Annotated in this window: 58 protein-coding genes (1 of these 58 cut by a window edge); 21 read left to right on the top strand and 37 right to left on the bottom strand. The window is 62.4% G+C overall.

What is annotated here, in order from left to right:
• The 6 genes from AC13CR_RS03425 to AC13CR_RS03400 all read left to right on the top strand — a co-directional run.
• Nucleotides 1-288, top strand: partial view of a DUF2493 domain-containing protein gene (locus AC13CR_RS03425; protein ID WP_482900434.1) — the final stretch only. Its footprint begins 642 nt before the window's first position; only the last 288 of its 930 coding nucleotides appear in the window; the start codon falls outside the window, past its left edge; the stop codon is at nt 286-288.
• Between the two features lie 593 nt (nt 289-881).
• Entirely contained in the window at nt 882-1,127 is a 246-nt protein-coding gene (locus tag AC13CR_RS03420) for a hypothetical protein (RefSeq protein WP_174148428.1), read from the top strand.
• Nucleotides 1,128-1,981: 854 nt separating this feature from the next.
• Nucleotides 1,982-2,188, top strand: a complete 207-nt coding sequence (locus tag AC13CR_RS03415) for a hypothetical protein (RefSeq protein WP_028093953.1) — start codon at nt 1,982-1,984, stop codon at nt 2,186-2,188.
• 564 nt (nt 2,189-2,752) lie between these two features.
• On the top strand, nt 2,753-3,346 hold the full coding sequence (locus AC13CR_RS03410; protein ID WP_482900433.1) for a transposase: 594 nt from the start codon (nt 2,753-2,755) through the stop codon (nt 3,344-3,346).
• Entirely contained in the window at nt 3,333-5,660 is a 2,328-nt protein-coding gene (locus AC13CR_RS03405) for a relaxase/mobilization nuclease domain-containing protein (protein WP_482900432.1), read from the top strand. The genes AC13CR_RS03410 and AC13CR_RS03405 overlap by 14 nt, the downstream gene beginning before the upstream one ends.
• 8 nt (nt 5,661-5,668) lie before the next feature.
• Nucleotides 5,669-7,684: a type IV secretory system conjugative DNA transfer family protein gene (locus AC13CR_RS03400; RefSeq protein WP_482900449.1), complete on the top strand. Its 2,016-nt coding sequence runs from the start codon at nt 5,669-5,671 to the stop codon at nt 7,682-7,684.
• A 70-nt stretch (nt 7,685-7,754) separates the two neighbouring features.
• Here the strand turns inward: AC13CR_RS03400 and AC13CR_RS03395 are convergent, their stop codons facing one another.
• The 17 genes from AC13CR_RS03395 to AC13CR_RS03315 all read right to left on the bottom strand — a co-directional run bounded on the left by AC13CR_RS03395 (nt 7,755) and on the right by AC13CR_RS03315 (nt 20,509).
• Nucleotides 7,755-8,318 (bottom strand): hypothetical protein, encoded by a 564-nt coding sequence (locus AC13CR_RS03395; protein WP_482900431.1) that lies wholly within the window; start codon nt 8,316-8,318, stop codon nt 7,755-7,757.
• Entirely contained in the window at nt 8,311-8,580 is a 270-nt protein-coding gene (locus AC13CR_RS03390; RefSeq protein ID WP_482900430.1) for a hypothetical protein, read from the bottom strand. The genes AC13CR_RS03395 and AC13CR_RS03390 overlap by 8 nt, the downstream gene beginning before the upstream one ends.
• A 332-nt stretch (nt 8,581-8,912) precedes the next feature.
• The gene (locus AC13CR_RS03385) at nt 8,913-9,992 is read right to left on the bottom strand and encodes a TrbL/VirB6 family protein (protein WP_482900429.1); all 1,080 of its coding nucleotides are present in this window, start codon (nt 9,990-9,992) and stop codon (nt 8,913-8,915) included.
• A 6-nt stretch (nt 9,993-9,998) separates the two neighbouring features.
• Nucleotides 9,999-10,403, bottom strand: a complete 405-nt coding sequence (locus AC13CR_RS03380) for a hypothetical protein (RefSeq protein ID WP_482900428.1) — start codon at nt 10,401-10,403, stop codon at nt 9,999-10,001.
• A complete protein-coding gene (locus AC13CR_RS03375; protein ID WP_482900427.1) occupies nt 10,400-10,591 on the bottom strand; it encodes a hypothetical protein in 192 nt (63 codons plus the stop codon). The genes AC13CR_RS03380 and AC13CR_RS03375 overlap by 4 nt, the downstream gene beginning before the upstream one ends.
• Entirely contained in the window at nt 10,578-11,576 is a 999-nt protein-coding gene (locus AC13CR_RS03370; RefSeq protein ID WP_482900426.1) for an ATPase, T2SS/T4P/T4SS family, read from the bottom strand. The genes AC13CR_RS03375 and AC13CR_RS03370 overlap by 14 nt, the downstream gene beginning before the upstream one ends.
• Before the next feature lies 1 nt (nt 11,577).
• Nucleotides 11,578-12,960 carry a TraB/TrbI/VirB10 family type IV secretion system protein gene (locus AC13CR_RS03365; protein ID WP_482900425.1) on the bottom strand — a complete coding sequence of 461 codons (1,383 nt, stop codon included), beginning with the start codon at nt 12,958-12,960 and terminating at the stop codon, nt 11,578-11,580.
• Nucleotides 12,957-13,625 (bottom strand): TrbG/VirB9 family P-type conjugative transfer protein, encoded by a 669-nt coding sequence (locus tag AC13CR_RS03360; RefSeq protein WP_482900448.1) that lies wholly within the window; start codon nt 13,623-13,625, stop codon nt 12,957-12,959. The genes AC13CR_RS03365 and AC13CR_RS03360 overlap by 4 nt, the downstream gene beginning before the upstream one ends.
• Nucleotides 13,626-13,748: 123 nt before the next feature.
• Nucleotides 13,749-14,405 (bottom strand): VirB8 family type IV secretion system protein, encoded by a 657-nt coding sequence (locus tag AC13CR_RS03355; protein ID WP_482900424.1) that lies wholly within the window; start codon nt 14,403-14,405, stop codon nt 13,749-13,751.
• A gap of 10 nt (nt 14,406-14,415) precedes the next feature.
• Complete coding sequence (locus tag AC13CR_RS03350) at nt 14,416-15,243, bottom strand: type IV secretion system protein (RefSeq protein ID WP_482900423.1); 828 nt, start codon at nt 15,241-15,243, stop codon at nt 14,416-14,418.
• On the bottom strand, nt 15,243-16,364 hold the full coding sequence (locus AC13CR_RS03345) for a lytic transglycosylase domain-containing protein (protein ID WP_482900447.1): 1,122 nt from the start codon (nt 16,362-16,364) through the stop codon (nt 15,243-15,245). The genes AC13CR_RS03350 and AC13CR_RS03345 overlap by 1 nt, the downstream gene beginning before the upstream one ends.
• A gap of 16 nt (nt 16,365-16,380) precedes the next feature.
• On the bottom strand, nt 16,381-16,548 hold the full coding sequence (locus tag AC13CR_RS03340) for a hypothetical protein (protein WP_222481130.1): 168 nt from the start codon (nt 16,546-16,548) through the stop codon (nt 16,381-16,383).
• Nucleotides 16,545-18,920 (bottom strand): VirB4 family type IV secretion/conjugal transfer ATPase, encoded by a 2,376-nt coding sequence (locus AC13CR_RS03335; RefSeq protein ID WP_482900422.1) that lies wholly within the window; start codon nt 18,918-18,920, stop codon nt 16,545-16,547. Before AC13CR_RS03335 ends, AC13CR_RS03340 begins: the two co-directional genes overlap by 4 nt.
• Nucleotides 18,910-19,188, bottom strand: coding sequence for a VirB3 family type IV secretion system protein (locus tag AC13CR_RS03330; protein ID WP_088652952.1), 279 nt, complete (start codon nt 19,186-19,188; stop codon nt 18,910-18,912). Before AC13CR_RS03330 ends, AC13CR_RS03335 begins: the two co-directional genes overlap by 11 nt.
• A 13-nt stretch (nt 19,189-19,201) precedes the next feature.
• Nucleotides 19,202-19,492 (bottom strand): TrbC/VirB2 family type IV secretion system protein, encoded by a 291-nt coding sequence (locus tag AC13CR_RS03325; RefSeq protein ID WP_009803468.1) that lies wholly within the window; start codon nt 19,490-19,492, stop codon nt 19,202-19,204.
• Complete coding sequence (locus tag AC13CR_RS03320) at nt 19,489-20,109, bottom strand: lytic transglycosylase domain-containing protein (protein ID WP_482900421.1); 621 nt, start codon at nt 20,107-20,109, stop codon at nt 19,489-19,491. The genes AC13CR_RS03325 and AC13CR_RS03320 overlap by 4 nt, the downstream gene beginning before the upstream one ends.
• A 43-nt stretch (nt 20,110-20,152) precedes the next feature.
• A complete protein-coding gene (locus AC13CR_RS03315) occupies nt 20,153-20,509 on the bottom strand; it encodes a hypothetical protein (RefSeq protein WP_028093938.1) in 357 nt (118 codons plus the stop codon).
• Between the two features lie 144 nt (nt 20,510-20,653).
• Between AC13CR_RS03315 and AC13CR_RS03310 the strand changes: the two genes are divergently transcribed.
• Together AC13CR_RS03310 and AC13CR_RS03305 are read left to right on the top strand one after the other, a co-directional pair.
• Complete coding sequence (locus AC13CR_RS03310) at nt 20,654-20,974, top strand: hypothetical protein (RefSeq protein WP_482900420.1); 321 nt, start codon at nt 20,654-20,656, stop codon at nt 20,972-20,974.
• Between the two features lie 156 nt (nt 20,975-21,130).
• Entirely contained in the window at nt 21,131-21,388 is a 258-nt protein-coding gene (locus AC13CR_RS03305; RefSeq protein WP_482900419.1) for a helix-turn-helix domain-containing protein, read from the top strand.
• A 141-nt stretch (nt 21,389-21,529) separates the two neighbouring features.
• On the opposite strand, the gene AC13CR_RS03300 is transcribed toward AC13CR_RS03305, so the two are convergent.
• The 14 genes from AC13CR_RS03300 to AC13CR_RS03235 all read right to left on the bottom strand — a co-directional run bounded on the left by AC13CR_RS03300 (nt 21,530) and on the right by AC13CR_RS03235 (nt 36,034).
• Nucleotides 21,530-22,318: a hypothetical protein gene (locus AC13CR_RS03300; protein ID WP_482919987.1), complete on the bottom strand. Its 789-nt coding sequence runs from the start codon at nt 22,316-22,318 to the stop codon at nt 21,530-21,532.
• Between the two features lie 301 nt (nt 22,319-22,619).
• On the bottom strand, nt 22,620-23,213 hold the full coding sequence (locus AC13CR_RS03295) for a plasmid pRiA4b ORF-3 family protein (RefSeq protein WP_482900417.1): 594 nt from the start codon (nt 23,211-23,213) through the stop codon (nt 22,620-22,622).
• Nucleotides 23,210-24,835 (bottom strand): IS66 family transposase, encoded by a 1,626-nt coding sequence (tnpC, locus tag AC13CR_RS03290; RefSeq protein WP_298838507.1) that lies wholly within the window; start codon nt 24,833-24,835, stop codon nt 23,210-23,212. Before tnpC ends, AC13CR_RS03295 begins: the two co-directional genes overlap by 4 nt.
• Before the next feature lie 60 nt (nt 24,836-24,895).
• The gene (gene tnpB, locus AC13CR_RS03285; protein WP_009803441.1) at nt 24,896-25,246 is read right to left on the bottom strand and encodes an IS66 family insertion sequence element accessory protein TnpB; all 351 of its coding nucleotides are present in this window, start codon (nt 25,244-25,246) and stop codon (nt 24,896-24,898) included.
• Nucleotides 25,243-25,656, bottom strand: coding sequence for an IS66-like element accessory protein TnpA (gene tnpA / locus AC13CR_RS03280; protein WP_482900416.1), 414 nt, complete (start codon nt 25,654-25,656; stop codon nt 25,243-25,245). The genes tnpB and tnpA overlap by 4 nt, the downstream gene beginning before the upstream one ends.
• A gap of 328 nt (nt 25,657-25,984) precedes the next feature.
• Complete coding sequence (locus AC13CR_RS03275) at nt 25,985-26,818, bottom strand: MBL fold metallo-hydrolase (RefSeq protein ID WP_482900415.1); 834 nt, start codon at nt 26,816-26,818, stop codon at nt 25,985-25,987.
• Between the two features lie 182 nt (nt 26,819-27,000).
• Nucleotides 27,001-27,567 (bottom strand): biotin transporter BioY, encoded by a 567-nt coding sequence (locus AC13CR_RS03270; RefSeq protein ID WP_482900414.1) that lies wholly within the window; start codon nt 27,565-27,567, stop codon nt 27,001-27,003.
• A 48-nt stretch (nt 27,568-27,615) separates the two neighbouring features.
• The gene (locus AC13CR_RS03265) at nt 27,616-28,782 is read right to left on the bottom strand and encodes an acyl-CoA dehydrogenase family protein (protein ID WP_482900413.1); all 1,167 of its coding nucleotides are present in this window, start codon (nt 28,780-28,782) and stop codon (nt 27,616-27,618) included.
• Nucleotides 28,779-30,782, bottom strand: coding sequence for an acetyl/propionyl/methylcrotonyl-CoA carboxylase subunit alpha (locus tag AC13CR_RS03260; RefSeq protein WP_482900446.1), 2,004 nt, complete (start codon nt 30,780-30,782; stop codon nt 28,779-28,781). The genes AC13CR_RS03265 and AC13CR_RS03260 overlap by 4 nt, the downstream gene beginning before the upstream one ends.
• Entirely contained in the window at nt 30,779-31,573 is a 795-nt protein-coding gene (locus AC13CR_RS03255; RefSeq protein WP_009803479.1) for a crotonase/enoyl-CoA hydratase family protein, read from the bottom strand. The genes AC13CR_RS03260 and AC13CR_RS03255 overlap by 4 nt, the downstream gene beginning before the upstream one ends.
• 9 nt (nt 31,574-31,582) lie before the next feature.
• Nucleotides 31,583-33,181 (bottom strand): acyl-CoA carboxylase subunit beta, encoded by a 1,599-nt coding sequence (locus AC13CR_RS03250; protein WP_482900412.1) that lies wholly within the window; start codon nt 33,179-33,181, stop codon nt 31,583-31,585.
• Nucleotides 33,182-33,185: 4 nt separating this feature from the next.
• Nucleotides 33,186-33,815: a TetR/AcrR family transcriptional regulator gene (locus AC13CR_RS03245; RefSeq protein WP_482900411.1), complete on the bottom strand. Its 630-nt coding sequence runs from the start codon at nt 33,813-33,815 to the stop codon at nt 33,186-33,188.
• 179 nt (nt 33,816-33,994) lie between these two features.
• Nucleotides 33,995-34,825, bottom strand: coding sequence for an SDR family NAD(P)-dependent oxidoreductase (locus tag AC13CR_RS03240; protein ID WP_066817244.1), 831 nt, complete (start codon nt 34,823-34,825; stop codon nt 33,995-33,997).
• Nucleotides 34,826-34,849: 24 nt separating this feature from the next.
• Nucleotides 34,850-36,034, bottom strand: a complete 1,185-nt coding sequence (locus AC13CR_RS03235) for a lipid-transfer protein (protein ID WP_482900410.1) — start codon at nt 36,032-36,034, stop codon at nt 34,850-34,852.
• 253 nt (nt 36,035-36,287) lie between these two features.
• On the opposite strand from AC13CR_RS03235, the gene AC13CR_RS03230 reads away from it, so the two are divergent.
• A complete protein-coding gene (locus AC13CR_RS03230; protein ID WP_482900409.1) occupies nt 36,288-36,899 on the top strand; it encodes an acyltransferase in 612 nt (203 codons plus the stop codon).
• A gap of 111 nt (nt 36,900-37,010) precedes the next feature.
• Here AC13CR_RS03230 and AC13CR_RS03225 read toward each other — a convergent pair whose 3' ends face one another.
• The 5 genes from AC13CR_RS03225 to AC13CR_RS03205 are packed head-to-tail and all read right to left on the bottom strand — an operon-like array spanning nt 37,011 to nt 43,213.
• Nucleotides 37,011-38,618, bottom strand: a complete 1,608-nt coding sequence (locus AC13CR_RS03225) for an acyl-CoA carboxylase subunit beta (protein WP_482900408.1) — start codon at nt 38,616-38,618, stop codon at nt 37,011-37,013.
• Between the two features lie 2 nt (nt 38,619-38,620).
• The gene (locus AC13CR_RS03220) at nt 38,621-39,124 is read right to left on the bottom strand and encodes an acyl-CoA carboxylase biotin carboxyl carrier protein subunit (protein ID WP_482900407.1); all 504 of its coding nucleotides are present in this window, start codon (nt 39,122-39,124) and stop codon (nt 38,621-38,623) included.
• The gene (locus AC13CR_RS03215) at nt 39,124-40,593 is read right to left on the bottom strand and encodes an acetyl-CoA carboxylase biotin carboxylase subunit (protein WP_482900406.1); all 1,470 of its coding nucleotides are present in this window, start codon (nt 40,591-40,593) and stop codon (nt 39,124-39,126) included. The genes AC13CR_RS03220 and AC13CR_RS03215 overlap by 1 nt, the downstream gene beginning before the upstream one ends.
• Before the next feature lie 12 nt (nt 40,594-40,605).
• Entirely contained in the window at nt 40,606-42,405 is a 1,800-nt protein-coding gene (locus AC13CR_RS03210) for an acyclic terpene utilization AtuA family protein (RefSeq protein WP_482900405.1), read from the bottom strand.
• A 22-nt stretch (nt 42,406-42,427) separates the two neighbouring features.
• Nucleotides 42,428-43,213, bottom strand: coding sequence for an enoyl-CoA hydratase-related protein (locus AC13CR_RS03205; RefSeq protein WP_482900404.1), 786 nt, complete (start codon nt 43,211-43,213; stop codon nt 42,428-42,430).
• Nucleotides 43,214-43,295: 82 nt separating this feature from the next.
• On the opposite strand from AC13CR_RS03205, the gene AC13CR_RS03200 reads away from it, so the two are divergent.
• The 6 genes from AC13CR_RS03200 to AC13CR_RS03175 are packed head-to-tail and all read left to right on the top strand — an operon-like array spanning nt 43,296 to nt 48,330.
• Nucleotides 43,296-44,561 (top strand): acyl-CoA dehydrogenase family protein, encoded by a 1,266-nt coding sequence (locus tag AC13CR_RS03200; protein ID WP_482900403.1) that lies wholly within the window; start codon nt 43,296-43,298, stop codon nt 44,559-44,561.
• A gap of 13 nt (nt 44,562-44,574) precedes the next feature.
• The gene (locus tag AC13CR_RS03195; protein ID WP_066817258.1) at nt 44,575-45,774 is read left to right on the top strand and encodes an acyl-CoA dehydrogenase family protein; all 1,200 of its coding nucleotides are present in this window, start codon (nt 44,575-44,577) and stop codon (nt 45,772-45,774) included.
• A 9-nt stretch (nt 45,775-45,783) separates the two neighbouring features.
• Complete coding sequence (locus tag AC13CR_RS03190) at nt 45,784-46,638, top strand: SDR family NAD(P)-dependent oxidoreductase (protein ID WP_066817260.1); 855 nt, start codon at nt 45,784-45,786, stop codon at nt 46,636-46,638.
• The gene (locus AC13CR_RS03185) at nt 46,622-47,434 is read left to right on the top strand and encodes an enoyl-CoA hydratase-related protein (protein WP_482900402.1); all 813 of its coding nucleotides are present in this window, start codon (nt 46,622-46,624) and stop codon (nt 47,432-47,434) included. The genes AC13CR_RS03190 and AC13CR_RS03185 overlap by 17 nt, the downstream gene beginning before the upstream one ends.
• 12 nt (nt 47,435-47,446) lie before the next feature.
• Nucleotides 47,447-47,929, top strand: a complete 483-nt coding sequence (locus AC13CR_RS03180; RefSeq protein WP_482900401.1) for a PaaI family thioesterase — start codon at nt 47,447-47,449, stop codon at nt 47,927-47,929.
• A complete protein-coding gene (locus AC13CR_RS03175) occupies nt 47,929-48,330 on the top strand; it encodes a PaaI family thioesterase (protein ID WP_028093915.1) in 402 nt (133 codons plus the stop codon). Before AC13CR_RS03180 ends, AC13CR_RS03175 begins: the two co-directional genes overlap by 1 nt.
• Here the strand turns inward: AC13CR_RS03175 and AC13CR_RS03170 are convergent.
• Nucleotides 48,312-49,712, bottom strand: a complete 1,401-nt coding sequence (locus AC13CR_RS03170) for a TetR/AcrR family transcriptional regulator (RefSeq protein ID WP_482900400.1) — start codon at nt 49,710-49,712, stop codon at nt 48,312-48,314. The two genes, AC13CR_RS03175 and AC13CR_RS03170, sit on opposite strands and share 19 nt — an antisense overlap.
• An 89-nt stretch (nt 49,713-49,801) precedes the next feature.
• On the opposite strand from AC13CR_RS03170, the gene AC13CR_RS03165 reads away from it, so the two are divergent.
• From AC13CR_RS03165 to AC13CR_RS03140, 6 genes are all read left to right on the top strand, one after another.
• Entirely contained in the window at nt 49,802-50,563 is a 762-nt protein-coding gene (locus AC13CR_RS03165; RefSeq protein ID WP_204114570.1) for a glucose 1-dehydrogenase, read from the top strand.
• 115 nt (nt 50,564-50,678) lie between these two features.
• Nucleotides 50,679-52,616 (top strand): AMP-binding protein, encoded by a 1,938-nt coding sequence (locus AC13CR_RS03160; RefSeq protein ID WP_482900399.1) that lies wholly within the window; start codon nt 50,679-50,681, stop codon nt 52,614-52,616.
• A complete protein-coding gene (locus AC13CR_RS03155) occupies nt 52,613-53,467 on the top strand; it encodes an SDR family oxidoreductase (protein WP_482900398.1) in 855 nt (284 codons plus the stop codon). Before AC13CR_RS03160 ends, AC13CR_RS03155 begins: the two co-directional genes overlap by 4 nt.
• A 4-nt stretch (nt 53,468-53,471) precedes the next feature.
• Complete coding sequence (locus tag AC13CR_RS03150; RefSeq protein WP_394414388.1) at nt 53,472-54,176, top strand: helix-turn-helix domain-containing protein; 705 nt, start codon at nt 53,472-53,474, stop codon at nt 54,174-54,176.
• Between the two features lie 21 nt (nt 54,177-54,197).
• Nucleotides 54,198-54,653 (top strand): PaaI family thioesterase, encoded by a 456-nt coding sequence (locus tag AC13CR_RS03145; RefSeq protein WP_394414385.1) that lies wholly within the window; start codon nt 54,198-54,200, stop codon nt 54,651-54,653.
• A gap of 305 nt (nt 54,654-54,958) precedes the next feature.
• Nucleotides 54,959-55,366, top strand: coding sequence for a DNA-3-methyladenine glycosylase I (locus AC13CR_RS03140; protein WP_482900397.1), 408 nt, complete (start codon nt 54,959-54,961; stop codon nt 55,364-55,366).
• Nucleotides 55,367-55,504 lie beyond the last annotated feature (138 nt).

Below are 55,504 nucleotides of genomic sequence, written 5' to 3'. Positions count from 1 at the left end.
ATCTTCCTCTGCCACAAGGGTGGCAAGCACGGGGCCGAGATGATCGCCGCCCGGTGGGCTCGGGCGCGAGGAGTTGCGCAGGCGCGCTTCGATCCGCGTTGGTCCGCACATGGGCGGGCGGCACCCTTCAAGTGCAACGACGAGATGCTGGACGATAAGTTCGCCGCGACCGGGGTCGTGCTCTTCGGCGGCAACGGGGTTGCGCTCAATCTCGGACAGAAGGCGGAGGCGAAAGGCCTGACGGTGATGCGGGTCGCCGATCCGGCGAAGAAGACGGCAGACGCGTGAATGAGAGAGGGTCGCGCGCGGCGCGGCCCTTTCGTCGTTTTCATCTGCCTGCCCGTAAACTGGCGGCCTCCTCCGTACGGTAAGCCAAGTCGCGGTGGAGATATCGGCCTGAGGCCGATCGCGCATTCGGCCATGCGGCCTCACCACGGCGTTGCGCCCGGCATCCCGGTTTGCCCGTCTCGCGAGCACGTCGCTCCCCGGCCGCTCCACCGGATTGCGCTCTGGTCTGTTTTGCGGGGCAAAACGATCCCGCCGCTCCATCCGTCTCCCGCGTCCGGTCGCGCCCCTTGCCTGCTCGTGTCGGGCAAACCTGTCGTCAACCACACACACATGAGTGTGGAAGCATATCCTCCGGATGGCCCCCGAACCCGCCCGCCTTAAGGATCGCAAAACTTTTCAGCCAGGGCGGCGGGGGAGGAGAGGGCGGTCCAGTGTTAGATGACGCGCCTGTGGTGGGCGATGCGCCCGGAAAACTTTTGCGCCCGGCCAGCCGGCGGCTACGCCGTCCCTGACCCGGACAGATTCGGCAACCAGGTATTCGGCCATGCCACCACACTCACGTGGTGGTCCCTCGAACATCTGGAGATGAGATCATGACCAACGAGAACAAGACCGAGGACGACCTTTGCCGACACTGCGACCGCGCAGGCACCACGCAGCCCGGAACGGCCACAGGGAAGGACCATCACGATAATGGCGGCCATGTCGTCCCCTGCGTCGCCTGCGGCAAAGACGCGTTGCGGACCGACTGGGAGACCATCGATGGCGGGAGCGTCAACTTTCACTGGCGGGAGGTCTGTGCGCATTGCGGGCATCTCAGCGAGTCTCTCTTCGCCTGAAGATAGCCTTTCACCGGGCGGCCCCGTCGCCCGGTGATCCCTCTCTCGAAACCTTTCGCGTCACCGACGACTGCGACACCATCCACGAGAGCAGTCCCGCCCGGCCTGGGCCGGGCGGGACTGCTGCGCTATTTAACTGTCCGTGGTCCCTCAGTCAGACGCAAATAACATGATGGTCGGTGGTGATCGGTCACCGGTCATGACGGGCCCCTGCCGGCGGTTGCACCGCCGTCACCGCGCTCGCAGGTTCCGGCCGTGCCGGCCTCCACCCGGAACACGGGGCTCCCTGGACACGCTGAGCGGCATACTCCGCCGGCGGTCTCCTGACGGAGCCAGCCGGCGGGGTTGCCCTCATGCGCGCCAGTAATCCCGCGATCCGCCCGTTCGGGTGCAGATCGCTGGGGCGGGCGCAGCGCAACGACCGCGCCGCCCGATGACGGCGACCCGTCCGGCGGACAACCCTGCTGCCAGACCCGCGGCTGTATCACCGCCCCGGATCGCCAGACCGGCGACGGGGAAGTCGAGTTTGAGGCAGACGATCGCGGTCGTGCCGATCGGGCGGGCGCGGAACATCGCGCCGCCACGTCGGATGAAAGCGGCGCGGACCTGGTCATGTCTGACATAACTCGACAGGACCGATGGCGGCTGAGGAGCGGGGGGCACATCCGGGTCTCCCCTCTTTGCTCATAGATGTGGCTCGCACGGGGTCGGGCGGTCCGTGCCCTCCGCTCACGCTCCGGCAAACACAAATACGGTTTCCACGCGCGGGGCGCGCGGACCCTCCGCATTTGCATTTGCGGACCACCCTTGTCCCCCGTGCCGGGTGATCCCCATCGCAAAAAGGAGAGACCCAAATGACCAACCACTACGTCGCCACCGTTCCCGTCAAGTTTACCGACAACGAAGGTCAGGAGCGCACCCGCTTCCAGCGCGTCGGCGCGATGTTCCGCAACACCCGCAACGGGGACGGCTCGGAGTTCTTCAGCCTCAAACTCGACTTCCCCGTCGCCGTCCAGGAGTTGGTGATGTTCCCGCCGAGCTCCAAGGAGCCGCAGGAGTAATCCTCCCAGGAGGATGGGCCGCCCTAGAGGCGGCCCTTTCCCTGTCTCAGGGAAGGCTGCGCCAAGACCGGGGACCCCTGCCTTCGGCCGGTGTCCCCGATAAGGCGTCAGGACCGTGCACGGTCCTGACGGGGGATTTCAGAGATCGCCTGGAACAGGGCTGCCGGCCAGTCTCAAGGGGGCCATCCGGAATAACAGTCGGGCTGAAGCCCGCCGGTTTTTCCGGCAGAGATTTGGGCCGAGCCAAATCTGGCCTCCCTTGACCCTGTCCGTCAGCCCCGTCGGTGAAGAGATGCGCCGCCCCTCGCTTCCGTTCGAACACATGCGTGTTCGGCCGGAGCTTCGGGCGCGGGCATGACAACGGGTGGCCGAGGTGCGGTTGGAGATGGTCGGTGTTGCTAGGCCCTTCGGGCCGGACCTCGCACCTGCGGTGCTCGGCTTGAAGCGGAATTCAAGGTCGCCTGGGGTGATCTACAATAATATTGCATTGACCGTGACATATAGTTTCGTATGATGAGGGCGACCTTGAATGAAGGTGGCAGGAAATAGGGGGGCTTTCTTCGTATGAGCCGGACCAAGAGACTGACACAGACGGAGCGGGCGGAGATTATCCGTGAGGCCGGAGAAGGTGTGGGGACTTCCGTGCTCGCGCAGCGGTTCGGGGTCACGCCGCGGGCCATCCAGTACACGTTGAAGGCGGACGAAGAACGCCAGCGGGATGCGGCCGTGGCGACGGCCGCGGTGACGGTGAAGCTGACACCAGAAGAGCTCGCTGCGCTCGATGAGGTGCTGTCCGCGGCGGGGATCGAGACCCGCACGGAGGGGGTCCGGCGGCTGATCCAGGCGGCGGGGGGAACCTTCGTTCCGGATGTGCATCTGGCGGCTGAGATGGCGCGTTACCGGGCCTCCCTGCACGAGGTCGGCAACGGCGTCGTGCAGATCGCCAAGCTGATGGCGAAAGCCAACCAGAAGGGGCAGGGACTTGAGGGTGGAGCGATGGTTGAGTTCTCCGAATTGCGCCTCGCCCAGATGCGTGGGCTGGCGCGGTTCATCCTTGATTCCGCAGACGAGATCGATCTGCTGCTGCGTCGCCGCCGGGACGGGATGCAGCTCGCCGCTACTGCCGCTCTGAGGGAGTTTGCCCATGCGGCTGAATGATGCCGTCCATGACGTCACCGGTGAGATCTTCCGGGATGGCTGGAGCCGGATCCGGGGCTCGATGCAGGGGCTGCAGGCGTCCCGGCAGAGGCAGCTCGTGCGGGCGGCGGCGGGGCATCGTGCGGCGGTCTTCAAGGCGATCCGGGGCGGGGGCACGCATACCAAATCTCAGCTCATGAACCAGCTCGATTACCTCACCACCAAGTCCTCGCATATCGTGGACAGCAGCGGGTTCCTGGATGGGAAGACGAGGCTTGAGGGATCGGAGATCAAGGACCTGACGGAGCGGTTCGCCAAGCGCTGGAGTGCGGGGTTCAAGCCCAAGCTCGGACAGACGACGCATATGCTCATGTCCTATCCGATCGGGACCCGGGGCGAGGACGTGCGCGACATCACCGCCAATGTTGCGGAGCGGTTCTTCCAGTCGGACGAGGGGCATTTCGACTACATTATTGCCGTGCATGAGGACCGGGATCACCCGCACGCCCATATAGTATTGAACCGCCGCTCGCAGGAGGGCGAGTTCTTCTTCCTGGGCCGGGACCACCGATTCAACTACGACGATTTCCGCCTCGCCATGGTCGAGGAGGCCGAACGGTTCGGCGTGCGTCTGGAGGCGACGCGGCGGCTGGATCGCGGGGTTGTGCACTACCCGCCCCGGACCAGTGAGGTCTATGCGGCGAAGGACGAGGGGCGGGCCGCGGAGCCACGGCCACGGGTCGGAGCAGACTTGGATCGCGCTCTGGAAGAGATCGCAAACACCCGGATCATCTATCACTCGCTCGCCGCCGAGGCCTCCGCGGACAATCGCGAGGACATCGCCAATGCGCTCTTCCGCTCGGGAGAGCTTCTGGCCAAGGGCGGCAAACTCACATCGGAAGGAGGCGTCTACATGGCAGAGGAGCAATCGTTCGAGGATCTGCGGACCCGCTATGCCGATCAGGTGGCGCGGGTTCAGGGTATGATCGATGCGAAGCCGGAGGCCGAACGGCCGCGGCTCGAGCGCAGCCTCAACGAGATCCAGTCGCGGCTCGCGCATATGCAGCCGCTAGGGCTCAGATCCAGGACATTGGCCGAGAAGCCCTCGGAGGGCGGGGTCTATTCCGAGACGAATATCGATGCGGCCCGGCTCGACCGCTTGCGTGACCCCGAGGTGCGGGCGCAGGTCGATACAGCACTTCGCGGGACCGGCATCAGTCCGTCCGTCGTCGTCGCGCGGATGGAGACGGGCGCGCAGAACGCGGCACTCGAGCGCCAGTGGATCGCGGACGATCTGGCGCGGGTGGCCGAGAGGGACGGTCTCAACCTCGAGCGTCGCGCGGATCTGGAGACGGCGCGCGAGACGCTCAACCGCGCCCATGTCCACCTCGGCGTCGCGCTGGAGCGGGCAGGGGTCTTGCGTGAGGACGGTGTCGTGGAAGATCGCACGGTGATGGAGCGGGTCCATTATCATCGGGACGCCACTGAGGACATGGAGCGCGCGATCCGCCAGGACATGCGTTCGGAAGGTTTGATCGATCAGCAGATCGAAGACCGCGAGTCGGAGATCGCCTCCCGGGCGGAGCGGCGGATCGAGGAGGAGCAGCGCGCCTATCTCGAGGCACATCCGGAACTGCTCGCGCGCCCGGGCGACGTGATCGACCGGTCCGAGCCCTACCGGGAGCGGATCACCGACGAGGCCCGGGCCCGCGAGATCACGCGCGAGGTTGACCGGATCATGGAAGGCCGCGACGCGCGGACGCCCGTTGCGGATGTCGTCACAGACGCGTTCCGCGCGCGCTATCCGGATATGCCGTCGCATCTCGCCCGCGGGCTTGGCGCGACCTATGCGGCCGTCACTGAACTGCGCGACAGCGAGGCCATCGACCAGGTCCGCCGCGAAAACGAGTTGCGGGAGGTGGCGCTCGACCTGCGCGACGGGCGGCTTTCGGACGCGCGTGAGGGGGACGCTGTCGAGGGGGCACCGATCGCCGATCCGGACATCCGGCGGGTCGTCGACCATGAACGGGCCGGCAATCTGCAGTCGCCGTTTCAGGACGACGGTCAGCGACTGGCCTACCGCGACGCCATCGAGCGTGAGCTCGACGCGGCGCAGATCGACCGGCTGCGGGACGGGGATGTCGACGTGCTGAAGTCCCAGATCGAAGACCGTCTCGACCGGCTCTACGCGGCCAAGACCTATCTGCAATCGGATGCGACCACCGCCAACAGCGAGGCGACCCGCGCCTTGGTCGAGGAGATCGCCGACCGCGAGTTCGAGCTCCACCGCGCCGATCTTGTCGATGGTGAGACCGAGCGCGGGGAGACGCACTGATGGGAGGGGTGGGGAAGGGCCGCCTCGCCCTCGGCGTGGCGCTGGTCACATTGGTCGCCATCGCGATCGGCTATGTCATCGCCTCGGCCGTTCTGACGTTCCGGGACCTGGGTTTCCGGGCCGAGATCGATTTCTTCTACATCGCGCAGAACTACCGCGCTATCGGGGCCGCCCGTCCCGAAGACTTCCGCCTGATCAACCTGATCATCGGCGGGGCCGGGGTGGCGGGCCTCATGATGAGCCTTGCGATGTCGGGCTCGGCGCTCACCCGGTTCGGCTATACCCATTGGCAGACCCGACGAGAGATGAAGCGGAACGGCTTCTTCGGCGCGCCCGGCACCGGCTTTGTCATCGGGAAACTGGGCAAGCCCGGGTCACGGGCGCCCTTTCTCTGCTCCCGGACCTTCCCGCATGCGCTGATCGTGGCCCCGACCGGGCGCGGCAAGACCACCGGTTTTGTCATCCCGAACCTCTTGACCTGGCAGGGCTCGGCGGTCGTTCTGGACGTGAAGGGCGAGTGCTTCGAGGCCTCGGCCCGCCACCGGGCGGCACAGGGTGACGCGGTGTTCCGCTTCGCGCCCACGGATTGGGAGGACAGGCGCACGCATCGCTACAACCCACTCTTGCGCATCTACGAGCTCAAAGACCCAGCCCGCCAGCAGATGGAGCTGCAGCTCCTGGCCACACTCTTCCTCCAGAATGACAACGACCGTGTGCAGGGCCTCCTGAAGGGCGGGATCGATCTTTTCGTCGCGGCCGGGCTACTCGCGTTCCAACGCCGCAGGCCGACGCTCGGGGAGATCTACCGCATCGCCGCCTCGGGCGGGCAGAAGCAGAAGGAATATCTCGCGCGCGCCCACGAGGTCCAGAACGCCGCGGCGCGGCTGATATTCACGCGGCTGGCCTCGACCAACAACGACACGCTGACCTCCTATGTCTCGCTCCTGATGACCTCGGGTCTCGATCAGTGGCAGAACCCGGCGATCGATGACGCGACGGCGATCTCAGACTTTGACTTTCGGACAATCCGCAAGAAGCCTTTCAGCGTCTATCTCGTGGTCCAGCCCCTCATGGTGAAACCGCTGGCACCGCTGATCCGGCTCTTCTTCTCAGACCTTCTCTCGGCGCTGCAGGACAATGAGCCGGGTCCGGACGAGCCCTGGCCGGTCATGATCATGCTCGACGAGTTCAACCGGCTCGGAAAGATGCCGATCGTGGCCGAGAGCATCGAAGTGCTGCGCGCCTATCGCGGGCATCTCGCGGTGGTCACACAGACCATCCCGGCCATCGACGAGATCTACGGCGAGAACACGCGGCGCGCCTTGCAGGGCAATGCAGGCATCAAGCTCTACCTCACGCCCTCGGACGAAAAGACCGTCGAGGAGCTGAGCAAGGCTGTCGGCAAGACCACCAAGACCGTGGTCACACGTTCCCGCGCGGTCGGGAAGAACCCGTTCGAGGGCCGCAGCCAGTCCGAGCGGACGGAGGAGGTCGCGCTCCTGCCGGAAGATGAAGCGCGACGTCTGCCGCTTGATGAGATCGTGGTGGTCGTGGACGCGCAGATGCCGGTCCGGGCGAAGCGGGTTGTTTACTACGAGGATCCGTTTTTCAAAGGCATCCACGCGGCGCAGGAGGGCGATCTGCCGTTTCCGACGGGGCCGGTCCCGCCAATGGGGGAGTTGCCCCTGAGTGTCCGGGCGATGCCTTCGGCTCCGCGTGGGTCAGGTCTCTCGGAACGCGATTTCGAGGCCAGGATGGGGCTAACAGAATCCGGAAGCAATGCACCCATTGAGCCCGGTCCGGCTCAAGCGCCTCGGCGCGGTCGTGCCGCAGTCCTCGCGGACGATCAGCGGCAGTTCGAGATGGAGTTCGGGCGGCAAACAGATCTGGAGGTGGAGGCTGCGACAGAAGACGATGTCGTCCGGGTACAGGACGCCGTGAGTGATCTGGAGCGGTTGGAGGCGGAGATGTCCGGTTCGGAGCCATCCGTCGAAGAGGCGGGCGAGAAATTCGGGCTTGGCTGAGCCGCCATGCGGGCGACACGAAAGAATGCCGCGATGGCGTCTTGTGCCCGCGCCCCGGAATCGACCATTGTCACGGGTGAAGAAAGCCAGGGTCGTCGCGCTCTGGTCGAGGGGCTCGCTCAATCGTCGCAGGGTCGATCTCACGCATCGTCAACTGGGCGTTCACCCTACGCGCTGCGGGGCCCGCACGAAACCACTTCGCGGCCGAAGCGAGATTGAAACGCGGACGACGCTGCCCCTTTGCCGGGTTTGAGGCCTCCATCAGAACCTCGATCATTTCATCGATGCGGTAGAGGCCACCCGCAACGGGGAGGGGCATCTTGCGCTGCTGGAGCGCCTGTCGCTTCACCTCGAGCTTCTCGGCGACATCCGCGAGAGACACCAGGTCGGGACGGACCTCGCGCAGGACCGTACCTTGCGGTAGTGCCTTGATCAGCGCCCGCGCCGCTTCAAGGATCGCGCTCTCGGCCTCATCCCCTTCAAGTTCCAGTTCTACACCCAGAAGACCGGCATTGCCGGTGCCCACGAGGGCATCTTCAAAACCCGCCTCGAAGACCGCGTCGGAGAGCGCGAACGCATCGTGCTCCCCGTCGGGGAGCGCAAAGACCAGTTCGAATTCGAATTCTTCAGCCATTGGCATTACCTTCGTCGTTCTTCTGAAGCTTCACGCAGGCCAGGGCCTTCTGTCGGATCCTTTTCGCGAACTGCTGCGGGTTCTTCGGGGTCGACCAGACAGACATCTGACAAAACTCGCCACAGCGGCAATCCTTATCGTTGGCCGGGCATCGGAGGATCCCCCACGCGTGCCCCTTGCCCTCAATAAAGTCCCATCCCAGCTCTTCGAGCTCCTGGATGACGGCCTCGATTTCCTTTGATGTGTGCTTCTTCCTTGGCACCTTAGATACTCCACTCTCTTAAATTGTCAAGTGACAAGTTAGAAATTCAACGAGAACATCGCTGCAATTTACTGCCCGCTACCGGCAATTTTCCATAGGAAGCTTGCCGTCAAATGCTTTGATGTGAGAAGGGGATACAGGATAGACGTCCCAGACAGCAACACCGGCGCCGATGCCGTTGTGCCTGATCCTGTAGCAGTGTGCCGTCTCCAGACGCGGCACGATGCCGCCAATGCAAAACCAATCATGCTGTTTGTCACGGTCCCAGCAGGCAGCAAAGATTTTGTCCGCGGACAGCCTGTTCCGGGTAGACCTGCCTCGTCCGGTCTGCGCTACCGTCTGCCCAACCTGCTCAGCCGTGCCAGTTGCGCAAGCATGTGGGCACCGGTGCCGGATGAGTTGTCTGAAGGTGCAGCCGGCGCGCCACCCGCGGCATTAGGGCGGGTCGGGAGCGCCTGAACGCCGAGAAACTGCCTGGCCCGAAGCGCGGCATATTCGGCACCGGTCGCGCCACCGATGGCGTATCGGTTGTAAACCTGCTGGCTGCCTGCCAGGCCCCGGGCGAAGGCGTAGCTTCCGCCATAGCCTGCCGAGAGCGCAGGCATCATGATGTTTCCGGAGACCGACCGGACGATAAACGGGGTGGCGATGATGAACCCCTTGGCCATGAGGACCATCATGAAGAAAGGCAGGAGGGCGCCGATGTTCGAAGCCCCCTCCGGATCACCAAGTTCGGCGAGCAATGCGCGCGAGACTCCGGTGATGGTCGCGAAAACGCCGGCGATGACGATGGGGTAGATCGCGAAGGAGATCAGCGCCGAGAGCCATCGCGCGAAATAATCCTTGGTCACCTCGAAGAGGGTCAGGAAGATCATCACCGGAGCGATCCCGATCAGAAGCGTGATCATGAGCCTGGAGGCGACAACGATGAAGGCCGCCAGCCCTCCGAGGATCGAGAGCAGGAGAACGCCGAGCGTGTCGAGAAGCGCGCCAGCCATCCAGTTCAGCTCGGAGCCTGCTGCGTTCAGGTAATCCCCAAGCGCGGCTATCAGCTGATCGAATTCCTCGGCGAAGGTCCCCGACGGTCCGGGCGTCCCGCCGCCGACCGACGCGACCAGCGATCCGGCGATGCTGTCTATCCCGTTCAGGATGGCGGATGCGAGTGCGTTGAACTGGACCCAGTTGGTCGCGAATATGCCAATCAGGCCGATCTTCACGGCGAGCCAGAAGGCGGTCCTGCCGTCCATGGACCGGTATTGGTAGATCATGTTGAGACAGACGAGGATGACCACGAGCGTCGTTCCGAGGACCAGCATCGTTCCGACCGTGGCGGCCACGGCCCCGAACTGGGTTTCCGCAGCGGAATCAAGATAGCCTTCGGCCGTTTCCACGAAATACGCGACGACGCTCATGACCCGCTACCAGTTGCCGGCCGCTTCGCAGATCGGCATGGCCTGCTTTCGGAGATCGTTCGCCTGTCGACGATAGTCTGACGTCGCCTCGACCACGCTCCAATAGTCAGCCGCGGAATAGCGATCAAAATAGACCGCTTCAGCGGCCTCCCAAGACGGATACCGGGTGGCGCATGTGCAGCGCTGCGCGTCGACGATGCGTTCCATGCTCTGAAACCTGTAGATTTGCTGGACCAGAAGCCGCTTGTAGGCATCGCGCGCCTCGGTGTTTCGCATCCATTCTGGCTCGGGCGGCTGATCGGGGCAGACATCGGGTTGATTATCGAGCGTCGGTACCAAGTCGCGCTCCGCCGATGCAATGGTGCCCGTCAAAAGAAGAAGTAGGCAGACGAGAGAGGTCGCGCGTTTCATGTCACCGACTCCGCCGGTCGGTCCATGACCTCGCGTTTGAGGAACGCGGTATAGCCATAATCGCCCGCCTCGGCGGAGATCACCTCCCAGCCTTCGGCACCTCGCTCGTTCAGGGTGCTCCGCATCTCTTCATAGTCCTTCTGCTTCTTCACCTTGCAGAACAGGATGTCGTATTCAAACCGCTTCATGTTTCATGCCTCCGCTGAGTTTGGTTCCGGGGAGATAGAATTCGGTGATGCCGCGTTGGCCGTCCTCGCGGCCCGCCTGGATGATCACGTCGATCGAGCTTTCGATGTATTGGACCATGTCCTGATAGGTCATCGGGATCTCGGTCTTGAGCGCCGCGATGGCGAGACGCTGGACGGCGAGCTGCGGGGTTTCAGCATGGAGGGTTGTCATCGAACCGCCATGGCCGGTGTTGATCGCCTCGAGGAAGGTCATGGCCTCCTTGCCCCGCACCTCGCCGAGGATGATCCGGTCGGGCCGCATGCGCAGCGTCGTGGTCAGAAGCACATCGGCGGATTGAAACTCCGCATCGCGGTTGGCGATCAGGGTCACCGCGTTCGGCTGGGCCGGGAGCAGTTCGGCGGCTTCCTCGATGGTGACGATCCGTTCCTCATCGGGAACGTAGGAGAGGATTTTCCGAGCCGCGACGGTCTTGCCGGTCGAGGTGCCGCCGGAGACGATCATGTTGAGCTTGTTCTCGACGCAGAAGCGGATGGCCGCGTAGATGTTACCGGAGGCGACGACCTCGCGCAGCGCGCGGTTTTTCTCCTGTCGCAACTCCTCGAGCTTGCGCTCTTCGCCATAGAGGAAACGTAGCTCGATATGGTCCAGCGGCAGGCTCGAGAAGAACCTGAGCGAGATCGACATGCCGGATAGCACGGCAGGCGGGGTCACGACCTGGGCGCGGATGGGGCGGTCGCGATAGGTGATCGAGACCGAGACGATGGGCTTGTCCTTGCTCATTGTCGTGTTGGCTGAGGAGGCGATCTGGTTGCCAAGATCGCGCACCTCCGTAACCGACAGTCGCTGATCCAGTGCCCGCATGAAGTGATCCCCCTGGAACTCGCCCCAGCAAGAGCCATCCGGGTTGATGCATATCTCGATGACGTCATCGCGGGCGGCGTCCGTCAGCTTATCGAGCGAGGTCTGGAGATAGGAGAGCGACATCTCAGAAGATCTCCAGATCGCGGTCGACCATGACGGTGACGCGCGCGCCTTGATCGACATAGATGACCGGACCGATGGAGAGATATTCGCCGATCACACTGTCGGTGGCGTCCGCCAGATCATCGCCCACATCTTCAAGTACATCCGCGGTGGTCTCATCCTCGACCTGGGCGGCGGCCACACTCGGGGCGGCCGAGATGATTGAGATCAGCGCGGCGGAGCCGAACCGCTCGTCAAAGCGGGTGTCGACGAAGCCGGTGACACCCGATCGGCCCAACTCGTCTCCGCCGAAGGAGCTTATCTGGACGGTCTGGTTGTTTGGCAGGACGATCCGGTCCCAGGCGATGGTGACGCGCTTCTGGGCTATCTCGATGCCGGAGCGGTAGCGCCCGATCAGGCGTGAGCCGCGCGGGATCAGGAGCCGTGAGCCGTCATAGCTGAAGACATCTTCGGAGATAATGGCGCGGGTCTGTCCGGGGAGCGAGCTGTCGAGTGCGGTCTCCATCACGGCCTGGATCATCGTGCCCTGGATGACCGTGTTCGAGGGATTTGCGATGACTTCGGCTTGTGTGATGGCGCTCGGCAACGCGCCGTTCAGCACGAAGTCTGTCACCTCGCCGAAGGTGCGTTCGGTAAGTTCTGTCTCGCCCGCATTGGCGCCGCCCGTTCCGCCGAAGGCGATGACGGAGGAGGAAATCCGCCGTTCCTGGAAGGCACGCTCCTCCTCGGCCCGGCGTTGCAGTTCGGCCAGCCGTCGCGCCTCTTCCTCGCGCCGCAGCCTCTCTTCTTCTCGGGCGCGCAACTCTTCGTCGGTGGGACCGAGCGGTGCGGGTGCCGGCTTGTTGGCCTCCAGCCGCGCGAGGTCGAGGTCCATACGCAGCTGTTGCAGCTCCCGATCTCGTTTGGCGAGTTCGGCCTGGAATTGTTCCTGGGCATTCTCGGAGGCGTCCTGTAGGGCGGCGATCCGTGCGGTCAGCGCATCGATCGCCTCCGCTGCCGCGCTGTCCGCCCCGGCGTCGGTGTCCGGCGCGTTGCGCAGCTCCTCGATCTGGGCCTGGAGCGCGGCGATCTGCGCCAGAAGTTCAGCGTTGGGTTCTGGTTCGACGAGAACGATCTCGGGTTCCGGGGCGGGCGGTGGCACGAAGGGTTCGATCTCTCCGAACCCGTCACCCTCGGTTTGGAACTCGTCCGGTGTGGCCGTCGGCAGGGCGACCTCTTCCCCAGGGCCCGAGAATAGCAAGAGGACCAAGCCGCCCGCCAGGATCAGTCCTGTGAGGAGGAGGGCGAGGAGCGGTGAGCGGCGTTTCGGGGCGGGTCCGAGGCGCGGGTTGCCCCGTTCGAGCGCGGCGAGGCGCTGTTCGAGATCGGCGTTATTGTCACTCATGAGGCGGCCTCCGCGGGCGGCGTCGCCTCGATACAGACCACGTCCTCGCCCAGACGCAGCACCCATTGGCGCCCCACGCCCGAGACCCGGATCACACCGTCTTCGACCGCGCCTGTGTTCACCGTGCGCTCGCGCCCGTTCGTGTACCGGAAGATCGCCGGGACGGGTGCGTTCCGAGGGAAGGCGAAATAGGTGAAGGTGCCGTCGTCCCAGACCCGGGTCGGCGTGAACTCCGTCCGTGCGCTGGCCCCGTAATTGGTGTTCGGTGCGGCGCGCGCGATGGCGCTCGCCGGGCGGCGATTGTCCTCGGGGTAGCGGAACTGCACGACATAGAAGGTAGGGCTCGAGACCTCGTTCACGTTGAAATAATAGCTCCGTCTGTTGGTGTAGACGGTCACATTGGTGTGGACGCCGCGCGCGACGGGTTTAATCGCAAAGGCCCGCCCGCCGGGCACACCGTCGATCTCAAATCCTTCCGTGTCGCCGGCGATGATTGAGCGGATGCTCTCGCTGTCGCCGAACTCGATGGTCGTGACATGGGTCAGGGAAACGTTCAGCCTGTAGACCTGGCCTTCCTGATAGGAGGCGACCCGCACGCGGTGGTCGTTGGGTCCCCCGCGCGGGATCGCCTCGGCTGACGCGTGGGGCGCAAACAGCGAGACCATCAAAAAGGCCGCGAGGAACGCCCGGGCGTGTCCGGTGTGTTTAGCATTGCCAATACCCTGGCGCGTCTGGCGCATTTGGGGCGCTGGCAAGGCGTTCATTGATTTCTTGTTCCGGAAGCGCACTTACTGGTTCTCCAATCTGTCCGAGCGGATCGCGTATTCGACGACGGTGAAGCCAAACGGGTTGGTCCAGACCTGGTCGATGGAGCGGCTCTCTTCCGGGCGGAACTCGAAGAGGAGTGTCGCGGTGAAGAGGCCCGCTTGGACCCCTTGGATCGAGGTCAGGCGCTTGCGAAGCCGCACCGTGGCCCGGTTGTTGCCGATCAGGTTGATACTGAGGATCTCGACGTCCAGACGAGCGTTGGGTCCATAGACGGTCGGGGGATAGTCGGCATTGGCCGAGTTCCAGATCTGGCGCAGTGAGGCCCCTGCTGCACGGTCCGAACGGCGCAACACGCTGCGGATGCGCACGTCATTGTCGAGCTGGTTGTAGACCTCGCGGTCGGTCACGTAGCGGAAGACTTCCGCCTCGATAATGGCGCGGTTCTCGGTGACCGTGGTGGCCCCGACGGAAGCCTCGGGGAGGGCGAAGCCGGTGGCGGGGTCGTAGGGCACCACCACAGGGGGCGGATCGCCATCGAGGACGGCCACGGCGGCCGCGCTGAGGCAGCCCAGGATGCCAAAGCCAAGGCCGAAGAGCCCCAGGCGCTGCCAGAGCCGTTCCCGTCTCAGCGCGCCGTAGACCAGTTCCTCCTCGATGATGGCGGTTTCTTCGTCCAACAATCAGTCCTCAATCCGCATTCAGTTCCGGGAGCGTGAACTCCATGAAGCGTTGTTCTTCAGCGATGGTGGCGGCATCGATCACGCCGCCGGTGCCGTCGCCCACGGTCTGGATCGCTTCGAGCTGCCACATGGCGACGAGCGCGATGGCAAGCTCGGCCGTCACCCGCGTGTTGAGATCGACGCTCTCTTTCAGCTCATCCATGTCGTCGATGAGCCCGACGAGCCGGTCGACACGTTCGAGCGATTGCCCGGCATCCTCGTAGCTGTTCTGGGCCGCGGCCGAGACCAGCGCGCCGGTCGTGGCCTTTGTCGCCACGCGCTCGGCCCCGGGATTGCCGCTGCGGGCCATTTCCGAGAGCGTATCCTCGTCGAAGCCGAGATCGGCCAGCACCCGGTCCATCTGGGTTTCGATCTCGCCGGCGCCGGATCCGGTGAGCCCGGAGAAATCCCCCGTCTTGATCGCTTCAATGGTGGCGATGATATCGCCGAACTCCTGATCCAGGAGACCGTTCAATTCGTCCTCCATCTGTGTCCGGATGATCTCGGGCAGCTCTGCCAGACGCGTCAACGCCTCATATGTTCGTTGTAGCTCGGCGAGCTGCTCCGTGAGCGTTGCAAGCTGTTCGCGGAGCTGCACGAGTTGCTCGTTTTGCAGGATCTCGTCCTCGATCATCTGCCGGAGCTGCTGGATGTTTTGGGCGATGTTCTGGGTGTCCACGACCGGCACGCCCTGGGCCAGGACGGGGGCACTGGTCACGAGAGGCGAGCAAAGCGCAAAGACGCTGGCTAGGGTCAAGGTGCGAAGTGGTGCTGAAATGAACATTCTGCGGGCCATCAATCCAGATCCTCCAATGTGAACTCCATGAATTCGTTCTCGGCCATGCGGGCCGCGGCCTGGGCCAGTTGGGCCGCACTGAGCGGTTGGGTCCGTGCGGCTTTCAGGCGAATGCGCGCGGCCATCAGCCGGACCAGTTCGGCGCGGGCATAGGTGTTGAGCGCCATGCTCTCCTGGATGTCCTGGGTCGCGCCGATCCGGGTGACAATGTCCTGGACGCGCAGGGCGGCCTGCCGGATGGCGGCGGGGGAATTGCTGCCGTAGAAGGCGGCGCCGAACCCGCTGAGCGAGAGATGGGCGTTGGCGAGAAGAGCGGGGTCGATCGTGCCGAGCGCCTCGATGCCGCCGATCCGCGCGAGGTAGAGATTGTAGCGTTCGGGGATGACCGTGACATAGTGTTGGGTCTCCTTGAAGGGCGGTACACCGCCATATTCGAACACCCGGCCAGGCCCGGCGTTATAGGCCGCGAGCGCGTTGACGACGTTGCCGTCGAAGGTGTTGAGCTGCGCCGCGAGAAAGCGCGCGCCGCCTTCGACCTGCAGGTAGGGGCTGTCATAATATTCCGGGTTGATGCCGAGATCGCTCGCGGTGCCCGGCATGATCTGGGTGAGGCCGAAGGCGCCCACGGGCGAGCGTGCACCGATGGAGAAGCGGCTCTCCTGCCAGATGAGCGCCTGCAGGAGGGCGCGCCATTGCACGACGGAAAGACCGGCCCGCCCGACCCCGGGCCGCCCGTGGGTCTCCTGGGCGACCCGGATGATCAGCTGCTCGATGTTTTCTGCCGCATCCCCGAACATACCCGCGCCGCCGGGGTTGGGATCGATATCGCCTGTGCCGTAGACGGATGCGACAGAGCGGTCCGGGTCGCCGCCCTCGAGGTCTGCGACCATGCCCGGAAGGCCCTGACCGCCGAAGCTCGTCTGCGCGTCGAGGATGGCGCGCAGCGTGGCGAGCTGTTCCCGTTCGATCTCGGTCAGCAGTTCTTCGACGGTGAGTTTCTCACGCTGGACGGCGAGGTCTGCGTCCCGGTCGCTCGTCTCCACGATATCGCGGGCCGTCAGCCCGGAATCGTTGGTGGGAACGCCCTGGGCGAGCGCGGCCGCCGGCAGGAGAGCCGCCAGGAGGGTATGTGCGACCCTAGACCTCAACGCCGTCTTCCGCGTTTCCGATGGGTGTGAAGATGCAATCCGGCTCGACCTGATCTAGCGAGGCGCGGAAGGCGAAACAGTTGGCCTGGGGTTCGCGATATTCGGCGCAGGAAGAGAGAACGCCGAGTGCGGCGAGGAGGATGAGGGGTCGGATCATGAGAGCCTCCAGAATTCAGGACGGTCGCGGTAGTCGGGGCCGACGAGGGCCTCGCCCTTCTCCATGCCGCCGAGGATGGTGAGGAGGGGGCCGAGCGCGGAGAGGTCGGCATCGACCACCACGGAGCCGCTGTCGTCGCGGATGAGGGCGAGACGGCTGTCGCTGCCGGTGTTCAGGAGCACGTCGAGCTCTTTCTCGAAGAGGTTCAGCATCGCGTAGTCTGATGCGTGGGCGCGGATGTTGGGGAGCAGGATCTGCGTCGGCACCGCCTCGACGATGGTCTTGCCGGTCCGCGTGCGCTCTAACTGGCTCGCATATTGCGTCATCATCACCGCGACGGTGTTCTGTTTCCGGGCGGTCACCAGCCAGTTCGAGAGCCGTTCGGCAAAGTATGGGTTGTCGAGCGCCTTCCAGGCCTCGTCGATCACGATGATGGTGGGGCGACGGTCCTCGATCTCCCGCTCGATGCGGCGGAAGAGATAGGAGAGCACGGCCATGCGTTCCTTCTCGCTCTCGCTGTCGAGAATGCCGGTCAGGTCAAACCCCACGACATCGCCATCGAGGGAGAAAGTGTCCTCGAGGCTCTGGCCGAAGATCCAGCCATAGCGACCATCCTCGGTCCATTCGAGAAGGCGTTGGTGCAGGTCGCCACTATCGTCGGTCGAGACAAAGAGCGAGGCGAAGTCCTTCCAGTTCCGCAAGGCCGGATTGGTGGCTGTTGCGTTCTGGCGAACCACCTCCTGGATGCGGTTGGTCTGGGCGGGCGTCAGCGGCTTGTCGGAGCGGTAGAGCAGGGAGGCGAGCCAGTCCGAGAGCCAGGCCGTGCCGCGCTCATCGATCTCGGTCCAGAGCGGGTTGAGGCCGGTCGCCTGTCCGGCCTTGATCGAGGCGTAGCGTCCGCCATTGGCACGGACGGCCATCTCCATGCCGAGCCGGTAGTCGAAGACGAAGATGCGCGCGCCGACGCGCCGGGCTTGTGTCATCAGGAAGGCCGAGAGGACGGATTTGCCGGAACCGGGACGGCCCAGGATCAGGGTGTGGCCGCTGGTGGGTTCTTTCTCGGGGCTGCCTTGCTCGTGATAGGAGAAACGATAGGCGCTCTGTTCCGGCGTCGGGAAGAGTGTGATCTCCTGGCCCCAGGGCAGATGGTGTTTTTCCTTGCCGAGTTGTGTCCGGTGCAGCGCCGCGAAATCCGCGAAGTTGCGGTTGGTGACGGCGCTGGCGCGGACGCGTTTCGGCTGGTTGCCAGGATGCTGGCTGAAGTAGTGCGATTTCGCGGCCATCCGCTCGCCGATCATCTTCACGCCCTCGGCGGCCGCGGCGTTCACGATCTCGGCCCCGAGGGTTTGCAACTCCTCGAGGCTGTCGCAGAAGACGGTCACCACCATGTGGTGCTCACCGAAGCTCTGGCGCTTGGCCTCGAGATCGTCATGCGCGATGTCGAGTGCCTCTAGGAGCGAGAGGGCGGCATCCTGGGAGGCCTGCATCTGGCGCTTCTGGCGTTTGATCCGGCCCGCCATCAGGTTCGAATTGATCGGTGTGAAGGAATGGGTAACGATCATGTCGACCGGCAGGTTCAACATGTCGAACATGGTGCAGGTCGTGCCTTCGGCATATTCACCGATGGTGAAGCTCTTGCCGAAGCGGTGGCCGACCACACCGTCCGAGAGTTCGAAGTGATCCTCGAAAAACGTCACGCGAGTATTGGCAACGTTGTAGGCCAGAAACCCGAAGCGGTTTGCGGGATAGAGCGGCAGTTCGCGGCCCGTGTTGAGCGCGCCAAGGAACCCGACCAACTCGCCAGAGGCTGCTGAAAGGATTCGAGGCTTGAGCTCGGCAAGGCCGGAGGTGAAGACGCCGACCGCCTCTTTGAGGCGTCTGATCCGTTTCGCGGTCTCCTCCTTGAACCGCTCCGGTGCGGAACGGTACACGAAACCAAGAAAACTCCTGGGCGGCGGGCGGTGGATGATGGTGAGTGTGAGGGTCTTGTCCCGGAGGCCTGCCGTCGCGAGTTTTGCGCGCCAGGCATCGTCCACCGCCGTCGCGAAGCCGTCCCCCTTGACCGGGAGCAGGTCCGGGGTAATCGACTTCGAGACCTTGTGCACGTAGTAGCTGAACTCGGGGCCCAGCTGCGCGATGATCCGGGCGAAGAGCGCCGTGACCTTGTCGAGGTAGGTATCGTCAGTGGTGTAGCTGTTCACCCCGCTCAGGCGGATGCATTGGAAGAGTTCGTTGACCCGGGTGCGGACTGTCTGATCATCGACGAGGCTGACATAGGGCAGCATATGCGCGAGGCGTTTCTCGCGGGCATACCAGTCCGGCATAAGGGTGCGTTCATCGACGGTCTCGTCCAGGGGTTCACTATGGCGCATAGCTGTCGCCCCCGTGGATGGACCGGTTCCGCGTCGGCGGGGTCTCCTGGAGCGCGGTCATCATCACGTCGATGAAGCGCGGGTCCCAATCCGCCGCTTTCCAGAGAACCGGATAGAGCACCGCCGCGATGCCCAGGACAACCAGGTGCTGCACCCAGACGAAGAGCAGCACAGAGCCGAAGAGCCAGACCATGGCATACATGATCGGCAGGCCGAGCAGCTTGGGCGGGCGTACGAGGCCCAGAAAGAGCGGCGATCGTTCTGCCACGTTCGCCCCCCTCTTACGACCCGAAGACGGCGGCAACGATGGTCGGCGCGGCTGCAACGCCGGCGATGCCCACCAGCACCCAGAGGGCCTGGCGCAGATCGATGATGTTGAAGAACCAGCTGAGGAACACGCCGAGGACCGCGAGGGTGGCGATGACGACGCCAAGCGGCCCGGTCAGCGCGTCCACGATGCCCTGAAGCAAGCTCTGAATCGGGGAGAGATCGATGCTCTGGGCAAGGGCCGGTTCGGCCGCAACGATGAGGAGAGCGGCAAGGGTGATCAGGGATTTCGTCAATGGCTTCATGGGGACGCTCCTTCCAGCCGGTTGAAGACGGCCAGCACCCGCTGGACGTGATTTTGGGTTTCTCGAAACGGTGGAATGCCGGAATGCTCGCGCACGGCGTCGGGTCCGGCATTGTAGGCGGCGAGTGCGAGGCGCGCGTCGCCAAACTCGGCCAGCATCAGAGCGAGGTAACGCGCGGAGCCGTCGAGGTTCTGTTTCCAATCATGGGGGTCGACGGCAAGAGCGCGGGCTGTATCGGGCATCAACTGCCCGAGCCCGACCGCCCCGACATGGGAGACGGCGTGCGGATTGTACGCACTCTCGATCTCGATATTGGCGCGATAGAGGTGGAGCCAGTCCGTGACTGTGATATCCGCCGCACGGAGCCCAGGGTGGCTCGCGTAGCGCAGTCCGGTCTCCTCGATCGCGGCGAGGATATCCGGGCCTGGCGTGAGCGCGCGAGGGGTCGCCGCCGCGACGCGCACCCCTTCACGTCGCTCAGTGCGGCGCTCCTCGCCCAAGATGCGCAACCCGTCTGAGGTCGAGCCAACGCCGACCCCGTCATTGTAGTTGCGCGCGAACCGTTCCTGGGCGCGCGACGGCGAAAGAGAGCCGTCCCCCGACATCACCAGGACCATGTCCGCCGATGCCGGGAAGCTTAGGGAGGAAAAGAAAAAGGCGCTAAGCCCGGCTGGCAGCCATCTCTTCGCTGGAGAGTTTGTGAACCGTCCGCTTGCCCTCTTCCAAGGGCACGTCGGCGTGTGAGAAGCCGATCCCTTGCAAGAAGGAGATGACCCCGGTGACGGTCTTGATTTCGCGGATCTTGATGTCGTTGCGAGAGGTTCGGGTCCGGGCCGTGACCAGAAGTTTCTCGATCCCGTCGTCGCTGACAGCGCGCATGATCCAGACCCCATGCCAGTTGGGGCCTTTCTTGAAGGCGTCTTCCTTGCAGACAACTTCGACGCGATAGCCGCTGGCGACCAGATCGCGGAATCTGGGTTCGGTGACCACATTCGGGGCTTCTTTTTCTAGGTCCATCACCCGGATCACGTTCTCCAATAGGGCGAATGACCAGGCTTCAGGTGTTGAAGCCTAGGCATACGATGATATAGTATTGACGCACAAGATAAACGTTTGATGCGACAAGCGGATTCTTGCTCAATTAACGAATAGACGGTTCCCATGCATTTGATCAAGAAAATAAGGGGGTTGGACGCCCTCAGGTTGTGCGCATCGACCGTGGCACAAGCTATACTTCTGGTCACGTGCCTGCCGGGCCACGCCTTCGCCGCGTCCTGTTCGCCACCGCCCAGGCCCTTCGTGCCGAGCGATTCCGAGGCCGCGCGGGACTATGCAGATCTCATCCGCAGCGACTTTGAACTCTACATCCGGGACATCCAGAGCTACTTTCGGTGCTTGGAGGAGGAGCGCGCCCGGGCGTTCGAAGAGGCGCGCGAGGTGAGCCAGGACTACGGTCGCTTCCTGGAGCTGGTGGACGAGTGATGTAACCGCGACCTTTCCAAAGGGTCGCCGCCTAGTGACATCCGGACGTATCGGCGGCGTGCAATTCGGAGTCTCTATCATCACCTGAACGCCCATTATCCACTTTTTAGATAATCTATAAAGTAGATTAGCCCTGTCACAAGAGGTTTGTGACACGTGGCGAAAACGATCAGGAGTTCGGGACATGAGGCACTCCGCGACGCTTTGATTGCGGCGCGGAAGGCGGCTGGGTTAACGCAGGCCGAGCTCGCTTTGCGTCTCAGATGCCACCAGTCCTTCGTCGCTCGTCTCGAGAGCGGAGAGCGCAGGGTCGACGTAGTTGAGTTGATCGTGCTCGCGCGTGCTCTGCAGATCGATGCGGGTACACTATTGGCCGCTGCCGAGGCGGCGACGGAACTCGATCACCGGATTTAGGACGAGGCGATGGGCTGGTTGCCTCGGGTGGTATGACGAGATCAAGTCCCGCTGGGGCCGAAGGGCAATAATAACAACAGGTTGTTATGGGACGCTTCGATGCACGGTCTCTGGTGCAGGTTTGGGGAAGAGGAAAACGTCTTAGTAGTTCACCTGCTCGAACCCGTAATTGCCCTCATAGTCTCGCCAGTCGACGAAGACCGAGCGGTGATAGATGGAGGGACAATGATCGCCCCATCGTTCCAGGCCGACATGGGCCTCGGGCAACGCCGCGACGGACGAACGAGACCACGAAAAATCGCCCTGGGTTCCATAGAAACCGAGAAGGACGGTTTCGCTCCGATTGCAATCGCTGTCGCGGGATTCGTGTTGGCGCGCGTACCGGACATCGAAGACACGGATCGAGCGGACGAAATTGAATTCTGGTCCACTGATGTCGATGTCGGCGCGGTCCTGGACGCGACGCAAGGCGAACCCGTCAGGTTGCCCTAGAGGGGAGACACCTCGCGACCGCACGACGGCAGGCAGAAGGGCATCAGCGTTCTCGGGATCAGATTCCGCGAGGCTCTGGGGCAGGGGAGAAGCGTTGGAGAAGAGGATGTCAAAGACACGCGGAGTGCGATCGGGTCCGTCTACAGGTTCGAAAGAGGCCCCCATGGGGCATCGCCAGATCTGCAGCGGGGGCTCGACGGGCCAGGGCGTGATCCGGCGGATGAACTCTGCACGCGCCTTTGAGCAGGGCTCTGATGCCGGCCAGCCGCCGGAGAGGCAGAGCAGGATGGCGCAATCGATCGGGTAGGTCTGTGCCGACGCCTTGGTCGAGGCGCCGAAGAGGGAAGCCGCGCTCACAATCGTTGCAAAAGTAAAATGTCGAAGGAAACTGCGCATGACGAGGATCTCAGTCGGCTGATATGCGTATGTTGTGTGCATCAATAGTATACTATTGTAATAAAGTCAATCCAACGCCGTTTGTTTCTCGCCGTTTTCGGTTTAGGGCAGATCTGGTGAGATCGATCACCTGCGTGACAACCTTTCAAGGAGATCTGTGACCGCATCGTTGGCAACTGCCTTCGCGGCAGCGAGCATTTCCTTGCTAAGAGGTGGGTCGATTTGGTCGGCTACGCGCTCGGCGCCGAGCCAGAGTATGGACAGCTCGGATGTGTTCCACTGATAGACCCAGCCAACAGTTTGACCGTAACCATCCGGCGTAGGCCGCGGGGGCCGGCTTCTCTTACGTCTCTGCCCTGGATTTGCGAGGCCTTGGTGCCCATTTCTTGGCGAGCTTATCGAAGCGCTCGATGATGCTGTCGTTCCCGGCATCTTCGGCGTCGAAGTTCCCGCCCGACCAGTGGACCATATCCGCGTGCTGCTCGTGATCGGGATCGGCGAGAGCTTCGAGGAACTCCTCGTAGCCGCAGGCGCCGCCGACGTCCTCGGGCGGGCAGGCCCCGGTGGCCTTCAGCAGCCGTGGATAGGTCATGCCTGGGGCAGCCTCGCCCACCCGTTCGATCCGGATACTGTGGTCCCAGTCATCACCGAAGTCGTAGACATACTGGATCGTCCTGGTGCCGGTCTGGTCGAGCAGCTTTTCCAGGGTGATCTTCTTCGCGTCCATGGGGCCGTCGTAGAACCCGTCCGGGTCGGGCACGCCCCAACCGGCATCCCCCACCCGGAACTCATAGAGATGGGTGTCCGTCCAGCCCATGGCTGCCTGGATGACCTCATGCAGCCGGTCGAGCCTGATCTTCAGCGGCACCTCGATATGGCGCATTGGCTGCGGGTCGACATCGTTCAGAATGATCCGGAGGCGGGCGATCAGAGTCATGCGGCCATCCTTTGTCGCGTCGGGGACCAGTTCCAGGGCAACAGATCCGGCACCCGGGAGGCTGTCGTGCCGGGCAGCCGGGCGAGGACATCGGCGAGCCAGGCCTGAGGATCGACATCGTTCATCTTCGCGGTGACAATCAGGGAATACATGAAGGCTGCGCGTTCACCTCCGCGCTCGGAGCCGGCGAAGAGCCAGGACTTCCGGCCGAGGGCCACGCCGCGCAGCGCCCGCTCGGCGGCGTTGTTCGTCAGGCAGATCCGGCCATCGTCGAGGAAGCGGGTGAACGCGTCCCAGCGGTCTGCCCTGAACATGTATGCGATCGCCTTGGCGACGGGGTTGTGCCTCGACATCGTATCGCGCTCGGCTTGCATCCAGTCGCGCAGGTCCTCGACCAGCGGACGGGACAGCCGTTGCCGGGCCGCGAGCCGTGATGTGGCATCCAGACCGTTGATCTGGCGTTCGATGTCGAAGATGGCATCGATCTTCGTCACTGCCTCCAGCGCCACGGGCGATATGTCATGGGCGGGCTTGCCCTTCCGGACAATCCCCTCGATGTCGGCGAGTTCGAAGAACTTGCGCCGGGCATGGCTCCAGCAGAGCGCGCTGCTCACCGGGCCGGGATCACGGTCGCCGCGATAGAGGTCGTTGTAACCGCCGTAGGCATCGGCCTGCAAAATGCCCTGCCAGCCGGCGAGATGCCGGTTGGGATGGGCCATCTCCCGGTCGCGGGAGAAGTGCAACAGCGCGGCCGGAGGCGCGCCACCCGCGAACGGGCGATCATCGCGGACATAGGTCCAGAGCCGCGCCGTGCGCGTCCCGCCCTTCGCCAGAAGCGGCACCGTCGTGTCATCGCCATGCAGCCGCTCGGCCCCGAGAACATGGGTCCTGATCAGCGCATGGATCGGCGCGAGCGCAGCAGCGCAGGCCCCGACCTGGTCGGCGAGCGTCGAGAGGCTGATCTCGACACCTTCCTTCGCGTAGCGCTCGGCCTGACGGTTCAACGGTTGGTGCTGGCCGAACTTCTCGAAGAGCACCATCGCCAGCAGGTTCGGGCCGGCCCAGCCACGGGGCGTGGGATGGAACGGCGCCGGCGGCTGGCTGATCTTCTCGCAAGCCCGGCAGGTGAACTTCTCACGGACCGTCTGGATCACCTTCCACTGCCGGGGAATGACCTCAAGCGTCTCGGTGACGTCCTCGCCCATCTTCACTATGCGATCCGAGCCGCAGCAGGAACAGGCCGTGGGCGCCGCGATCACCACGCGCTCGCGCGGCAGATGCTCCGGAAACGGCTTCCGCGCCGGACGGCGACGTTTGAGCCCTGCGACGGTCGTGGTCTTCGCCACCTTCTCGGCGGAGATCTCGTCTTCGGTGGCCGCGGCCTCGAGTTCCTCGAGCTGCAATTCCATCTGGTCGATCAGGCGGGCGCGACGTTCCGAGCTGTGGCCGTATTGCTCGCGCCGGAGCTTGGCGATCTCGAGCCGAAGATGCTTGATCATCGCCTCGGAGGTCGAGACCACCGCCCGGGTCTGCGCCAGCTCGCTCTCGGCGGCCTCGGCACGGGCCTCCGACGCCGCGAGCGCGGCACGCAATCTGGCGATCTCGGAAGCGGCATCTGACATGGGCAAAAGCTACCACGCGGCCATCGGAAAGCCCATGCAAATAAGGCCAGTGAGGCTGATTTATCCCGCCTTTGCAGGGCGTTGCGTCCAGCGCGGATTGCGCCAGTCTATCCCCTCCAGGAGATAGCCGAGCTGGGCCGCGGATATCTGCACCGCTTCACCACTTCCGCTGGTCGGCCAGATGAACTTCCCGGCCTCCAGCCGCTTGGTGTAGAGCGACATGCCGACCCCGTCGTGCCAGAGCAGTTTGACCAGGTCGCCCTTGCGCCCGCGAAAGCAGAAGATCTCGCCGGCATGCGGATCGCGCCCGAGCCCCTGCTGCACCGTCAGCGCCAGGGTGTTCATGCCGCGCCGCATGTCGGTGACCCCGCCCGCGATCCACACGCGCACCCCCGCCGGGAAGGCGATCATCGGCCTTCCAGGGCCGGAAGCAGCCGCGCCAACACCTCCGGGTCCACCGACGAAGGGACCAGAAGCCGCCGCCCATTCCTCAGCACGATCTCGAGCTGAACGTCTGGGGTGTCGCGCGGCGCCTCCTGTGCCGTCACGGACACTCCCGCAGGCGCCTTGGTTGAAACCGCCAGCGGGATGAATGAAGGCGGCGTCTCGTTCCCAAGCTCACCGTCGCGATACTGCCGCCGCCATGTCGTCAGCAACGAGCGCGACACACCATGCCGCCGCGCCGTCGCCGAGACCTGGCGATGCCCCAGAAAGCTCTCCTCTACGATCCGGATCTTGTCCGCATCATCCCAGTATCGCCGACGCGGCACGTCCGCGGCAGAGAGAACTTCAATCTCGGGTCTGAACTTATGGTCGGCCATAAGGTCGGACTTAGCACCAACGCCGAAATCCCGTCAGACGGCCTCCACCGGAGGAATACGTTTGACCTTCGGGGCTGCGGATGAGTCGAGCGATCGGAGCCGCTTCTTCCTTGTCAATACTCACTGGTTCTTGATCGCCTTCACTTTGTACAGTTTGTCTGTCAGGTGGGCCGCCGCGCTTGTTTGGCCGCTCAGGGCAAACTCAATCCCATTCCAGTGAAAGAGGCGGCACCGACGGAGCCGATGCCGCCAAGGTTTCGCCCACAGGGAGGTGGTAGAGGGCGAAATCAATGATATCAATGAGTTGCACTTATTCGCATAATCGTTCTTATGTTAATTTCCAGACCCCGCCATCTTGTACCACCCGCGACTCAGACAACAGCTTCTCCAGATGCGCCGCAACGTTTCGTTCTGCGGCCATTGCGATATGTGGGTCGGTTTTCTGGTAGACGGAAGCGGCGATATTCTGGACCGAATCCGGGGTGTGTGAGAGGTGGACGAGGATCTCCGCCTCGCGACGCATGCGGTTGGAAAGCAACCGTTCGACGTAAGGTTGCGGATCCCGGAGGACAGGTCCGTGCCCCGGAAAGTAGATCCTATCGTCGCGCTCAATCAGCCGCTGTAGCTGGGCGCAGTAGTCGTGCATGTTTCCGTCAGGGGGGCTGACGATCGAACTGTTCCAACTCATCACGTGGTCGCCTGTGAAGAGCACTCCGTCAGGTCTCGCGAAACAAAGGTGGTCGCTCGCGTGACCAGGTGTGTGCAGGACGGTAAGACCGGCAATGACCTGTCCGTCCTCCAGAAACCGGTCAGGTCGAAATGCATCGTCAGGGAATGCCCGTGAGGCATAAACAGGTGCGTCTGTCCGTGCTCGCAGGGCTGGGACGACTCCAAAATGATCAGAATGGTGGTGTGTGAGCAAAATCCCGGATGGTTTGGCCCCCAAACTTTCGACGACTGCCTCGAAATGTGCACTGTCTTCTGCTGGGCCGGGGTCGATTATGAACCGACCATCAGGCGTATCAATGATGTAGCTATTTGTTCCATGATAGGTCATCTTTCCGGGATTGTTCGCGACGATCCTCAGAATTCCGGGGGCCACCTCGACTCCCTGCGCGCGGCAAGGCTCCGGCTCTGAAAAAAACATGCCGCTTCTTTTCATTGTGTGCGACCAGGTCCAGGTATTGATTGCGAACAATCCTGTTCGTACAGTTTTGCGCATTGCTCTTGCATGGATCCGGAAACCTCAGGCTGGCGTCCGGTGCCTGTCAAATCCGGCATCGGACCATTTCAACGTATACAGGACCAAGACTGTATCAGACTGAATCAGTCTTGGTCTGGCAGTCACACAGCGCGGCGATTGTGGTAAGCTGTATACAGAACTACAGCAATTGTCGCCTTCGTCAAATCCCCGATCAGGAACGGGTAAAGCCCGGCGTTCAGCAATTTCTCGCCATAACCGACAAAGCCACCCAACCAGAACAGCCCTGCGCAATACATGACTATCGAGCCCAAAAAGACCGCGACAGATGCTCTGAACGCAGGCCGAAGTCCTTCCAGTGCTTGAACAACCCAACCGGCAGCGGCCGCTGCAAGTGCGAAGCCTACCAGGTATCCGCCTGTGGGACCCGCAATATACGCCAGTCCGGCCGGCGCCGGAGGTGTGCCTGCGAACACCGGCAGGCCAAGCAGACCTTCGAAAAGGTATGCCACGACAACAAGACTACTGCGCACCGGCCCCAGGAAAAGGCCCAGACCCAAGACAACCAGGGTTTGTGTAGACATGGGAACCGGGTAGAACGGCACCACGATTTTGGCGGATAGTGTCAGAAGAATTGTGCCGACGAGTATTATCGAGATTTCTCGGGTCAGTCTTGCGACTGATTGGCTTTGAGTGGTTTCCAGATTCATCTTTTTCGTCCTTGTTTCTGTAGATTGTTAATTTTTTGGATAGTAAGCTCACATGCGCTTGGCGACTTCTTCCAACATGACTTCGCTCGCCCCGCCGCCGATGGCCTGCACACGGGCATCGCGTGACATGCGTTCCACCGGTGTTTCGCGCATATAACCCATACCGCCGTGAAACTGGACGCAGTCATAAAGCACGCTGTTCACCAGTTCGCCGCAATAGGCTTTGACCATCGAGACCTCTTTCACGCAGTCACCGCCCGCGGCATCCAGACCGGCGGCGTGATAGACCAGCTGACGTCCCGCAGCGATCCGCGTCTGACAGTCGGCCAGCCGTTGGCGCACGGCCTGCTTGTCCCACAGAACGCCGCCAAAGGCCTTGCGCTGCTTGACATAATCCACGGTCATGTCCAGCGCGGTTTGCGCTTCGGCACAGGCCATCGCACCCAGCACAATGCGTTCGTTCTGGAAGTTCTTCATTACCGAATAGAAACCGCGGTTGACCTCGCCCAAGACGTTTTCGGCCGGGATACGGACATCTTCGAAGATCAGTTCGGCAGTGTCCGAGCACAGCCAGCCGGTCTTGTTCAACGCCCGTCCGACCGAAAAGCCCGGCGTGCCTTTTTCGACCGCAAATATGGTGATCCCGCGCGACCCCTTGGCATCGGGATCGGTCTTGGCACCGACAAAGTAGAGATCGCCATGCACGCCGTTGGTGATGAACATCTTGGTGCCGTTCAGCACCCAATCCGACCCGTCCCGCACTGCGCGGGTGCGCATGCCGGCCACGTCCGAGCCCGCGCCCGGCTCGGTCACGGCGACGGCGGTGATCATTTCGCCCGAGGTGATCGACGGCATCCAGCGCGCCTTCTGTTCGGGCGTGCCGGCGTTTTCCAGATGCGGCGACGCCATGTCGGTGTGGACCAGAACCGTGGCCGAGAACCCGCCGAAGGTGGATCGCCCGACCTCTTCGGCCAGAACCACGCTGGACATCACGTCCAGCCCCGCGCCGCCATACTGTTCGTCATAGCGCATCCCCAGCACGCCGAGATCACCCATCCGGCGCAGCACGTCGCGGGGCACCATGCCCTCCTCTTCCCAGGGCTCGGCCTTGGCGGTCACCTCGGTTTCGATGAAACGGCGAAGCTGGTCGCGGATCATGTTGAGATCTTCGTTGAACAGGCCGGAGGCCGCGGTGATGTTGTCTTGTCTGGTCATGTGTTTTCCTCTGGATCGAGTTTGATAAGTGGGGCGTGCCCGGCAACCGTGTCGCCCGGTGCACAATAGATTTCCGTCACCACGCCCGCGGCCGGCGCGGGCAGGCTTTGCAACAGCTTCATGGCCTCAAGCACCACCAGCGTGTCACCGGCTTTGACGCGGTCGCCGAGTGCGACGCGCACCTCGGCCACGGCGCCGGGCATGGGTGCGGACAACAGGTCAGCGACGCCAGACCCGCTGGTGGCACGTTGCAGATGCTGGTCTTCCAGCGTACGCAGGTCTGTCGCGGTCATTCCAGCAGGGGTTTGCAGGTGCACTCGCCAGTGACTCGGCGCGCGCACGACGTAAGCGATGCGCGAAAACGGAACCCCGTCGATGCGTCCGCTCAGGCGTCCCCCGGTCAGAACGGCACTCTCGACCGTGATGGTCTGGCCGTCCGGCTGTATGGCAGTCAACACCGGCCCGGAGCCGCTCACGCGGATCGGGTCGTCTTTGGTTGTGTCCCAATAGAAGGCCGCGCCGGACTGTCCCGCAGGGGCTGTGAGTCGCCAGGACCCTAGGCTTTCCCAGGGCGACGCGCCCGCCGGCATGAGACGCAGATGCAGCGCCATCGCGGCAAAGGCCATGTCCCGGGGATCAGCGGACGGTTCAGTCCAGCCGCCTGGAAACATCTCGGGCAGGCCCGAGGTATGGTGACGGAACGCCGCAAAATCCGGGTGTGCCAGTAACGCGCGTTGATAGGCCAGGTTCAGGCCGACGCCGCCGACGGCAAAAGCATCGATCGCGGTGATCGCCCGGCGGATCGCCCCGGTCCGATCCGGCGCGTGGACGATCAGCTTGGCAATCATGGAATCGTAGTGGTGGCTGACGACCGAGCCTGCCTCGACCCCGGTATCGAGCCGCACGCCGGCGGGCGGAGCCCAAAGGGTGATCTCGCCCGTTTCGGGGCGGAAATTCTCGGCCGGTTTTTCGGCGGCGACGCGGATTTCGATGGCGTGCCCGTCAAACTGCACATCGCCTTGCGTCAGCGCCAGCCGCTCGCCCCGCGCGATGCGCAACTGCCATTTGACCAGATCGATGCCGGTGATCGCCTCGGTCACGGGGTGTTCCACCTGCAACCGGGTATTCATTTCCAGAAAGTAGTATTCACCGCGCCCGGGGTCATAGAGGTATTCCACCGTCCCGGCGGAGCGATAGCCGATCGCCTGCGCCAACCCCACCGCTGCCGCACGCATGCGGTCGCGCACAGCCTCGGGAAGATCGGCGGCGGGGGCTTCTTCGATCAGCTTTTGGTGGTTGCGTTGCAGCGAACAATCGCGGTCGCCCAGATGCAGCACGGTGCCGTGAGTGTCGCCCAGAACCTGCACTTCGACGTGGCGGGCACGGGGCGCATAGCGTTCGAGGAACACCGCCGGATCGCCGAAGGCGCTCTGCGCTTCGGCCCGGGCAGATGCAATCGCTTCGGGTGCGTCGCCCAGATCGGAGACAAGCCGCATCCCGCGTCCGCCGCCGCCGGCGCTGGCCTTGACCAGAAAGGGGGTGCCAAGCGCCTCGGCCTCTTGTAGCAGGCGCGCGTCGGACTGATCCTCGCCGCGATAGCCGGGCAGGACGGGCACGCCTGCGGCTTCGGCGGCAGCCTTGGCCTCGATCTTGGAGCCCATCCGCGCGATAGCGTCGGGTTCCGGCCCGATGAACACAAGGCCCGCCGCCTCGACCGCCGCCGCGAAACCGGCATTCTCAGACAGAAAACCATATCCCGGGTGCACCGCACCCGCGCCCGTCGCCCGCGCGGCCTCAAGGATGGCCTCGACGTTCAAATAACTGTCTGACGGGGCGGCCCCACCGATGCAGACGGCATGATCGGCCTCGGCCACGAAGGGCGCGTCGCGGTCCGCGTCCGAAAACACCGCTACGCTTTCCAGCCCCAGTTTGCGGCACCCGCGCTGGATGCGCCGGGCAATCTCGCCCCGGTTGGCGATCAGAACGCGGGTGAAGCTCATTTCACCCGCCATGACGGAACGCCCTTGTTGATGAAGCTGTTGATGCCTTCGATACCTTCCTCCGTCTCCCACGCATCGGCCAGCCGGTCGGCGGTGTAGATCATGTTGGTCTCCAGATCGTGGGACGCGACATAGGCGATCAGCGCCTTGGTATCGGCCACGGCACCCGGCGCGGCCTGAAGGTGATCATGCACCACCCGGTTCACCGTGGCGTCCAAGTCGCCCGGCGCGACAACTTCGGTCAACAGACCGATCCGCTCGGCGCGGGCGGTGTCGAACAACGCCCCCGACAGCATGGTCTCACGCGAATGCACCTTGCCGATGCGGGCCACCACGTAAGGCGATATATTCGCGGGCAGAAGGCCCAGCTTGACCTCGGTCAGACCGAAGCGCGCGCCTTCGGCGCCGATGGTGTAGTCGCAGACGGAAATCATGCCGACACCGCCACCGTAAGCCGGGCCGTTGATCCTCCCGATCAAGGGTTTGGGCAGCGTGTCAAGACGGCGCAACAGCCGCGCCAGCGTGGCGCTTTGTGCGACCCTTTCACTACGGGTTTTCTCGACATTAGAGGCGAACCAGTTGAAGTCGCCGCCCGCGCAGAAGCTCTTGCCCGCGCCGGTCAGGACCACAATACGCACATCGTCATCTGCAGCCAGCTTTTCGGCGGCATCGTATAGCTCTGCGATCAATTCGCCATTCAGCGCATTGTGTTTGTCGGGGCGGTTGAGCGTCAGCGTGGCGACGCCGCGCGCATCGGTTTCGACAAGGATCGTGTTGTAGGTATTGGTCAACTTGAAGCCTCACATTCTGAATACAGGCGTATGGCGACCGGCTTCGGGCACCGATGTCACGATGGCCAGGCACAGGCCAAGGATATCGCGGGTTTGCGCGGGTTCGATCAGCCCGTCATCCCAAAGCCGCGAGGTGGCATAATAGGGATCGGACTGTTCACCGTACTGGGCCCGAACCTGCTCCTCGATCAGCTTCATGTCGGCCTCCATCTTGCCCGGGTCGCCCCCTTTCTGGCGTCGCAGTTCCAGCATCACATTTGTGGCGATGTCGGCAGACATGGTGGCCAGTTCCGCCGTGGGCCAGGCAAAGAGAAAATTCGGGGCGAAACCACGTCCGCACATGCCGTAGTTGCCTGCCCCGTATGAGCCGCCCAAGAGGACCGACAGGCGCGGCACCTTGGCAACCGACATGGCATAGACCAGCTTGGCACTGTCTTTGGCAATGCCGCCGCGCTCGGCTTCGGTGCCGACCATGAAGCCCGAGATGTTGTGGAGGAACAAAAGCGGGATGTTGCGTTGATCGCACATCGACACGAATTGCGCGCCCTTGAGCGAACTGTCGGACACAAGCGCCCCATTATTTGCGAGAATGCCCACTCGATAGCCGTGAATCCGCGCGGTGCCGCAGACCAGCGTCTCACCCCATCCGGGCTTGAATTCGCGGAATTCGCCGGCGTCGATCATGCGCAGCAGAACCTCGCGCATGTCATAGGGCTGTTTGCGATCGGCGCTGATGACGCCAAGCAGTTCCTCTGGGTTGCGCGCCGGCGGCGCGCAGGTTGCATCGGGACCCATCGGGCGCGACAGGCCCAGTTCGGATACGATGTCGCGCATCAGAGCAAGCGCATGATACTCGTCCTCGGCCAGATGGTCAGACACACCGGAGACGCGCGAATGCATCTCGGCCCCCCCCAATGTTTCTCCATCAACCTCTTCGTTGATCGCCACCTTGACGATCGAGGGGCCGCCCAGATGGATGCGTGCGTTGCCGCGTACCATGATGACTTCGTCCGACAGGGCCGGGATATAGGCCCCACCGGCCGTGCAGCCTCCAAAGACCGCCGAGATCTGCGGCAGGCCGCTCGCGGACATGTTGGTTTGACGATAAAAGGAATTGCCGAAATGGCGGGCATCGGGGAAAACCCGGTCCTGCTCTGGCAGATAGGCACCGCCGCAATCCACCAGATAGAGGCAGGGCAGCCGGTTCTCGGCTGCGATTTCCTGGGCGCGGATGTGTTTCTGCACGGTTTCGTGATAGAAGGACCCACCCTTCACTGTCGCATCGTTGGCGATCACAACGCAGGGCAGCCCGTGGACGATCCCGATACCGGTCACGATCCCCGCACCGGGCACCTCGCCCCCGTATTGACCGTAGGCGGCAAGCGACGACAGCTCAAGAAACGCAGTGCCCGGATCCACCAGCAGGTCGATCCGTTCGCGGACCAGCAGCTTGCCGCGCTTGCGATGCCGCGCGACCATGTCGGGGCGGCCGCCAGCCGTTGCTTCGGCGATCCGCGCACGCAGCGTTTCGACGCGCTCGCTTTGTGCGGCGTGGTTGCGGGTGTAGGTCTCTGATGCGGCCAGCACCGCTGTTTCAAGACGTGCCATGTAGTCAGGTATCCTGTCTTTGGAGTATCCCGTTGAGGAACACATCGGCATAGGTGCGTGACAACGCATCGGCGCTACCGCGGTCCGGGTCGAACCAATCGAGCGTGGCGTTCAATGTACCGATCAGCATCAGGCGCAGGCGACGGATATCGACGTCTTGCTTCAGCGTGCCATCTTTCTTAAGCTGGGACAGAAGACTGTCCCACTCTGCCTCATAGGCCCTGCGCGTGGGCAAGTTGGCATCCCGGACGGATTGCGGCACCTGCCCGAAAATACGCACATTCGCCGAGGTATAATCGCTCACATCAAGAAGCGCGCGCAAATGCGCCCGGATCGCGGCGCGCAGTACCGTTTCTCCGTCGGCATCCGCCGGCAGGGCGGTGACGGCGTCTCTCATGCTCTCGTGAACGACTTGAATCCCTGCATCAAGAACGGCCGCGACGATCTCGTCCTTGGAACCGAAATGATAGTATATGCTACCCGCCTTGATCCCGGCGGCCTCGGCGATTTTTCGGAGCGAGACGGACCCGTAGCCTTGTTCGCGGAAAAGCCGCGCGGCAATGTCAAGCACCCCGTCCCGTCCGACAGCGCTGCGCGATGTCTCGTTGACTTTGCCCGCCGTGTTTTGTGCCATGGACCTTCGTTTCGCCGCAACGACTAACTAACGCCTGTTAGGTGAATAACGCCAGTGAGTCAATCTCGTGATCGTGCCAGACTAGAGTTTGCGGAAAATTCCGCATGGGCCACCGCCAAGAGGCCGCCCAGACTATAATGTGCTTGCCCGGACCTTGTCATCGGGTCCGGGCAAATGCCTTAGATCACGAAACCGCCGCCGCAGATGATGTGCTGGCCCGAGATGAAGTTCGATTCGGGCGAGCAGAACAGATAGACAGCACCGGCAGCCTCTTCCGGAGTGCCGACCCGGCCCAGCGGGATCATGCGCTCCATCTGGGACAAGAGATCGGGATTCACGCCGACCTTGATCTCTTTTTCCTCGACCTTGATCGTGCTGTCGCCGTCCGCGCTGCCTTCGGTGAGGCGCGTGCGGATCGGGCCGAAGGCGACGGCGTTGACGTTGACCTTGTAGCGGCCCCATTCCTTGGCCATCGTCCGGGTGACCCCGAGGATACCGGCCTTGGCGGCGGAATAGTTGATCTGGCCGGCATTGCCGCCGGTCCCCGCGATGGACGAGATATTTACCACCTTGCGGAACACCTCCTGTCCGGCGGCGGCCTCTTCCTTGGCCTTGGCGCTGATTATCGGCTGGGCAGCGCGCAGGATCCTGAAGGGTGCCGTCAGGTGGACGTCGATGATCGCCTGCCACTGTTCGTCGGACATCTTCTGAACGACGCTATCCCAAGTGTAGCCTGCGTTGTTCACGATGATGTCCAGCCCGCCAAAGCTGTCCACGCCGGTCTTGATGAACCGCTCGGCGAATCCGTCCGCGGTCACGCTGCCGGCACACACCACTGCCTCGGCTCCCATTGCGCGCACCGCCTCGGCGGTTTCATTGGCCGGACCGGCGTCCAGATCGTTGACCACAACCCGTGCCCCTTCCGAGGCCAGTTTGAGTGCGATTTCGCGGCCAATGCCCCGGCCCGAGCCCGAGACCAAGGCAACGCGCCCGTCGAGTTTTCCAGTCATGTTGATTCCTCCCGAAAGGCGCTGTCAGGCTTTTTCATAAAGCGTGGTGACGCAGGCCCCGCCGAGGCCCAGATTGTGCTGAAGCGCCAGTCGCGCGCCATCGACCTGGCGCGCATCTGCCTGACCGCGAAGCTGCTGAACGAGCTCGGTACATTGCGCTAGGCCGGTCGCCCCAAGCGGATGGCCTTTGGACAAAAGACCGCCCGACGGGTTGGTCACGTATTTTCCGCCGTAGGTGTTGTCGCCATCATCAACGAATTTCGCCGCTTCGCCGCGACCGCAAAGGCCAAGCGCCTCATAGGTGATCAGCTCGTTGTGGGCGAAACAGTCGTGCAGTTCGACCACATCCACATCTTCGGGCCCGATGCCCGCCGCCTCGTAGACCTGATCGGCGGCGCGCTTGGCCATCGAAAAGCCGACCACTTCGCGCATGTCATGGGCTTCGAAAGTTTCCGGGCCGTCTGTTGTCATTGCCTGCGCCGCGATCCGAACGGAACTGTCCAGTCCGTGCTTGTCGGCGAATTCCTTGGAACAGATGATCGCCGCCGCCGCGCCACAGGTTGGCGGACAGGCCATGAGTTTGGTCATCACGCCCGGCCACACGACCTGGGCCGCCATGACGTCTTCCGCCGTCACCTCCTGCCGGAACAGGGCCACCGGATTCTTGGCCGCATGGCGGCTGGCCTTGGCGCGGATCTTGGCGAAGGTCTCAAGAGGCGTGCCGAACTCGTCCATGTGCGCCTTGCCCGCACCGCCGAAGTACCGCAGCGCCAGCGGAATCTCGGCGCTGCCAACCAGATCGTCGGTTTCTGCATCGAAAGCCGCAAACGGGCTGACCCGATCATGGAACATCGCACCGATTGCGCCGGGCTGCATCTGTTCGAACCCAAGTGCCAGAGCACATTCAACCGCGCCGCTTTCAACTGCCTGCCGGGCCAGGAACAGGGCGGACGATCCGGTCGAGCAGTTGTTGTTCACATTCAGAACCGGGATGCCTGTCATTCCGACATGGTACAGGGCGCGCTGACCGCAGGTGCTGTCGCCATAGACATAGCCAACATAGGCCTGTTGGACTTTATCATAATCCAACCCCGCGTCTGCCAGAGCGGACCGGGTCGCAGCGGTCGCCATCACATCGTAGCTTTCGGATTTTCCCGGCTTCTGGAACGGGACCATCCCAACGCCTGCAACATAGGCTTTGTCTGTCATTTCTCTCTCTCCCAAGTTCGGTCAGGCCACCCTAATCGGTCCGCCAGCCTATTTTCTACCATTTGTTAGATTTTAAATCCCAACCTTGGGAAGTGTCAATATCGCCAAGCTGTGACGTAGGGAGCTTGCGCTATTTTCTAACTTGTGTTTGTTTTCGGGCCACACGCCCTGATCGGCGGCACAATTGAGGGATTCTGGTCCCGGCGCAACCGCTGACAAGCGTTTAGCACTCAGCTTACGAAAGGTGGTCGGAATGGCATACTGTTATGAGTTCAAGGGTTTTATACCCATCGTGCCCGAGGATACATATGTCCACCCCCAGGCCGTTCTGATCGGAAATGTCATCTTGGGTCATGGATGCTACATCGGCCCCGGAGCAAGCTTGCGGGGCGATTTCGGCAGGATCGTGATCGGGGATGGAGCCAATGTTCAGGACAATTGCATCATCCATTCCTTTCCCGGCCGCGACGCCGTGGTGGAAAGCGACGGCCACATCGGCCATGGCGCGATCCTGCACGGTTGCACAGTGGGCCGGAACGCTCTGGTCGGAATGAATTCCGTCATTATGGATGGTGTAGAGCTTGGGGCGGAATCGATTGTCGGCGCGCAGGCGTTTGTGCGTGGCGAAACCGTGATTCCGCCGCGTTCGATGGTGGTGGGATCGCCGGCAAAGGTGATCCGCGAGGTCAGCGAGAAAGAAATCGCGTGGAAAACGCGCGGCACCGCGGAATACCAGCAACTTGCGCGCGACTGTCTGGCCGGATTGACGCCGGTCGAGCCGCTGAAGGCGGTCGAGGCAAACCGGCCCGGCATGGCGGCCTCTGACGTCGTCTCCATTCAGGAGGCGCGGCGGACATCGTCCTGACCTGTCCGGGAACCGGACCGGTCAGGACTACTTCAGATTCCGAAAGCGCCAGATGGAAGCGCCTTGACGCGGAACGGCACTCCCCGACCCGGTGTGCTGTCCCTCAAGCCTTTACAGACGGAAGATCCCGTAGTGCGGATCGTCGATCGGTGCATTGAGCGAGGCAGAAATCGACATGCCAAGCGCGTTGCGTGTGTCCGCCGGGTCGAGGATGCCGTCGTCCCACAATTCCGAGGTCGAGGTATAAGCCTCGACATCGCGCTTGTATCTTTCCAGCACCGGTTCGCGGATCGCGGCGATTTCTTCTTCGGTCAGCTCTTTGCCTTCGCGCTGAAGCTGCCGGATCTTGACGTCCGCCATGGTATTGGCGGCCTGATCCGCCCCCATCACGCCGATCTCGGCCTGGGGCCACATGAACAGCGTGCGCGCGTCCCAGGCCCGTCCGCACATCCCGTAGTTGCCGGCCCCGTAAGACGCATTGGCGATCACTGTGAACTTCGGCACGACCGAGCCGCCCTGCGCCATCAGCATCTTGGCGCCGTCCTTGGCGATACCGCGTTCTTCGTATTCGCGGCCGACCATGTAGCCGGTGATGTTCTGGAAGAAGACCAGAGGCGTACGGTTCTGATTGCAAAGCTGCATGAAATGCGCCGCCTTGAGCGAACTGTCGTTGAACAGCACCCCGTTGTTGGCAAGGATGCCGACCTTGTAACCCCAGATATGGGCAAAGCCGCACACCATCGTGGTGCCATAGTCCGGCTGGTATTCGTGAAAGCGTGAGCCGTCCACGATCCGGGCCAGAACCTCGCGCATGTCGAACTGGGTTTTCCGGTCCTTTGGAATGATCCCGTAGAGTTCTTTGGGGTCATAGTAAGGCTCTTCATAGGCCGCGGTTTCGATGATCGTTTTCGGCGTGCGCTTCCACTGGCCGACAATCTCGCGGGCCAGTGAAAAGGCGTGTTGTTCGGTCGCGGCGCGATAGTCGCCGGTGCCCGAAACCGAGGTGTGCATGACCGCCCCGCCCAGTTCCTGAACGCCGACCTCCTCGCCGGTGGCCGCCTTGACCAGCGGCGGACCGCCAAGGAAAATCGCCCCCGTGCCTTCGATGATGATGTTGTAGTCGCTCAGCGTCGGCACATAGGCGCCGCCAGCCGTGCAGTGTCCGCCGACCACAGCAATCTGCGGGATATTGGCCTGGCTCAGCTTGACCTGGTTGCGGAACACCCGCCCGCCCAGATACCGGTCGGGAAACACCCCGTGCTGCAGCGGCAGGAAACCGCCCGCGCTGTCGCAGATATGAATGACCGGCAGTCGGTTTTCGAGGGCGACGTCCAGAAGACGCACGATCTTTTTCACGGTATGCGGATACCAGGCACCGCCCTTTACGCTGGCGTCATTGGCATGAATGGCGACCTCGCGGCCCTGCACGATGCCGATTCCAGTTACCACGGCGGCGCCGGGCACCGCCCCGTCATATTCACGACAGGCCGCGAGGGTCGAAAACTCCAGGAACGGCGTGCCGGGGTCCAGCAACAGTTTTAGCCGTTCGCGCACGCCCAGTTTGTTCTGCCGCTCAAGGCGGTCGAAGTCGCGTTGCGGACGTTCGAAGCGCGCCGCGTACTGGCGGGCGTGAAATTCCTTCAGCCGTTCGGACATGGCAGCATAGTTTGCCTTGTAGTCGGCGGCATTGGTGTCGATCAGACTTTCGATCCTGCGCATGGTTACTCCTCTTCCGGGGCCAGCTGGGCGAGAACGGCCTTCAGCCCGAAACTGTCGCCTGTGGCAAATGGCATTTCGGCGACCACCCCGTCGCGCGGCGCGGTCAGGCTGGTCTCCAGCTTCATGCTTTCGATGACAAGAAGCGTCTGTCCTTCCCTGACCGCATCGCCCGGCTTCACCGCGATCAAGACCACAACCCCCGGCATCGGCGCGAGGATGCGGTCGTCGGCGGCACCGCCGTCGCTGGATGCCAAACGCTGGGCCGGATCGATCCGCCCGATCTCATGGGCCCGGCCATTCAGATGCACGAAGGTCGCATCCGGTCCGGCAGCAAGCCGGAGCCCGCGCACCGCGTCCCATGCCCGAAGGACGTAGCCCCCCGGCACACCCGTCGGCTCCAGACTGCAGGGAAGCGCGCCCTCGGGTGTGTGCAGCACGAACCGGCTGCCATCGTGGCCCAACCAGCATTCGATCTCAGCACCGTCGATCTGGAATATCCTGCGCATCAGTTTCTCCACTCGCCCATCTTGCGGTGCATCTCGGGGATCTGCATCACTTCTGCCACCAGTCTTTCGTCCGACAGTGCCGCGGCCGCAATCAACAGGTGGGACACATCCTCGCCCGGAGCGGTCAGCGTCTGGGCCTGCTCGCCCAGGAAGCTGGTCGAAAAGTTGCCTGCGGCAAAGTCAGGATGGGCAAGGATCGCATCCAGGTAACCGGTGTTCGTCGTCACCCCGAGGATGACGTAGTTCCTCACGGCCTGTCGCGCGCGTGCGATGGCCTCGGGACGGTCGGCCCCATGTACGATCAGCTTGGACAGCATCGGATCAAAGTCGGTCGTCACCTTGCCGCCGCTCAGAATGCCGCTGTCCACGCGCACGCCGGGGCCAGAGGGTTCGTCCAGCAGCAGGATATCCCCGATCGCGGGGCGAAAATCGGCCGTCGCGTCCTCGGCACAGATGCGCAGTTCGATAGAGTGTCCGTTCTGTGGAATATCCGCCTGCGCGGTGCTTAGCCCCTCGCCCGCCGCGATACGCAGCTGTTCGGCGACCAGATCGAAGCCGGTCACCATTTCGGTCACCGGATGTTCGACCTGAAGGCGGGTGTTCATCTCCAGGAAATAAAAGGCCCCGTCCTGTGCATAGATGAATTCGACGGTCCCCGCCCCGCGGTATTTGACGGCGCGGGCAATTCCGGCAGCGGTCTCGCAGATCTCATCCCGTTGCTCGGGGGTCAGCGCCGGTGACGGCGTTTCCTCGATAATCTTCTGGAACCGGCGCTGGATCGAACATTCACGTTCCCAGAAATGGACCACGTTGCCCTGTCCGTCGCCCATCACCTGCACCTCGATATGGCGCGGGCGTTCGATATAGCGTTCGACGAAAAGCCGCCCGTCGCCGAAATATCGTTCGCCTTCGCGGCGCGCGGTTTCGATTTCGGTCTCCAGCGTGCTGTCCTCGCGTACGACGCGCATGCCCTTGCCGCCACCGCCGGCCGAGGGCTTGATGAGCAGCGGATAGCCAACGGCGCGGGCGCGTTCGACAAAGCTCGCCGGATCATCATCCTCGATGGCCGAGGGGGCGACGGGAAACCCGCGTTCCTCGACGAAGGCGCGGGCGCGGACCTTGTCCCCCATCAGGTCGATGACCTCGGACGTCGGGCCGACAAAGGTCACTCCGGCTTTTTCCAGCGCCGCGACAAAACCGGCATTCTCTGACAGAAAGCCATAGCCGGGATGAACCGCGTCCGCGCCGATCCCTTTGGCGGCTTCGACGATCTGAGGAATATCGAGATAGGCGGCCACGGGCGTCGGGCCGTCGATCATCACGACCTCATCTGCGATCAGATGCGCCGGCCCCTCTTGCTCGGCGACATGACGCAACACGGCAGTCGCAAGCCCGCGGGCCTTAGCGGTGCGCAACACGCGCGCCGCGATCTCGCCCCGATTGGCGACCAGGAGTTTCGAAATGGTCATGGTGTCGTCCTCTTAGTTCCGGGCCGCGGCATTCAGTCCGTCACGTGCGGCCAGATCGGCTGGCACGGGAATTTCGATATCAAGCAGCATCTGCGCGAACCCTTTGCCCTGCGGGTCTATGCGGACCGAGGCGATGCCGCCACCGCCAAGCGATTCATGCAACAGGAAATTCAGCGAATGGCTTCCAGGCAAGTCGAACCGTTCTACCCTGCCGTCGCAGACATGGGCGAAATAGTCCTTCACCACCTCTTCGCTGAGAGCCGAGCGGATATATGGCAGGTAGTCCGGCTTGCGCGCGAGGATGCCGATATTGGCGATGTCCCCCTTGTCGCCCGAGCGGCCCCAGGCCAAATCGACGAGGCGGACCTTGACAACGTCCGGACCGGGCTCGCGGCTATCTGCGGGCGGTGCGGCAGGCGGATCAAGGTGGACTGGCGTAGTGGCCACGCTCACGGGCACATCCTTGCCGTCGACCTCGACCGCGACGGGGGTTTCGGCCTTGCTCTGAAGGAAGGAAAATAGACGGACCACCGGCTGCACCTTTGGCCGTCCGGCGAAGAACCCGGTCAGACCCTGCGCGGTCGAAATCGCCATCGGTGCGATTTCGCCGGCAAAGATGTTCAGCGCGGCGCGATCGTCATGGACCGCGCCGATCTTGAGCACCACCTCGCGGGTCCGGGCGCGCGCATTTGCGCCATAGGCCGCCTCGGCCCCCAGCACCTCGACGCTGACCTGCCGGAAATCGCCCATGTTGCGGTCGCGGAAAATCCGGCGACAGCGGGTCAGGATCGCCTCGGCCACACGTTCGGCCTTGGCGGGTGCGTCAATCGCGGCCAGTGTCAGGGTAGAGACCGCGCGCCAGCCATCGGCATGGGTCGCCGACACCTTGTAGCTGTCGGTGCGCCCAAGCCCCCTGCCGCCCTTGACCAGCACCCGGTCGGGTCCGACCTGTTCCAGGGTGACCCCGGACCAGTCGCAGATCACGTCGGGCAACAGGTAGGCGCGCGGGTCCCCGATTTCATAGAGCATCTGCTCTCCGACTGACCCGGGCACGACCAGCCCGCCGGTGTCAGGCGTCTTGGTCATGATGAAACTGCCGTCTTCGGACACCTCGACGATGGGCATGCCCATATTGTCCCAACCCGGCACGTCCTGCCAGTCGGTGAAGTTGCCGCCGGTTCCCTGGGGGCCGCATTCGATCAGGTGGCCGGCCAGCGATCCCTGGCTGAGCTTGTCCCAGTCATTGTCGCCCCAGCCGTATTCATGCATCAGGGGACCAAGCGCGACCGCGCTGTCGGCGCAGCGTCCGGTGATCACGATGTCGGCCCCGGCATCCAGCGCGGCAGCGATGGGGCGGGCACCCAGATAGGCATTCATGCTCCAGATATCATCTGGAAATGCGACACCCGAGAACATTTCCGTCTGACCGCTTTTGCGAATTTCATCGGCCCTGGGCAACAGGTCATCGCCCAGCACGACTCCGATGGACAGATCGACCCCGGCCTCGGCGGCGGCTTTGGCAAGCGCATCGCTGCAACCACGCGGGTTCACGCCCCCGGCATTGGCAACGACCTTGATCCCTTTTGCCTTGATATCCGGTAACCAGGGTGCCAGCGCCTTGACGAAATCCGGCGCATAGCCCGACTCGGGCGCTTTGGCGCGGGCCCGCGCCATCAGCGACATTGTCACCTCTGCCAGATAGTCAAACACCAGATAGTCGATCTCGCCCTTTGAGACCAGTTGACCGATCGCTTCCGGCGTATCGCCCCAGAAGCCCGATGCACATCCGATGCGCAGTTTTCGTTCCGACATATGCCTCTCCCTCCCCGCTTGATCAGCGGCCCGTCCATTCAGGTTTGCGCTTCGCAATGAAGGCATCGAAGCCTTCGCGCGCGTCTTCGGTCTGCGCTACTCGCGGTAACAGTGTTTCTGCAAACCGCATCTGCTGCGGATAGGTCATGTCCTCCATCGCGTGACAAGCGTATTTTCCCAGCCGGATCGCGCTCGGCGACTGCGCAGCAATCTGGGCAACCAGTTCTGCAACCTTGTCGTCCAACCCCGCGGCATCTGTCACATAGTTGACCAGATTGAACTGCAGGGCCTCCTCGGCCGTCAGAGGAACGCCGGTGATGAACATCTCCATCAGCCTCCGCCGGGGCAGCACGCGCATCATGGGTGGCACGATCGTCATGGGAAACAGACCCACCTTCACTTCCGGCGTTCCGATGCGGGCATGATCCGCCATCACAGCCAGATCGCAGGCACAGATGATGCCCGCCCCCGCCCCCATCGCGACGCCATTGATGCGCGCGATCGTTGGCTTTCGGCACGCCTGTATCGTCTCGAACAACCTTCCGGCAAAATGATCCGGGTCCGCCGGATCCTGAACAAACGGGCCGCCATCCGCCCCCGCCTTGATGTCGCCCCCGGCACAGAAGGCGCGCTCGCCCTCGCCGGTCAGAACGATCACGCGGCAATCGCTGTCCCTCTCGGCCGCATATATGGCGGCCACGATCCCGTCCGCGACCTCACGGTTGAGGGCATTTCGATTATCAGGACGTCGAATCGTGATACGCACTTCTTTGCCGAGCGCCTGCGATTGAACAACGCTCTCAGTCATTTCCGAAGCTCCCCCCTGCATTCAGGACACCGCGCTTTCTTACGTCAGGTCGTCAAAAGCTTGGCTTGATCTATTTTCTAACATGTGTTTGATTTTGGTCAACACTGCGGACGACATTTTTCGGGAGGATGATATGACCACTCAAAGTGAGGCCATCTCGGCTGATCTGGAAGCCATCAGGGCGAACTATTCTTTGACCGATGAGCAACGTCAGATTGTCGATCACGTGGATCGGGTAGCGCGCGAGGTCCTGCACCCGCTGCAGGCGCGCATGGATGACGAGGAATGGTGGCCCGATGATCTGTTCAAGCAGATGGGCGAGCTGGGCCTGCTGGGGATTACCGCGCCCGAAGAGCTTGGCGGATCGGGGCAGAACGAGTTCACCCAGGCGCTGGTGTCCGAGGTGATTTCGAAGTGGAATCCGGCTGTGGGCCTCTCGCACGGGGCGCATGACAACCTGTGCCTGAACAACCTGCTGCGCAACGGATCCGAAGAGCATGTGAAGAAATACGTGCCGGGCCTTTGCTCGGGCGAGCTGGTTGGTGCTTTGGGCCTGACCGAACCGGGTGCGGGATCCGATGCGCTCGGATCCATGGCCACAACTGCCCGCCGCGACGGTGATGATTATGTCATCAACGGCTCGAAGATTTACATCACCAACGGCCCCATTGCCGATGTGATCCTGCTTTATGCCAAAACCGACAAGTCGAAGGGCGCCAAGGGCATTTCTGCTTTCATCATCGAGACGGACAATCCCGGTTTCAAGGTGGCGCAAAAGCTTGACAAGATGGGCTTTCGCGGCTCGCCAACCGGAGAACTGGTGTTTGAGGATTGCCGCGTACCCGCATCCGCCATGGTTGGACCGGAAAACACCGGCGTTTCGGTGGTAATGAGCGGGTTGGATCTGGAGCGTGCCATGGTTGCCTCAGTCTGCGTTGGCATGGCCGAACGCGCCCTGGAACTAGGGCTGGAATACGCCAAGATTCGCGAACAATTCGGCAAACCGATTGCAAGTTTCCAGATGATGCAGTCGAAACTGGCCGAGATCTACACCGAGGTCGAAACCGCGCGTGCCTTCAGCTATCGGGCGCTGGCCGCCTGTACCGGGTTGCCGAAAGGGGCCGGTGGCCGCGGCGAAATCCACAAGCTGACTGCGGCGGCCTGTCTTTACGCAGGCGAGGCATTCAACAAGGCGGTGACCGAAGCCTGCCATATTCATGGTGGCTCTGGCTACATGCAGGACACCGAGATCAACCGGCTGTTCCGCGCCAACAAATTGTTGGAGATCGGCGCGGGAACAAGCGAAGTCCGCAAGATCATCATTGCCGAAGAACTTTTGCGCGCCTGAGGGGGACGAGACAATGAACAAGCAACTGCGCAACGACACCGCTCTGCCAACACATTTCATGACGGACGAACAGCAGGCCCTGGCCGATCAGGCCGGCAAGTTCTTCATGTCCGAATTCCACCATCTGAATGCGGAAATGGACGATACTGATGACCTGCCGTCTTCGGTTTTCCCCAAGCTGGGCGAAATGGGCTACCTGGGACTGAACGTGCCGCCGGAATTCGGCGGCGCTGGTTTGGATTTTACCTCGGCCTGTATCATCACCGAACAGCTGTCGCGATCCTCTGCGGCCATCGGACTGACCCATGTGGCGCACGACAACCTCTGCGTCAATAATATCTATCGCAACGCCAATGACGAGTTGCGCCGAAAATACCTGCCAGGTCTGTGCGACGGCACGCTGGTGGGAGCCCTGGGTCTGACCGAACCCGGCGCGGGGTCTGATGCGCTTGGCTCGATGCGGACCACGGCCAAAAAGGATGGCGACGACTACATCCTGAACGGCGCCAAAATCTACATCACCAACGGACCGATTGCCGATCTGGTCCTGGTCTATGCCAAGACTTCGCCGGAAAAGGGGGCCAAGGGTATTTCCGCTTTCATCGTGGAAACCGACACGCCCGGTTTCAAGGTGGCGCAGAAGCTCAACAAGATGGGATTCCGCGGCTCGCCGACGGGCGAACTGGTGTTCGAAGATTGCCGCGTTCCGGCCAGAAACATGGTCGGCAAGCTGGATGGCGGCGTTGCCGTTACCATGTCCGGGCTTGATCTGGAACGTGCCATCGTCTGTTTCAACGCTCTGGGCATTGCGCAGCGGGCGCTGGATATTTCCATCGACTACGCCAAGACACGCCAGCAATTCGGCAAACCGATCGCCAGTTTTCAGATGGTTCAGGCGATGCTGGCCGACATGTATACCCAGATCGAGGCGGCGCGCAGCCTGTCCTTGCGCACCGCGGCCATGTGTGAGGGCCTCGAAGAGGGCGAAGGCGGGCGCGGCGAAATCCACAAGCTCACCGCTGCGGCGATCTACAAGGCCGCTGAGGCGACATCCTTCGTGCTGGACAAAGCTGTCCAGATTCACGGCGGCTCGGGTTACATGCGTGATACAGAAGTGAACCGGCTGTACCGGACCGGTCGCGTGCTTGAGGTCGGCGCAGGCACCCAGGAGGTTCGCAAACTCATCATCTCTGGCGAATTGCTGAAGAACTAGGGGCGGAACATGAGCGAAGCGAAATCAAGGCGTTACGCGTCCGATCTCATGGCGGGCCAGGTTGCCCTGGTCACGGGGTCCGGATCTGGAATGGGCCGGGCGACGGCGATCGAAATGGCCTCTTGCGGGGCCAGGCTTGCGCTGTTCGCGCGCCGCGAAGAGCCGCTGGAAGAGACCGCCGAAATGATCCGGGCGGCGGGGGGCGAGGCCTTTGTCGTGCCCGGAGACACCCGCGACGAAGACAGTATCGAAGCTGCGATGGGGCGGATCAAGGACCACTATGGGCAGTTGGATGTTTTGGTGAACAATGCTGGCGGCCAGTATATCGCACCCGCCCGCGATATCACCAACAAGGGCTTCGAAGCCGTGATCCGCAACAACCTGATCGGGTCTTGGCAGATGACCCGGGCAGCGGCGGATCACTTCATGTACGACAACGGTGGATCGGTTGTATTTGTTACCGCCATCTCGGCGCGCACCGCGCTTACCGGCTTTACACACACCGTCGCCGCACGCGCCGGTGTAACGGGCATGATGAAAACGCTGGCCGCCGAATGGGGCGAGTACGGCATCCGGCTGAACTGCGTCGCACCGGGCACGATCAAGACCGATGCGCTTGGCCGCTATCCGATTCCGCCGGAACAGTGGAAAAAGCTGAACCGCTCGGTCCTGAACCGGATGGGGGCGGCCGAGGACATCGCTGGCACGATCATTTTCCTGGCCTCGAAACTTGGCGGTTTCATCACCGGAGAAGACATTTATGTAGACGGCGGTGAGACCCTGCACATGGGTCATGACGCGCGGGACATGATCAACCCCGCGATGTTCGAGAAACGCGAACGGGGAGATGGCAAGAATGAGTAAACACCCAGTCCTTCTGGAGATTTCCGACAGGATCGCCACGGTTACGCTGAACGACCCGGAGCGGCGCAACCCGGTCACCGGAAACGACATGATCGCTGCCCTTCTGGAGACCTTCGCCAAGGTGCAGGCCGATCCTCAGGTCAGCGTGATGATCCTGACCGGGGCCGACCCGGCCTTTTGTGCCGGCGGCGACATCAAGGAGATGAACGATCCCGACAGCGTGTTCCGCAAGGAGCCGCTGGCGGCGGCGCAGAGCTATGTTGATGGGGTGCAGCGGCTGCCGCTTGCGCTCTACAACATGGATATTCCGACCATCGCCGCAGTCAACGGCCCGGCGGTGGGCGCGGGGTGCGACCTGACCATGATGTGCGACATGCGCATCGCGTCGGAAAAAGCAAGGTTCGGCGAAGTGTTTCTGAATCTCGGAATCATTCCGGGCGATGCGGGCAGCTGGTTCCTGTTGCGTCGTCTGGGCCACCAGAAGGCCGCCGATCTGACCTTCTCAGGGCGCATGGTCGAGGCCAAGGAAGCGCTGGAGCTTGGTATGGTGCTTGAACTTGTGCCTCATGAAAAATTGATGGAACGGGCCCGCGAACGGGCCGCCGTCATCGCAGCGAAACCACCGCGTGCGGTGCGCGTCGCCAAGCGTCTGATGCGCAATGCCGAACGGATGGACCTGCCGGATTTCCTGAATTCTGCGGCGGCCTATCAGGCGCTCATGCATCAGACCGAAGACCATCACGAGGCGGTTGCTGCGTTCATCGAGAAACGAAAACCCAACTTCACAGGGCGCTAATGGAAGAATTGCATGTCTGATATCTCCAAAAAGAAAATGGAGCAAATCGCGCAGATGTGGAATGCGCGCGGCAAGGGTCTGATAACGCATATGGCGCTTGAGATCGAAGAGGTCTCGACGGAAGGTGTTCGGGTTCGGATGCCGTTCAATCCGGACTTTTGCGTCGATGCGGAACAATCGCTGCTCCACGGTGGTATCCTGACGGCACTTCTGGACAGTGTCTTTGGACTGGCGAACTTTGTTGCCATCGAAGGCGTCAGTACCATGGCCACTCTTGACCTCAGAGTTGATTACCTGCGCCCGGCCCGTTCGCGCGCGGATGTCATCGTTCAAGCGCATTGTTTTCGCAAGACCCGCCACATCGCCTTCAATTCCGGCAGCGTCTGGTTCGCGGGCCATGAGGATGCTGAAATAGCCAGGGGAACCGCCTCGTTTGCATTGACGCGCGGCGAAACCAGCCTGTTTGACGCAATGACAAAAGGGAAAACCTCGTGATGGACGTGCAAACTGTCAATGCCAATGTTTCCCGGGTGCCGTTCTTCCGATTTCTCAACTTTGAGGTCAGAAGTCTAGACAGTCTCCATGCTGAGGCGGAAATGACCTTTGATGACCGCCATATCGGTAACCCGATCATGGAGTACTACCATGGCGGCATAATCGCGAGTTTTATGGAGGCCACAGCCGCCATCGCGGTACAGCCCGATTTCGCCGACGTTCCGGCCAAGCCGATCAATCTGACCGTCGATTACCTCAGACCCGGTGTGAAGGGACCGCTTTTTGCGCGCGCCAATGTCACGCGCAAAGGCAAGCGGATGGCAAGCGTCAGCGTGCTCAGCTGGCAGACGGATCGGGAAAAGGCGGTTGCCGAAGGGCTGTATCACTTCCTTCTGGTCTGACCGGGGCAACCGCTTTCTGGGCTACCTTGTCCTGTGGACGGGGCCGCCTCCCGGTGACAAATTCCTTCCAGTAACAGATTGATGAGCATGCTGGAGAATTCAGGCAGTGATAGATATCCTTCCACTCCTGCCTTGTTCGGGTCGAACCATTCCACCGTCCAGTTCAAAGCGCCCAACATCACCTGGCGCAAGGGGACGATCTTGATATCCGACCGTATGGCACCGTCGTCCTGAGCTTCACGGAGTATCCGATCCCAGAGTTTTCCATACTCATGGCGAATACCCCTGTGCCTCTCCCTGAAATGATTGGGGAGCACTCCATAGCTTCTGATATTCGCCGAGGTGAATTCGCTTGCCTTGAAGAGGAAATCCAGGTGCGCCCAGATTGCAGTCGCTATCTTGGCGTGATGATCGTACGGGGCATCGAATTTCCGAACGGCGGCTTCGACACCTGATAGCAAGTCCCTCAGTCCGGCGTTTAGAACTTCGTCAACGATCGCTTCTTTGGAGTTGAAATGGTAATAGACGCTGCCCGCTTTCATGTCCGCTTCTTCCGCGATCTTTCTCAGCGTGGTCGCCTTGTAGCCATTGTCCCTCAGAACGCGCGCTGCGGCCTTTAGAATTTCTGCACGGGTCTTAGCCGCCTTGCTGTCGGGATCCGGGATCTTGGCGGGAGTGGCGGGGCACAGCTTCAAGCCTTCGGTATCCGCCTTGCGATGTGGACACATTCCGTCAAGTATCAGCTTACTCATTCGTTCCGCGAGGATGCGCGCCGGATACTTGTCGACATCGTACCATTCTACGGTCCAGTTCATGGCACTCAGGATGAACTGGCGGATCACAGCAGTGGATATGTCGCTTCGAAGGTGGCCGGCGCGTTTGGCGTCATTCAGGAATTTGCCCCAGGCCCCTGCATATGATGCACGCAATTCGCGATGCGGGGCGCGTGTTTCGTCCGACAACATCGGATAGTTCCGAATATTGGCTGACGTGAAGTCGCTGTCGGTCAAGAGATAGCTCAGATGTGTTTCAATCAGCAGTCCGAAAGTCTTGCGAAAATCCTCCGAACTTGTCGGTGCCGACCGAACGATTTCACTGACCGCCTGATATAGTTGACGGACGCCAAGATCGAGAACTTCGCTCAGAATCTGGTCCTTGGATTGAAAATGATAATAAATGCTGCCGGCCTCAATGCCAGCTTCCTGCGCGATGTCGCGCATAGTCGTTGCGTGATAGCCTTCATACCGAAAAAGTCGCGCGGCCGCAGCGAGTATGGCTTCGCGGGTCCTCTCCGACTTGCTTAGATCGTCATTCACTATCCTGGTATCTTCAATCTGTCGTGCCATCCAGTGTCGATACTTGTCGTAGATGAGGCTGTCCATTGCAATTAATCTAACAACTGTTAGATTACATCGGAGAGAGTGTCGAATCAAGCTGTTTTCAAGGTGCAACGGAAGAGGAGGACCTCCACATGCGAGGGTTGAGTGGAAAACGGGTCGTTGTGACCGGCGGTGGGAGCGGCATTGGCCGAGCGGTTTGCGAACGGTTCGGCGCGGAGGGTGCCGAAGTCGCCGTTTTCGATCTGAACAAAGCCGGAGCGGATGAAACCGCCAAACTAATCACTGAATCCGGCGGAAAAGCGACTGCATTTCAGGCGGATATCACCGATCGCGCACAGGTCGACAAGGCCGTCGCCGAGTTCGAATCCGGCGGACCGATTGATGTGCTGGTGAACAACGCGGGCTGGGACGTGATCAAACCGTTCCTCGACACCGATCCCGACCTTTGGAAAAAGGTCATCGACATAAATCTTTACGGTCCGCTGAATATGCATCACGCGGTGCTTCCGGGCATGGTCAAGAACGGCGGCGGCCGTGTGGTCAACATCGCGTCCGACGCCGGACGCGTCGGATCATCCGGCGAAGCCGTGTATTCGGCCTGCAAGGGTGGCATCATCTCGTTCACCAAAACCGTAGCGCGCGAACTGGCGCGTAAAGGTATTCAATTGAATGCGGTCGCCCCCGGCCCGACCGATACGCCGCTGTTCGCTCAGGTTGCCGAGGGCGAGGCCGGTCAAAAGATCGCCGAAGGTCTCAAGCGGGCGATTCCGATGAAGCGTCTTGCGCAGCCGACGGATTACCCTGGCATCATCTGCTTCCTGTCGTCGGACGACGCAGGGTTCATTACCGGCCAGGTGATTTCGGTTTCGGGCGGCTTGTCCATGCACGGTTGAAGCCATGACAGCAGCGCCGGACACCAGGCGTTGCTGCCAAACCGTGCCAAAAGAGTTACCTCCCCGACTGGCCGCGCCTTATGTGCGGCCCTTTTTCATTCTAGAAAGGTTGCGAATGTTTCAGCCAGGCTCTGACATCCAGCGGACAAGCACGCTGACCTCATTTCTGAAGGGCTGCGGCATTGACAGTTACGAGGAACTCGTCCACCGTTCGAATGAAGACCCAGACTGGTTCTGGGGCCGGATCATTGACCATGCCGGGATACGGTTCGCGCGGCCCTTCAGCCGGTTGCGAGATATCTCCGAAGGGCCCGAATCGATCCGGTGGGCCGTCGGGAGTGCTTTGAATCTGACGGAAACCTGTCTTGACGCCCGAATTGCCGATGGCTTGGGCGACAAGGTCGCAATCGACTGGGTCGGCGAAGACGGTAGCCGCCGCCGCTGGACCTATTCCGACCTTGCCGCCGAAGCCTCCCGCGTCGCCTCGGCCCTTGCCGCGCGCGGTGTAAGGCCCGGTCAGGCGGTGGGCATCTATATGCCGATGATCCCCGAAATCGAGGCCGCGCTTCTGGGTATTGCCCGGCTGGGCGCGGTTGCGGTGCCGCTGTTTTCCGGTTTTGCGCCTCATGCCATCGTATCGCGCCTGAACGACGCGGATGCCGTGGCGGTGTTGACGGCGGATGCCACACCCCGGCGAGGCAAGCCGGTCTGGATGGAAGCGACCCTTGCCCAGGCTTTGACCGACGTGCCATCGGTTCATACCGTCATCAGCCTGCGACGGTTCGGCAGTGCGATGACCGATCCCGCCCGCGATCTGGACTGGAGCGAAACAGTGGGCCGCGCCAGTCCGGAGTTTGCCGCCGTTCCCGTCAGTCCCGATGACACCTTTCTCATCGCCTATACATCGGGCACCACCGGGCGGCCCAAGGGTGTCGTGCATACCCATCTGGGCGTGCAGGCCAAGGCCACGGCCGATTTCCTGCTTTGCCTCGACATGAAACGGGATGACCGGCACCTCTGGATGACCGACATGGGGTGGGTCATGGGACCGCTTACCCTTTTGTCGGTGCTCTTGTCCGGTTCGACTCTGGTGCTGGCCGAGGGCGCACCATCAATGCCCGGCGATCCCTTCAGGCTGCTGCGTCTTGCGTCCGAGATGGAGGTCACGCATCTCGGCGTGGCCCCGACCCTGGTACGGCAGTTCATGACGCAGGATACTGAATCTTTGTCGGGCTACGACTTGTCGTCCCTGCGCATCGTCGCCTCGACCGGCGAGCCCTGGACCGAGGATGCCTGGCTCTGGCAGCTCGATCATATCTGTCGCCGCCGCGCCGTGCCGCTGAACATCTCGGGCGGGACCGAGCTTTTTGGCGCGATCCTGACCTCGACCGTGCTGCACGAGCTCAAGCCCGGCGGATTTTCGGCCCAGGCCCTGGGTGTCGGGGCCAAGGTTCTGCGCCAGGACGGCAGCGAAGCCGCACCGGGCGAGGTCGGCGAACTGGTCGTGACCCAGCCGCCTCTGGGTCTGACCCCGGCCATCTGGGGGGACCGCGATCGCTACCTTGAAACCTACTGGTCCACCTTCCCCGGCCTCTGGCGGCACGGCGACTGGGTGCGCTGCGATCCGGACGGGACATGGTATATCCTGGGCCGGTCGGACGACACGCTGAACATCGCCGGCAAACGCATCGGCCCGCCCGAGATCGAGGCGGCCCTGACCGAAACCGGAGAGGTGGTGGACGCCGCTGCCATCGCGGCACCTGATGACATCAAGGGCGTGGCCGTCGTCTGCGTCTGCGTGGCGGCCCCAAATGTGTCGCCGGACGCGGAGCTCGTGAACCGGCTCAAGGATCGTGTCGGAGAGATCGTCTCGAAGCCCTTCCGCCCGCGCGAGATCCACTTTGTCGAAGCGCTGCCCAAGACCCGCAGCATGAAAACCATGCGCCGTGTCGTGCGTGCCGCCTTTCTCGGTGAAGATCCGGGCGATCTGTCGTCGATCAGCAACCCGGAAACCATTCAGCCCATCGCAGACCTGCAAAAGGAAAAGTCATGATCACTGTTTTCGGAGCCACGGGCACGACTGGCGCGCCCCTCGTCGATACGCTTCTGGCAAAAGGCGCGTCCGTGCGCGCTGTCACCAGCGCCCCCTCCAAGTTAGATGCGCTAAGGGCCAAAGGATGCGAGGCGGTCGCAGCGGATTTCACGGACCCTGCCGCGCTGGCGCGGGCCTGTGACGGGGCAGAAAAGATATACCTGGTCACGCCTGCACATCTGAACATGCGCCAGTGGAAGGCGAACGTGATCGAGGCGGCCAAGGCCGCGGGCGTGCGCCATATCGTTTTGGCCACGGGGCTTGGCGCGTCGCCCAAGGCGGGGCTGACCTTTGGAAAGTGGCATTCCGAAACCCAGGAGCTGCTGAAGCAAAGCGGCCTTGACTGGACCTTTGTCCAGCCGACCTATTTCATGCAGAACCTGCTGTGGCAGGCCGGCAACATTGCAAAGGACGCCGTGTACTATGACGATCTGGGCGGCCCAGTGGCCTGGATCGACGCCCGCGACATCGCGGATGTCGCCGCCGAGGCGCTGACCGCTCCGGGTTACGAAGGCAAGGCTCTTGGCCTGACCGGGCCCGAAGCTCTTACCGGAGAAGATATCGCGGCCCTCCTGTCCGGGGTGACCGGGCGCACTGTCACCTGCGTGCCCCTGTCGGCCGAAAATGCCAAGGCGGGCATGGTGGCTGGCGGAATGCAGGACGAGGTCGCTAGAGCCATGGTCGAATTGGCTTCCATCGCGCCCAAGGGCTACCTTGCCGGCATCGAGACCACGGTCAGCGATGTGATGGGACGCCCGGCGCGCCGATTTGCCGATTTCGTCGCCGAGAACCGGGATGCTTTCGTCAAGTAACCTGATGGCGGCGCCGCTTTATCTCGAACTGGCGCCGCCCGAGGAAGCGGCCAAACAGATCGACCATCTGTTCGTGTTCCGCGATACCGGTGTGCTGAGCGGTGGTGGACGCGGGCGGTTCGCAACCGACCTCTTTACCCTTTCGGTAACGCGCGACGACAGCAGCGGGGCGCGTGTATCGCTGGCGCCACCGCGCTCGGGCTTCACTCCCCGCCCAAGGCCATTCCATGGTGTCGTGGCCGGGCTGAGGCTGTCGTCACGACCGAAGCACTTACCCGAATCCGAAGTGCTGGACACGTTGGCCTCAGAACTGGCCCGTGTTCAGACCGGTGACGATGACCTGCCTACGCTCATCGCGGTGCTTGACGGCCTTGCGAGAGACCTGCGCTTTGCCGCACCGCCCGGAGCGTACAGCGACCGGACCGAACGTCGAAAGGTGCGGGCGGATACCGGCGTGTCGCGGCGGCGGCTTGCCGCCTCGCGGCGCTTTCGCCAGGCTCTTGGGCAGCTCGCGTCACAGAGCCTGCCGCTGAGCGATCTGGCGCTGGACGCCGGATATTGCGATCAATCCCATATGTCCGTCGCTTGCCGGATCTTCGCCGGCAAACCGCCCGGCGCGTTGCGCGCTCAGTCCGTTCCGCGTCGTTTTGACCTTTCGCTACAAGATACGCGCCTCAAAGACCGCCTAAGATTGGTCATCGACGAATGAAATCGAAGAGGAAGACCCGCCATGACGCAATTCAAACCGAAAAACCCCGACTATGACGCACGCGTGCGCGACAGTTTCGATCGCCAGAAGGTGATGAACACGTTGGGGATCAGCATTGCCGAGCTATCGCCCGGCCGCATTGTTCTGGAGATGGCACATGAGGATGCCCTGACCCAGCAACATGGGTTTTTGCATGCCGGAATCGTGTCGACCGCGCTGGACAGCGCCTGCGGATACGCAGCCTTTTCGCTGATGCCCGCGGAAGCGGCCGTTTTGACAGTCGAATTCAAGATCAACCTGCTCAACCCGGCGGATGGCGAACGGTTTCGTTTCGTCGCAAACGTGGTGAAACCAGGCAGGACGCTGACCATTTGCGAGGCGCGTGCCTATGCCGTGAAGGGCCAGGATGAAAAGCTCGTGGCAACGATGACCGGAACGCTCATGGCGCTGATCGGGCGGGCGGGGGTCGCGGACTGAGCGCAACCCGGCCGCAGCACATCCGATCCGGGCGGCCGGGCCGATTATTCAGACAGCTGGATCAGCTGTTCCAGCGGCTCGCGACCTCGGCCAACCGTTTCCCGTAGGCGCGCGCGGTATCCAGATCGCCGCCAGCAGGTTCAGACCTGCCAAGCGGTAATGTTAGCCTTTAGCAGTGCGGTCGCCGATTGTCCGTCGTCAGGGTTTTTCGGAGAGCTGAGACTGTATCGTAACGGAGGATCTGCTTCGGTATCTGTTCAAGTTTATGCGGCAGCGGCCTGATGCTGCAACCGTAATTGGAACGGATGGACGCCCACGGTGCCGATGGGCTGCCGTCACGCCGGAGTTTCCAGTCAGGGCTGAGCTGGCGCACCATTCTGGCCAAGCGCGAGAACTTTCGTGCTGCCTTCGCCGGGTTCGACTTTCGGGGAGTTGCGAACTTTGACGACAACGACATTGAGCGCCTACTTGCCGATGAAGGAATTGTTCGCTATCGAGGCAAGATCGAAGCCGTGATCAACAACGCTCGCCGTACTTTCGAGGTCGTCCAAGAGGAAGGCTCCTTCGCCGCATTCATTTGGCTATATGAACCTGCCAAGGACGACGCACTGCCACAAATGCGGTCCAAATCTACAGCGTCCGAGATCCTTTCCAAAGACCTACGAAAGCTTGGCTTCAAATTCGTGGGACCGACCACCGTATATGCATTCTGAACCGTGCCGGGTTTGCCGGAGGCTCCAACTTCTGAGTAGGATGGAGCATCATGAGCAAGACGACGAACAAGTTTTCCCCTGAAGTGCGTGAACGCGCGGTGCGGCTGGTCTTCGATGGCGAGGGGCAGCATGGATCGC

This window comes from Paracoccus sp. L-17 (genome assembly GCF_056857655.1).
Note: the sequence above shows the minus strand (reverse complement) of the source record. Positions and strands in the feature narration are given on the sequence as shown.

Excerpts from the sequence above, each read along its gene's own strand:
- AC13CR_RS03315 (WP_028093938.1), bottom strand. The coding sequence starts at position 20,509 with ATGGACCTAGAAAAAGAAGCCCCGAATGTGGTCACCGAACCCAGATTC.
- AC13CR_RS03165 (WP_204114570.1), top strand. The coding sequence starts at position 49,802 with ATGCGAGGGTTGAGTGGAAAACGGGTCGTTGTGACCGGCGGTGGGAGC.
- AC13CR_RS03240 (WP_066817244.1), bottom strand. The coding sequence starts at position 34,825 with ATGACTGGAAAACTCGACGGGCGCGTTGCCTTGGTCTCGGGCTCGGGC.
- AC13CR_RS03385 (WP_482900429.1), bottom strand. The coding sequence starts at position 9,992 with ATGAGCGTCGTCGCGTATTTCGTGGAAACGGCCGAAGGCTATCTTGAT.
- AC13CR_RS03220 (WP_482900407.1), bottom strand. The coding sequence starts at position 39,124 with ATGCGCAGGATATTCCAGATCGACGGTGCTGAGATCGAATGCTGGTTG.
- AC13CR_RS03350 (WP_482900423.1), bottom strand. The coding sequence starts at position 15,243 with ATGGCCCGCAGAATGTTCATTTCAGCACCACTTCGCACCTTGACCCTA.
- AC13CR_RS03420 (WP_174148428.1), top strand. The coding sequence starts at position 882 with ATGACCAACGAGAACAAGACCGAGGACGACCTTTGCCGACACTGCGAC.
- AC13CR_RS03325 (WP_009803468.1), bottom strand. The coding sequence starts at position 19,492 with ATGAAGCCATTGACGAAATCCCTGATCACCCTTGCCGCTCTCCTCATC.
- tnpA (WP_482900416.1), bottom strand. The coding sequence starts at position 25,656 with ATGGCCGACCATAAGTTCAGACCCGAGATTGAAGTTCTCTCTGCCGCG.
- AC13CR_RS03175 (WP_028093915.1), top strand. The coding sequence starts at position 47,929 with ATGGACGTGCAAACTGTCAATGCCAATGTTTCCCGGGTGCCGTTCTTC.
- AC13CR_RS03395 (WP_482900431.1), bottom strand. The coding sequence starts at position 8,318 with ATGGCTGAAGAATTCGAATTCGAACTGGTCTTTGCGCTCCCCGACGGG.
- AC13CR_RS03230 (WP_482900409.1), top strand. The coding sequence starts at position 36,288 with ATGGCATACTGTTATGAGTTCAAGGGTTTTATACCCATCGTGCCCGAG.
- AC13CR_RS03300 (WP_482919987.1), bottom strand. The coding sequence starts at position 22,318 with ATGCACACAACATACGCATATCAGCCGACTGAGATCCTCGTCATGCGC.
- AC13CR_RS03195 (WP_066817258.1), top strand. The coding sequence starts at position 44,575 with ATGAACAAGCAACTGCGCAACGACACCGCTCTGCCAACACATTTCATG.
- AC13CR_RS03160 (WP_482900399.1), top strand. The coding sequence starts at position 50,679 with ATGTTTCAGCCAGGCTCTGACATCCAGCGGACAAGCACGCTGACCTCA.
- AC13CR_RS03250 (WP_482900412.1), bottom strand. The coding sequence starts at position 33,181 with ATGGCACGTCTTGAAACAGCGGTGCTGGCCGCATCAGAGACCTACACC.
- AC13CR_RS03410 (WP_482900433.1), top strand. The coding sequence starts at position 2,753 with ATGAGCCGGACCAAGAGACTGACACAGACGGAGCGGGCGGAGATTATC.
- AC13CR_RS03150 (WP_394414388.1), top strand. The coding sequence starts at position 53,472 with ATGGCGGCGCCGCTTTATCTCGAACTGGCGCCGCCCGAGGAAGCGGCC.
- AC13CR_RS03140 (WP_482900397.1), top strand. The coding sequence starts at position 54,959 with ATGGACGCCCACGGTGCCGATGGGCTGCCGTCACGCCGGAGTTTCCAG.
- AC13CR_RS03380 (WP_482900428.1), bottom strand. The coding sequence starts at position 10,403 with ATGAAACGCGCGACCTCTCTCGTCTGCCTACTTCTTCTTTTGACGGGC.
- AC13CR_RS03275 (WP_482900415.1), bottom strand. The coding sequence starts at position 26,818 with ATGAAAAGAAGCGGCATGTTTTTTTCAGAGCCGGAGCCTTGCCGCGCG.
- AC13CR_RS03200 (WP_482900403.1), top strand. The coding sequence starts at position 43,296 with ATGTGTTTGATTTTGGTCAACACTGCGGACGACATTTTTCGGGAGGAT.
- AC13CR_RS03205 (WP_482900404.1), bottom strand. The coding sequence starts at position 43,213 with ATGACTGAGAGCGTTGTTCAATCGCAGGCGCTCGGCAAAGAAGTGCGT.
- AC13CR_RS03180 (WP_482900401.1), top strand. The coding sequence starts at position 47,447 with ATGTCTGATATCTCCAAAAAGAAAATGGAGCAAATCGCGCAGATGTGG.
- AC13CR_RS03170 (WP_482900400.1), bottom strand. The coding sequence starts at position 49,712 with ATGGACAGCCTCATCTACGACAAGTATCGACACTGGATGGCACGACAG.
- AC13CR_RS03260 (WP_482900446.1), bottom strand. The coding sequence starts at position 30,782 with ATGAGCTTCACCCGCGTTCTGATCGCCAACCGGGGCGAGATTGCCCGG.
- AC13CR_RS03375 (WP_482900427.1), bottom strand. The coding sequence starts at position 10,591 with ATGAAGCGGTTTGAATACGACATCCTGTTCTGCAAGGTGAAGAAGCAG.
- AC13CR_RS03310 (WP_482900420.1), top strand. The coding sequence starts at position 20,654 with ATGCATTTGATCAAGAAAATAAGGGGGTTGGACGCCCTCAGGTTGTGC.
- AC13CR_RS03225 (WP_482900408.1), bottom strand. The coding sequence starts at position 38,618 with ATGCGCAGGATCGAAAGTCTGATCGACACCAATGCCGCCGACTACAAG.
- AC13CR_RS03295 (WP_482900417.1), bottom strand. The coding sequence starts at position 23,213 with ATGACTCTGATCGCCCGCCTCCGGATCATTCTGAACGATGTCGACCCG.
- AC13CR_RS03335 (WP_482900422.1), bottom strand. The coding sequence starts at position 18,920 with ATGCGCCATAGTGAACCCCTGGACGAGACCGTCGATGAACGCACCCTT.
- AC13CR_RS03265 (WP_482900413.1), bottom strand. The coding sequence starts at position 28,782 with ATGACCAGACAAGACAACATCACCGCGGCCTCCGGCCTGTTCAACGAA.
- AC13CR_RS03245 (WP_482900411.1), bottom strand. The coding sequence starts at position 33,815 with ATGGCACAAAACACGGCGGGCAAAGTCAACGAGACATCGCGCAGCGCT.
- AC13CR_RS03270 (WP_482900414.1), bottom strand. The coding sequence starts at position 27,567 with ATGAATCTGGAAACCACTCAAAGCCAATCAGTCGCAAGACTGACCCGA.
- tnpB (WP_009803441.1), bottom strand. The coding sequence starts at position 25,246 with ATGATCGCCTTCCCGGCGGGGGTGCGCGTGTGGATCGCGGGCGGGGTC.
- AC13CR_RS03210 (WP_482900405.1), bottom strand. The coding sequence starts at position 42,405 with ATGTCGGAACGAAAACTGCGCATCGGATGTGCATCGGGCTTCTGGGGC.
- AC13CR_RS03365 (WP_482900425.1), bottom strand. The coding sequence starts at position 12,960 with ATGAGTGACAATAACGCCGATCTCGAACAGCGCCTCGCCGCGCTCGAA.
- tnpC (WP_298838507.1), bottom strand. The coding sequence starts at position 24,835 with ATGTCAGATGCCGCTTCCGAGATCGCCAGATTGCGTGCCGCGCTCGCG.
- AC13CR_RS03370 (WP_482900426.1), bottom strand. The coding sequence starts at position 11,576 with ATGTCGCTCTCCTATCTCCAGACCTCGCTCGATAAGCTGACGGACGCC.
- AC13CR_RS03340 (WP_222481130.1), bottom strand. The coding sequence starts at position 16,548 with ATGATCCGACCCCTCATCCTCCTCGCCGCACTCGGCGTTCTCTCTTCC.
- AC13CR_RS03145 (WP_394414385.1), top strand. The coding sequence starts at position 54,198 with ATGACGCAATTCAAACCGAAAAACCCCGACTATGACGCACGCGTGCGC.
- AC13CR_RS03320 (WP_482900421.1), bottom strand. The coding sequence starts at position 20,109 with ATGGTCCTGGTGATGTCGGGGGACGGCTCTCTTTCGCCGTCGCGCGCC.
- AC13CR_RS03405 (WP_482900432.1), top strand. The coding sequence starts at position 3,333 with ATGCGGCTGAATGATGCCGTCCATGACGTCACCGGTGAGATCTTCCGG.
- AC13CR_RS03360 (WP_482900448.1), bottom strand. The coding sequence starts at position 13,625 with ATGGTCTCGCTGTTTGCGCCCCACGCGTCAGCCGAGGCGATCCCGCGC.
- AC13CR_RS03185 (WP_482900402.1), top strand. The coding sequence starts at position 46,622 with ATGGCAAGAATGAGTAAACACCCAGTCCTTCTGGAGATTTCCGACAGG.
- AC13CR_RS03190 (WP_066817260.1), top strand. The coding sequence starts at position 45,784 with ATGAGCGAAGCGAAATCAAGGCGTTACGCGTCCGATCTCATGGCGGGC.
- AC13CR_RS03415 (WP_028093953.1), top strand. The coding sequence starts at position 1,982 with ATGACCAACCACTACGTCGCCACCGTTCCCGTCAAGTTTACCGACAAC.
- AC13CR_RS03215 (WP_482900406.1), bottom strand. The coding sequence starts at position 40,593 with ATGACCATTTCGAAACTCCTGGTCGCCAATCGGGGCGAGATCGCGGCG.
- AC13CR_RS03155 (WP_482900398.1), top strand. The coding sequence starts at position 52,613 with ATGATCACTGTTTTCGGAGCCACGGGCACGACTGGCGCGCCCCTCGTC.
- AC13CR_RS03235 (WP_482900410.1), bottom strand. The coding sequence starts at position 36,034 with ATGACAGACAAAGCCTATGTTGCAGGCGTTGGGATGGTCCCGTTCCAG.